General features: G+C 53.9%; 61 protein-coding genes. 24 read left to right on the top strand and 37 right to left on the bottom strand.

From position 1 onward, the window contains the following. Window positions 1-17: 17 nt before the first annotated feature. From fabG to yceD, 6 genes are all read right to left on the bottom strand, one after another. A complete protein-coding gene (gene fabG / locus OGY35_RS18575) occupies window positions 18-752 on the bottom strand; it encodes a 3-oxoacyl-ACP reductase FabG (RefSeq protein ID WP_042319622.1) in 735 nt (244 codons plus the stop codon). A 12-nt stretch (window positions 753-764) separates the two neighbouring features. Further along, on the bottom strand, window positions 765-1,694 hold the full coding sequence (gene fabD, locus OGY35_RS18570; protein WP_178824999.1) for an ACP S-malonyltransferase: 930 nt from the start codon (window positions 1,692-1,694) through the stop codon (window positions 765-767). 15 nt (window positions 1,695-1,709) lie between these two features. Then, a complete protein-coding gene (gene fabH, locus OGY35_RS18565) occupies window positions 1,710-2,663 on the bottom strand; it encodes a beta-ketoacyl-ACP synthase III (RefSeq protein WP_046479400.1) in 954 nt (317 codons plus the stop codon). 77 nt (window positions 2,664-2,740) lie between these two features. After that, entirely contained in the window at window positions 2,741-3,817 is a 1,077-nt protein-coding gene (plsX, locus tag OGY35_RS18560; protein WP_072015706.1) for a phosphate acyltransferase PlsX, read from the bottom strand. Window positions 3,818-3,897: 80 nt separating this feature from the next. Next, on the bottom strand, window positions 3,898-4,071 hold the full coding sequence (gene rpmF, locus OGY35_RS18555; RefSeq protein WP_000290727.1) for a 50S ribosomal protein L32: 174 nt from the start codon (window positions 4,069-4,071) through the stop codon (window positions 3,898-3,900). 16 nt (window positions 4,072-4,087) lie between these two features. Continuing rightward, window positions 4,088-4,609 (bottom strand): 23S rRNA accumulation protein YceD, encoded by a 522-nt coding sequence (gene yceD / locus OGY35_RS18550; RefSeq protein ID WP_152405074.1) that lies wholly within the window; start codon window positions 4,607-4,609, stop codon window positions 4,088-4,090. 197 nt (window positions 4,610-4,806) lie between these two features. Here yceD and OGY35_RS18545 point away from each other — a divergent pair, with 197 nt between their 5' ends. Then, complete coding sequence (locus OGY35_RS18545) at window positions 4,807-5,391, top strand: Maf family protein (RefSeq protein WP_042319634.1); 585 nt, start codon at window positions 4,807-4,809, stop codon at window positions 5,389-5,391. A gap of 77 nt (window positions 5,392-5,468) precedes the next feature. On the opposite strand, the gene rluC is transcribed toward OGY35_RS18545, so the two are convergent. Further along, on the bottom strand, window positions 5,469-6,422 hold the full coding sequence (gene rluC / locus OGY35_RS18540) for a 23S rRNA pseudouridine(955/2504/2580) synthase RluC (RefSeq protein ID WP_178823139.1): 954 nt from the start codon (window positions 6,420-6,422) through the stop codon (window positions 5,469-5,471). Window positions 6,423-6,994: 572 nt separating this feature from the next. On the opposite strand from rluC, the gene rne reads away from it, so the two are divergent. Next, a complete protein-coding gene (rne, locus tag OGY35_RS18535; protein WP_286633088.1) occupies window positions 6,995-10,291 on the top strand; it encodes a ribonuclease E in 3,297 nt (1,098 codons plus the stop codon). A gap of 40 nt (window positions 10,292-10,331) precedes the next feature. Here the strand turns inward: rne and OGY35_RS18530 are convergent, their stop codons facing one another. Then, window positions 10,332-11,267: a LysR family transcriptional regulator gene (locus tag OGY35_RS18530; RefSeq protein WP_152754397.1), complete on the bottom strand. Its 936-nt coding sequence runs from the start codon at window positions 11,265-11,267 to the stop codon at window positions 10,332-10,334. Window positions 11,268-11,377: 110 nt separating this feature from the next. On the opposite strand from OGY35_RS18530, the gene OGY35_RS18525 reads away from it, so the two are divergent. Further along, window positions 11,378-12,571 (top strand): MFS transporter, encoded by a 1,194-nt coding sequence (locus tag OGY35_RS18525; protein WP_286633087.1) that lies wholly within the window; start codon window positions 11,378-11,380, stop codon window positions 12,569-12,571. 83 nt (window positions 12,572-12,654) lie between these two features. Here the strand turns inward: OGY35_RS18525 and flgL are convergent, their stop codons facing one another. The 11 genes from flgL to flgB all read right to left on the bottom strand — a co-directional run bounded on the left by flgL (window position 12,655) and on the right by flgB (window position 22,551). Continuing rightward, entirely contained in the window at window positions 12,655-13,608 is a 954-nt protein-coding gene (flgL, locus tag OGY35_RS18520; RefSeq protein WP_286633086.1) for a flagellar hook-associated protein FlgL, read from the bottom strand. A gap of 14 nt (window positions 13,609-13,622) precedes the next feature. Next, window positions 13,623-15,257, bottom strand: a complete 1,635-nt coding sequence (gene flgK, locus OGY35_RS18515; RefSeq protein ID WP_286633085.1) for a flagellar hook-associated protein FlgK — start codon at window positions 15,255-15,257, stop codon at window positions 13,623-13,625. 65 nt (window positions 15,258-15,322) lie between these two features. Next, window positions 15,323-16,273: a flagellar assembly peptidoglycan hydrolase FlgJ gene (gene flgJ / locus OGY35_RS18510; RefSeq protein ID WP_286633084.1), complete on the bottom strand. Its 951-nt coding sequence runs from the start codon at window positions 16,271-16,273 to the stop codon at window positions 15,323-15,325. Further along, entirely contained in the window at window positions 16,273-17,370 is a 1,098-nt protein-coding gene (locus OGY35_RS18505; protein WP_152405082.1) for a flagellar basal body P-ring protein FlgI, read from the bottom strand. Before OGY35_RS18505 ends, flgJ begins: the two co-directional genes overlap by 1 nt. A 12-nt stretch (window positions 17,371-17,382) precedes the next feature. Further along, a complete protein-coding gene (gene flgH, locus OGY35_RS18500) occupies window positions 17,383-18,081 on the bottom strand; it encodes a flagellar basal body L-ring protein FlgH (RefSeq protein ID WP_152405083.1) in 699 nt (232 codons plus the stop codon). A 57-nt stretch (window positions 18,082-18,138) separates the two neighbouring features. Further along, a complete protein-coding gene (flgG, locus tag OGY35_RS18495) occupies window positions 18,139-18,921 on the bottom strand; it encodes a flagellar basal-body rod protein FlgG (protein ID WP_042319653.1) in 783 nt (260 codons plus the stop codon). 13 nt (window positions 18,922-18,934) lie between these two features. Next, on the bottom strand, window positions 18,935-19,690 hold the full coding sequence (flgF, locus tag OGY35_RS18490) for a flagellar basal-body rod protein FlgF (RefSeq protein ID WP_286633083.1): 756 nt from the start codon (window positions 19,688-19,690) through the stop codon (window positions 18,935-18,937). A gap of 20 nt (window positions 19,691-19,710) precedes the next feature. Continuing rightward, entirely contained in the window at window positions 19,711-20,991 is a 1,281-nt protein-coding gene (gene flgE, locus OGY35_RS18485; protein ID WP_042319660.1) for a flagellar hook protein FlgE, read from the bottom strand. Between the two features lie 25 nt (window positions 20,992-21,016). Continuing rightward, window positions 21,017-21,715, bottom strand: a complete 699-nt coding sequence (gene flgD / locus OGY35_RS18480; protein ID WP_286633082.1) for a flagellar hook assembly protein FlgD — start codon at window positions 21,713-21,715, stop codon at window positions 21,017-21,019. An 11-nt stretch (window positions 21,716-21,726) separates the two neighbouring features. Continuing rightward, the gene (gene flgC, locus OGY35_RS18475; protein WP_042319667.1) at window positions 21,727-22,131 is read right to left on the bottom strand and encodes a flagellar basal body rod protein FlgC; all 405 of its coding nucleotides are present in this window, start codon (window positions 22,129-22,131) and stop codon (window positions 21,727-21,729) included. A gap of 3 nt (window positions 22,132-22,134) precedes the next feature. Continuing rightward, window positions 22,135-22,551 (bottom strand): flagellar basal body rod protein FlgB, encoded by a 417-nt coding sequence (gene flgB / locus OGY35_RS18470; protein WP_042319669.1) that lies wholly within the window; start codon window positions 22,549-22,551, stop codon window positions 22,135-22,137. A 156-nt stretch (window positions 22,552-22,707) separates the two neighbouring features. Here flgB and flgA point away from each other — a divergent pair, with 156 nt between their 5' ends. From flgA to flgN, 3 genes are all read left to right on the top strand, one after another. Continuing rightward, a complete protein-coding gene (gene flgA / locus OGY35_RS18465; protein WP_286633081.1) occupies window positions 22,708-23,364 on the top strand; it encodes a flagellar basal body P-ring formation chaperone FlgA in 657 nt (218 codons plus the stop codon). 93 nt (window positions 23,365-23,457) lie between these two features. Next, window positions 23,458-23,751 (top strand): flagellar biosynthesis anti-sigma factor FlgM, encoded by a 294-nt coding sequence (flgM, locus tag OGY35_RS18460; RefSeq protein ID WP_152405087.1) that lies wholly within the window; start codon window positions 23,458-23,460, stop codon window positions 23,749-23,751. An 8-nt stretch (window positions 23,752-23,759) separates the two neighbouring features. Next, entirely contained in the window at window positions 23,760-24,182 is a 423-nt protein-coding gene (flgN, locus tag OGY35_RS18455) for a flagella biosynthesis chaperone FlgN (RefSeq protein ID WP_286633080.1), read from the top strand. Between the two features lie 43 nt (window positions 24,183-24,225). Here flgN and murJ read toward each other — a convergent pair whose 3' ends face one another. From murJ to rimJ, 4 genes are all read right to left on the bottom strand, one after another. Continuing rightward, window positions 24,226-25,761, bottom strand: coding sequence for a murein biosynthesis integral membrane protein MurJ (gene murJ, locus OGY35_RS18450; protein ID WP_286633079.1), 1,536 nt, complete (start codon window positions 25,759-25,761; stop codon window positions 24,226-24,228). A 110-nt stretch (window positions 25,762-25,871) separates the two neighbouring features. Further along, a complete protein-coding gene (locus OGY35_RS18445; protein WP_286633078.1) occupies window positions 25,872-26,795 on the bottom strand; it encodes a Gfo/Idh/MocA family protein in 924 nt (307 codons plus the stop codon). Between the two features lies 1 nt (window position 26,796). Further along, the gene (locus OGY35_RS18440) at window positions 26,797-27,444 is read right to left on the bottom strand and encodes a YceH family protein (protein ID WP_286633077.1); all 648 of its coding nucleotides are present in this window, start codon (window positions 27,442-27,444) and stop codon (window positions 26,797-26,799) included. Window positions 27,445-27,453: 9 nt separating this feature from the next. Next, window positions 27,454-28,038: a ribosomal protein S5-alanine N-acetyltransferase gene (gene rimJ, locus OGY35_RS18435; RefSeq protein ID WP_152405092.1), complete on the bottom strand. Its 585-nt coding sequence runs from the start codon at window positions 28,036-28,038 to the stop codon at window positions 27,454-27,456. A 296-nt stretch (window positions 28,039-28,334) separates the two neighbouring features. On the opposite strand from rimJ, the gene mdtH reads away from it, so the two are divergent. The 10 genes from mdtH (at window position 28,335) to OGY35_RS18385 (ending at window position 35,812) form a co-directional block, all read left to right on the top strand. Beyond that, window positions 28,335-29,543, top strand: a complete 1,209-nt coding sequence (mdtH, locus tag OGY35_RS18430; RefSeq protein WP_152405093.1) for a multidrug efflux MFS transporter MdtH — start codon at window positions 28,335-28,337, stop codon at window positions 29,541-29,543. Window positions 29,544-29,606: 63 nt separating this feature from the next. Further along, window positions 29,607-30,254 (top strand): glutaredoxin 2, encoded by a 648-nt coding sequence (grxB, locus tag OGY35_RS18425; protein WP_286633076.1) that lies wholly within the window; start codon window positions 29,607-29,609, stop codon window positions 30,252-30,254. A 130-nt stretch (window positions 30,255-30,384) separates the two neighbouring features. After that, window positions 30,385-30,945 (top strand): lipoprotein, encoded by a 561-nt coding sequence (locus OGY35_RS18420; protein WP_152405095.1) that lies wholly within the window; start codon window positions 30,385-30,387, stop codon window positions 30,943-30,945. A gap of 102 nt (window positions 30,946-31,047) precedes the next feature. Beyond that, the gene (gene pyrC, locus OGY35_RS18415) at window positions 31,048-32,094 is read left to right on the top strand and encodes a dihydroorotase (RefSeq protein WP_286633075.1); all 1,047 of its coding nucleotides are present in this window, start codon (window positions 31,048-31,050) and stop codon (window positions 32,092-32,094) included. Between the two features lie 76 nt (window positions 32,095-32,170). Beyond that, window positions 32,171-32,416 carry a DNA damage-inducible protein I gene (gene dinI / locus OGY35_RS18410; protein WP_286633074.1) on the top strand — a complete coding sequence of 82 codons (246 nt, stop codon included), beginning with the start codon at window positions 32,171-32,173 and terminating at the stop codon, window positions 32,414-32,416. 338 nt (window positions 32,417-32,754) lie between these two features. Next, on the top strand, window positions 32,755-33,009 hold the full coding sequence (gene bssS / locus OGY35_RS18405) for a biofilm formation regulator BssS (protein ID WP_042320092.1): 255 nt from the start codon (window positions 32,755-32,757) through the stop codon (window positions 33,007-33,009). 115 nt (window positions 33,010-33,124) lie between these two features. Continuing rightward, window positions 33,125-34,246, top strand: a complete 1,122-nt coding sequence (gene solA, locus OGY35_RS18400; RefSeq protein WP_286633073.1) for an N-methyl-L-tryptophan oxidase — start codon at window positions 33,125-33,127, stop codon at window positions 34,244-34,246. A 46-nt stretch (window positions 34,247-34,292) separates the two neighbouring features. Then, entirely contained in the window at window positions 34,293-34,406 is a 114-nt protein-coding gene (locus tag OGY35_RS18395) for a YceO family protein (RefSeq protein ID WP_043001014.1), read from the top strand. A gap of 261 nt (window positions 34,407-34,667) precedes the next feature. Continuing rightward, window positions 34,668-35,240: a cytochrome b gene (locus tag OGY35_RS18390; protein WP_178826512.1), complete on the top strand. Its 573-nt coding sequence runs from the start codon at window positions 34,668-34,670 to the stop codon at window positions 35,238-35,240. After that, a complete protein-coding gene (locus tag OGY35_RS18385) occupies window positions 35,237-35,812 on the top strand; it encodes a YceI family protein (protein WP_152405099.1) in 576 nt (191 codons plus the stop codon). The genes OGY35_RS18390 and OGY35_RS18385 overlap by 4 nt, the downstream gene beginning before the upstream one ends. Window positions 35,813-35,898: 86 nt before the next feature. On the opposite strand, the gene trhO is transcribed toward OGY35_RS18385, so the two are convergent. Continuing rightward, a complete protein-coding gene (gene trhO / locus OGY35_RS18380; RefSeq protein WP_286633072.1) occupies window positions 35,899-36,951 on the bottom strand; it encodes an oxygen-dependent tRNA uridine(34) hydroxylase TrhO in 1,053 nt (350 codons plus the stop codon). A 225-nt stretch (window positions 36,952-37,176) separates the two neighbouring features. Between trhO and OGY35_RS18375 the strand changes: the two genes are divergently transcribed. The 3 genes from OGY35_RS18375 to OGY35_RS18365 all read left to right on the top strand — a co-directional run bounded on the left by OGY35_RS18375 (window position 37,177) and on the right by OGY35_RS18365 (window position 39,933). Continuing rightward, on the top strand, window positions 37,177-38,097 hold the full coding sequence (locus OGY35_RS18375) for a Kdo(2)-lipid IV(A) acyltransferase (protein WP_152405101.1): 921 nt from the start codon (window positions 37,177-37,179) through the stop codon (window positions 38,095-38,097). Window positions 38,098-38,256: 159 nt separating this feature from the next. Then, the gene (mdtG, locus tag OGY35_RS18370; RefSeq protein WP_286633071.1) at window positions 38,257-39,477 is read left to right on the top strand and encodes a multidrug efflux MFS transporter MdtG; all 1,221 of its coding nucleotides are present in this window, start codon (window positions 38,257-38,259) and stop codon (window positions 39,475-39,477) included. An 81-nt stretch (window positions 39,478-39,558) separates the two neighbouring features. Continuing rightward, window positions 39,559-39,933, top strand: a complete 375-nt coding sequence (locus OGY35_RS18365; protein ID WP_042319704.1) for a MysB family protein — start codon at window positions 39,559-39,561, stop codon at window positions 39,931-39,933. Here the strand turns inward: OGY35_RS18365 and OGY35_RS18360 are convergent, their stop codons facing one another. The 3 genes from OGY35_RS18360 to mdoG form a co-directional block, all read right to left on the bottom strand. Then, the gene (locus OGY35_RS18360; protein WP_152406352.1) at window positions 39,934-40,161 is read right to left on the bottom strand and encodes a YceK/YidQ family lipoprotein; all 228 of its coding nucleotides are present in this window, start codon (window positions 40,159-40,161) and stop codon (window positions 39,934-39,936) included. It abuts the gene before it with no gap. A gap of 84 nt (window positions 40,162-40,245) precedes the next feature. Continuing rightward, on the bottom strand, window positions 40,246-42,774 hold the full coding sequence (gene mdoH, locus OGY35_RS18355; RefSeq protein ID WP_152405103.1) for a glucans biosynthesis glucosyltransferase MdoH: 2,529 nt from the start codon (window positions 42,772-42,774) through the stop codon (window positions 40,246-40,248). Beyond that, window positions 42,767-44,302 carry a glucans biosynthesis protein MdoG gene (mdoG, locus tag OGY35_RS18350; protein WP_152405104.1) on the bottom strand — a complete coding sequence of 512 codons (1,536 nt, stop codon included), beginning with the start codon at window positions 44,300-44,302 and terminating at the stop codon, window positions 42,767-42,769. Before mdoG ends, mdoH begins: the two co-directional genes overlap by 8 nt. 280 nt (window positions 44,303-44,582) lie before the next feature. Between mdoG and mdoC the strand changes: the two genes are divergently transcribed. Next, on the top strand, window positions 44,583-45,743 hold the full coding sequence (mdoC, locus tag OGY35_RS18345) for a glucans biosynthesis protein MdoC (RefSeq protein ID WP_286633070.1): 1,161 nt from the start codon (window positions 44,583-44,585) through the stop codon (window positions 45,741-45,743). Window positions 45,744-45,757: 14 nt separating this feature from the next. Here mdoC and OGY35_RS18340 read toward each other — a convergent pair whose 3' ends face one another. From OGY35_RS18340 to csgB, 6 genes are all read right to left on the bottom strand, one after another. After that, window positions 45,758-47,239 carry a phospholipase D family protein gene (locus OGY35_RS18340; RefSeq protein ID WP_286633069.1) on the bottom strand — a complete coding sequence of 494 codons (1,482 nt, stop codon included), beginning with the start codon at window positions 47,237-47,239 and terminating at the stop codon, window positions 45,758-45,760. Next, on the bottom strand, window positions 47,181-47,714 hold the full coding sequence (gene ymdB / locus OGY35_RS18335) for an O-acetyl-ADP-ribose deacetylase (protein WP_152405107.1): 534 nt from the start codon (window positions 47,712-47,714) through the stop codon (window positions 47,181-47,183). The genes OGY35_RS18340 and ymdB overlap by 59 nt, the downstream gene beginning before the upstream one ends. 89 nt (window positions 47,715-47,803) lie before the next feature. Beyond that, window positions 47,804-48,127, bottom strand: coding sequence for a YmdA family protein (locus tag OGY35_RS18330; protein ID WP_286633068.1), 324 nt, complete (start codon window positions 48,125-48,127; stop codon window positions 47,804-47,806). 146 nt (window positions 48,128-48,273) lie between these two features. Then, window positions 48,274-48,606 carry a curli assembly chaperone CsgC gene (csgC, locus tag OGY35_RS18325; RefSeq protein ID WP_178828270.1) on the bottom strand — a complete coding sequence of 111 codons (333 nt, stop codon included), beginning with the start codon at window positions 48,604-48,606 and terminating at the stop codon, window positions 48,274-48,276. Between the two features lie 60 nt (window positions 48,607-48,666). After that, entirely contained in the window at window positions 48,667-49,125 is a 459-nt protein-coding gene (gene csgA / locus OGY35_RS18320) for a curli major subunit CsgA (protein ID WP_152405109.1), read from the bottom strand. A 40-nt stretch (window positions 49,126-49,165) separates the two neighbouring features. Then, entirely contained in the window at window positions 49,166-49,621 is a 456-nt protein-coding gene (gene csgB, locus OGY35_RS18315; protein WP_286633067.1) for a curli minor subunit CsgB, read from the bottom strand. 763 nt (window positions 49,622-50,384) lie between these two features. On the opposite strand from csgB, the gene csgD reads away from it, so the two are divergent. The 4 genes from csgD to csgG are packed head-to-tail and all read left to right on the top strand — an operon-like array spanning window position 50,385 to window position 52,731. Further along, window positions 50,385-51,035 carry a biofilm master transcriptional regulator CsgD gene (gene csgD / locus OGY35_RS18310; RefSeq protein ID WP_042319721.1) on the top strand — a complete coding sequence of 217 codons (651 nt, stop codon included), beginning with the start codon at window positions 50,385-50,387 and terminating at the stop codon, window positions 51,033-51,035. A 4-nt stretch (window positions 51,036-51,039) separates the two neighbouring features. Further along, a complete protein-coding gene (gene csgE / locus OGY35_RS18305; RefSeq protein ID WP_152405112.1) occupies window positions 51,040-51,429 on the top strand; it encodes a curli production assembly/transport protein CsgE in 390 nt (129 codons plus the stop codon). Between the two features lie 26 nt (window positions 51,430-51,455). Beyond that, complete coding sequence (gene csgF / locus OGY35_RS18300; RefSeq protein ID WP_152405113.1) at window positions 51,456-51,872, top strand: curli production assembly/transport protein CsgF; 417 nt, start codon at window positions 51,456-51,458, stop codon at window positions 51,870-51,872. A gap of 25 nt (window positions 51,873-51,897) precedes the next feature. Next, the gene (gene csgG, locus OGY35_RS18295) at window positions 51,898-52,731 is read left to right on the top strand and encodes a curli production assembly/transport protein CsgG (protein WP_152405114.1); all 834 of its coding nucleotides are present in this window, start codon (window positions 51,898-51,900) and stop codon (window positions 52,729-52,731) included. A gap of 31 nt (window positions 52,732-52,762) precedes the next feature. Here csgG and OGY35_RS18290 read toward each other — a convergent pair whose 3' ends face one another. From OGY35_RS18290 to ghrA, 4 genes are all read right to left on the bottom strand, one after another. Further along, window positions 52,763-53,254 (bottom strand): DUF1097 domain-containing protein, encoded by a 492-nt coding sequence (locus tag OGY35_RS18290; protein ID WP_046497763.1) that lies wholly within the window; start codon window positions 53,252-53,254, stop codon window positions 52,763-52,765. 100 nt (window positions 53,255-53,354) lie between these two features. After that, a complete protein-coding gene (locus OGY35_RS18285; protein ID WP_152405115.1) occupies window positions 53,355-53,909 on the bottom strand; it encodes a TorD/DmsD family molecular chaperone in 555 nt (184 codons plus the stop codon). Between the two features lie 23 nt (window positions 53,910-53,932). After that, a complete protein-coding gene (locus tag OGY35_RS18280; protein ID WP_152405116.1) occupies window positions 53,933-54,670 on the bottom strand; it encodes a phosphatase in 738 nt (245 codons plus the stop codon). Between the two features lie 86 nt (window positions 54,671-54,756). Continuing rightward, window positions 54,757-55,695 carry a glyoxylate/hydroxypyruvate reductase GhrA gene (gene ghrA / locus OGY35_RS18275; RefSeq protein WP_286633066.1) on the bottom strand — a complete coding sequence of 313 codons (939 nt, stop codon included), beginning with the start codon at window positions 55,693-55,695 and terminating at the stop codon, window positions 54,757-54,759. Window positions 55,696-56,002 lie beyond the last annotated feature (307 nt).

Raw genomic sequence — 56,002 nt, 5'->3', positions numbered from 1 at the left:
TTTTGCGTATCTCGTGGTTAAACCATATACATCCCGCCGTTGACGTGCAAAGTCTCACCCGTGATGTAACCTGCTTCGTCAGAGGCTAAAAATGCAACCGCACTGGCGATCTCTTTCGGATCGCCAAGACGACCTGCAGGAACTGCCGCCAACGTACCCGCACGCTGCTCATCAGTCAGCGCACGCGTCATGTCCGTTTCAATAAAGCCCGGAGCAACAACGTTCACCGTAATACCGCGGGACGCAACTTCGCGCGCCAGCGATTTACTGAAGCCGATCAGACCCGCTTTCGCCGCAGCGTAGTTAGTCTGACCCGCATTTCCCATGGTACCAACCACAGAACCGACAGTGATAATCCGCCCATGACGTTTTTTCATCATAGCGCGCATTACCGCTTTTGACAGGCGGAAAACTGATGAAAGATTGGTTTCGAGAATATCGTTCCACTCATCATCTTTCATTCGCATCAGCAGGTTATCACGTGTGATACCGGCATTATTAACCAGGATATCCACTTCACCAAATTCTGCGCGAATTTTTTCCAGAACAGATTCGATAGATGCAGGATCAGTCACATTCAACATCAGACCTTTACCCTTCGCACCTAAGTAATCGCTAATGGCCTGAGCGCCACTTTCGCTGGTCGCGGTACCGATAACGGTCGCGCCACGGGCAACGAGCGTCTCTGCAATTGCGCGGCCAATACCGCGACTTGCACCGGTAACCAGCGCGATTTTTCCTTCAAAACTCATGGTGTTCCTCTTTTATTGCGCAAGTGCCGCCGACATCGCCGCCGGTTCGTTCAGAGCCGAGGCCGTCAGGGTATCAACAATACGTTTCGTCAGGCCCGTGAGGACTTTACCCGGTCCCACTTCATACAGGTGTTCGACACCCTGCGACGCCATTAATTCGACGCTCTTCGTCCACTGTACCGGACTGTACAACTGGCGCACCAGTGCATCGCGAATGGCGTTCGCGTCAGTTTCGCACTTCACATCCACGTTGTTAATAACCGGTACAGACGGCGCGTTAAAGGGTATTTTAGCTAATTCCGCCGCCAGTTTTTCCGCCGCCGGCTTCATCAGCGCACAGTGAGACGGTACGCTCACCGGTAACGGCAGCGCACGTTTCGCACCGGCAGCTTTACAGGCTGCACCAGCACGCTCAACGGCTTCTTTATGCCCGGCAATAACGACCTGACCCGGCGAGTTGTAGTTCACCGGTGAGACGACCTGGCCTTCTGCCGCGTCTTCACAGGCTTTCGCAATGGACGCATCATCAAGACCGATGATAGCAGACATGCCGCCGGTGCCTTCCGGAACCGCTTCCTGCATGAATTTACCACGCAGTTCAACCAGACGCACTGCATCAGCAAAATTAATGACACCGGCACAAACCAGCGCAGAGTATTCACCCAAGCTATGACCCGCCATCAGCACTGGTGCTTTACCGCCCTGTTGCTGCCAGACGCGATACAGCGCAACAGACGCGGCTAACAGCGCAGGCTGCGTCTGCCAGGTCTTGTTCAGCTCTTCAGCCGGCCCCTGCTGGGTCAACGCCCACAGGTCATAGCCCAGCGCCGCAGAAGCTTCAGCGAAAGTCTCTTCGACGATGGGGTAACTTGCCGCCATATCGGCTAACATTCCAACGGTCTGGGAACCCTGTCCAGGGAACACAAATGCGAATTGCGTCATGTTTAAATCCTTATACTAGAAACGAACCAGCGCGGAGCCCCAGGTGAATCCACCGCCAAAGGCTTCAAGCAACACAAGCTGACCTTCTTTAATACGTCCGTCACGCACGGCTTCATCCAACGCGCAAGGGACGGAGGCCGCGGACGTGTTGCCGTGCCTGTCCAGTGTCACCACCACATTGTCCATTGACATGCCCAGCTTTTTGGCCGTCGCGCTGATGATACGCAGGTTAGCCTGGTGCGGAACCAGCCAGTCGAGTTCGGAGCGGTCAAGGTTATTGGCCTCCAGCGTCTCGTCGACGATGTGCGCCAGTTCAGTAACCGCCACTTTGAACACTTCATTGCCCGCCATCGTCAGATGAATCGAATTTTCCGGATTCACACGATCGGCATTCGGCAGCGTCAGCAGTTCGCCATAGCGACCGTCAGCATGCAGGTGGGTAGAGATGATGCCCGGCTTGTCGGAAGTGCTCAGCACCACGGCACCCGCACCATCGCCAAAAATAATGATGGTTCCACGATCGGTCGGATCGCAGGTGCGCGCCAGAACATCGGAACCGATCACCAGCGCGTGTTTAACCGCGCCGGATTTAACGTACATATCGGCGACGCTCAACGCGTAAGTAAAGCCGGCGCATGCTGCGGCGACGTCAAACGCCGGACAACCTTTGATACCCAGCATGTTCTGAATCTGGCATGCTGCGCTGGGGAAAGCATGTGTCGCTGAGGTGGTCGCCACCACAATCAAGCCAATCTGTTCTTTATCAATGCCTGCCATTTCCAGCGCGCGTTGGGCCGCCTCAAAACCCATCGTTGAGACGGTTTCATTCGGCGCAGCAATATGGCGTTCACGGATACCTGTACGGGTGACAATCCACTCGTCAGACGTATCGACCATTTTTTCCAGATCGGCGTTAGTCCGCACCTGTTCAGGCAGATAGCTGCCAGTACCAATAATCTTTGTATACATGTACGCTCAGTCACTTTTTGGTTATATACCGCGCATCACAACGGCTAAGAGGCTGGGGCTCTCACGCCACACCGTAATCAGTGTGGCTGTGATGTGTCGCCATTGCCAGCGTCCAGCATTGTAAATCCAGCTGGGTATACAGATTCCAGGCGAGCGGCAATTCGCTGAGGAACTTGTCGCTGCACCGCCTGCACTGCCTGTTCAATCGCGACGGTAAACGCTCGCTGATTGGCTGCACCATGACTTTTTATCACCGTGCCGCGCAATCCTAACAGACAGGCGCCATTATACTGGTCGGGGTTGAGGTGACTGAATCGCCTCGCCAGGCTTTTTTGTAACCAACGTTTTAATATCAGCAGCCACCACGACCGTTTTTTACCCTCACCCTGAGATTTCAGCAGTGAAAGGAACATTCTGACAACACCTTCCATCGTCTTTAATGTGACATTGCCTGTAAAACCATCACATACCAGAACATCCGTTTTCCCCGTCAATAACTCATTGGCTTCAAGATAGCCGATGTAATTGATGGAAGGGATTGTTTTTAGCACCACAGAAGCATCCCGAATACTGTCGAGACCCTTGGTTTCTTCTTCACCGATGTTGAGCAAGGCCACGCGAGGGTTGTTGATACCGACCACTTCTTCCGCAAGCACCGAGCCCATAATGGCAAATTGCACCAGCATGTTGCTGTCGCAATCGACATTTGCCCCCAAATCGAGGACCACCGTCTTTCCTTTCTGCTGGTGAGGTAAAACCGTCACCAACGCAGGACGCTCAATACCGTCCAGCGGTTTGAGCAATAATTTTGCAAGTCCCATGAGCGCCCCGGTATTCCCGGCGCTGACACAGGCTTGTGCTCGCCCTTCTTTCACGAGTTCCAGCGCCACACGCATCGAGCTACCGCGACTGGCGCGGATTGCCTGCGAAGGCCGGGCATCACTGGCGATAACTGACTGTGCAGGGATAATCTGCAGACGCGAACGTTGTTCAAAGTCAGCTTTAGCGAGTAATGGCGTGATTGTATCGGGATCCCCGACTAAAAGAAGTGTGAGTTGTGAATTAGAATTCAGTGCCTGCAATGCTGCAGGCACTGTCACGGAAGGGCCAAAATCGCCCCCCATGACATCTAACGCCAGGGTTAGACGTGTCAAAGTCGTTTCGCCGCCTGGTTTGGTATTTCCCCGTAGCAACGGGGAAGTTCCTCACTAAGCTTCATCACGCGGATGCGTGATTACTTAGCGATTACCTTGCGGCCACGGTAGTAACCGTCGGCAGTGATGTGGTGACGCAGGTGTTTTTCACCAGAAGTTTTGTCTACAGACAGGCTGGTGACTGCGGTCAGAGCGTCATGAGAACGACGCATGCCACGTTTGGAACGGGTTGGTTTATTCTGTTGTACGGCCATGGACCTTACTCCTCAATTACTTACGCTTTAAGCTGGCTAATACGGCAAATGGGTTTGGTTTTTGCGCTTCATCAGGCAGTTCACCAAAGACCATGTCCGCCTCGGACACTTCACAGTGTTCAGAATCATGCACCGGAACTACCGGCAAGGAGAGGATAATTTCATCTTCCACCATTGCAAGCAGATCGATTTCACCGAATTCGTTAACCTCAATCGGCTCATACGCTTCCGGGAGTGCTTCAGCCTGTTCGTCAGAACGAACCGGACTGAAACAATACGTTGTGTGAACATGATAAGGAAACGGCTTCCCGCAACGCTGACATTCGAGCGTTACCGAAACCTTTGCATCACCGGTAATAACGGCAAGACGTTGGTTATCGATAGCGAACGACATGGAGCATTCCACATCACTGTCCACACTGACTACAGAATCGGCGACGCGCTCTACCAGATCAGAAGTATAGATACCTTCATAATCGAGGCGTTTTTGAGCCGTACGAACCGGATCAAGAGTCAGGGGTAATTTTACCTTTTGCATAGGGCGCGCATATTAACTTTGTAACGTCATATAGTCAAAGAAAAAGGCAGCCTGCGGTTGCCTTTTGCCAATAATTCGCACACATTGCGGTTTACAGACTTATTTTCGCTCAGGTGACGCCAAAGTGGCATACCTGAAGGACGAAGAGCATAGTTTAAAATGGCTCTCATCAATACGCTATATCTGGTGGAAAAAATATGCCTAATCTCATTCTTGCCTCCACATCTCCCTGGCGCCGCGCCCTGCTGGAAAAACTGGCGATGCCCTTTGAATGCGCGGCCCCTGAGGTAGACGAAACGCCAATGCCCGCGGAGAGTCCTCGCCACTTAGTCACTCGCCTTGCGCAGGAGAAAGCACAGTCACTGGCTCACCGTTTCCCTGCACATCTTATTATTGGTTCCGATCAGGTATGCGTGCTGGACGGCGAGATCACCGGTAAACCCTTAACGGAAGAGAAAGCCTGCCAGCAGCTCGCCAAAGCCAGCGGCAATATCATTACGTTCTATACTGGTCTGGCGCTGTATAACTCTGCGACGGGACATTTACAGACGGAGGTGGAGCCGTTTGACGTTCATTTCCGCCATCTCAGCGAGACGGAAATTGAAGACTACGTGCGCAAAGAGCGCCCGCTACACTGCGCAGGGAGTTTTAAAAGCGAAGGACTGGGGATTGCTCTCTTTGAACGGTTGGAAGGTCGCGACCCCAACACGCTGATTGGTTTGCCGCTGATCGCGCTGTGTCAGATGTTACGTCGGGAAGAGATGAACCCGCTCAAAGCATAACCGTGTCTTGCCTGATGGCGCTACGCTTATCAGGCCTACGCATGATTTGTAGGCCTGATAAGTTGCGTTCGCGGCAATCAGGCGGGTTTACGTAACGCCTGCAAGCAACGCTTCAACCGATCGTCCATCGGCGCTTCGATGCGCAATACCTCACCGGTACCTGGATGGGTGAACTTCAGCGCTGCCGCATGCAGGAACAGACGCGATAAGCCGGTTCCCGCCAGTTGTTTATCGAACTCGCGGTCACCGTAGCGATCGTCAAAAGCAATTGGATGCCCCGCATACTGGGTGTGGACTCGGATCTGGTGCGTACGGCCGGTCACCGGGCTACAGCGAACAAGCGTAGCAAAGGCGTAGCGCTCTTCTACTTTAAAGCGCGTTTCCGACGGTTTGCCTTCCTGATTCACCCGCACAATGCGTTCGCCGCTTTGCAGAATGTTTTTCAATAAAGGTGCCTGAACCGTTTTGACATGCGACTGCCACTGCCCGCGTACCAGAGCGAGATAATCTTTCTGCATCCCCTTTTCACGCAGTTGCTCATGCAGCGAACGCAGTGCCGATCGTTTTTTCGCCACCAACAGCACACCAGACGTATCGCGGTCAAGGCGGTGTACCAGTTCGAGGAAACGGGCTTCAGGACGCAGGGCACGTAACCCCTCAATCACGCCAAAGCTTAACCCGCTCCCTCCATGCACAGCGGTTCCCGACGGTTTATTCAGCACCAGGATATGGTCGTCTTCATAAAGGATGACGTCAGCCAGCGCCGCCACTTTTTGCAGATGCGGTGAAACGGCCTCGTCTTCACGCTCAGCCACGCGCACTGGCGGAATACGCACTTCATCGCCCGCTTCCAGTTTATATTCGGGTTTGATGCGTTTTTTATTCACCCGCACTTCGCCTTTACGCAAAATGCGATAAATCATACTTTTCGGTACGCCTTTGAGCTGCGTGCGCAAAAAGTTATCAATGCGTTGCCCCGCTTCGTCAGCAGTAATAGCAACTATTCTTACGGATGGAGTCTCTGTTTTCATGGGGGCCGATTCTAAATAGCCATAAGGATTAGCGCCACTCATTTTTCTATGCTTATATTTATCTTTATCCTTCTTCACTCACGTGCTTCATGACTGATTTGGTGGTTATTAAACCAATCACCGCGCAGAAGTGAAAAAACTGTGAGTAAGCGGGTGATAAATGGTAAAAGTCATCTTGCTATAACAAGGTTAGCAGTGGAATAATGTCACCGCTTCCGTGCTGAATCTTGTTAAAACAAGGAATTTTACGGAAAGACCCATTTTGTCCGAACGATCATCCACGCAGCAATGGCGTAAGACGTATTGATCTTTCAGACAGTTAGCGGGCTGCGGGTTGCAGTCCTTACCGGTAGATCGGATCTTCTCTGGAGAGTAATACCCAGGCGGTTCCCCTGATAATTGCGCTGCGTTTCCGTATGAAACGCAGGCAACCGACACTCTGCGCCTCTTTGAGCTGACGATAACCGTGAGGTTGGCGACGCGAATAGACACGAGGCCATCGGTTCACACCCGGAAAGGCAATACTCTGCCCGCAGCTTAGTCGTCAATGTAAGAATAATGAGTAAGTTACGATGAAAAGAATGTTAATCAACGCAACTCAGCAGGAAGAGTTGCGTGTTGCCCTTGTAGATGGGCAGCGTCTGTACGACCTGGATATTGAAAGTCCTGGACATGAACAGAAAAAAGCGAACATCTATAAAGGCAAAATCACCAGTATTGAACCGAGTCTGGAAGCCGCTTTTGTTGATTACGGCGCTGAACGTCACGGTTTCCTCCCGTTAAAAGAAATTGCCCGCGAATATTTCCCCGCCAATTACAACGCTCATGGTCGTCCAAACATCAAAGATGTGCTGCGCGAAGGCCAGGAAGTTATCGTTCAAATTGATAAAGAAGAACGCGGCAATAAAGGCGCTGCGCTGACCACTTTTATCAGCCTGGCGGGCAGCTATCTGGTTCTGATGCCAAACAACCCGCGCGCGGGTGGCATCTCTCGCCGCATCGAAGGCGACGACCGTACGGAACTGAAAGAAGCGCTGGCAAGTCTTGAACTGCCTGATGGCATGGGTCTTATCGTGCGCACCGCGGGCGTCGGCAAATCTGCCGACGCGCTGCAATGGGACTTAAGCTTCCGTCTGAAACACTGGGAAGCCATTCAGAAAGCGGCTGAAAGCCGCCCTGCTCCGTTCCTGATCCACCAGGAGAGCAACGTGATTGTTCGCGCCTTCCGCGACTATCTGCGTCAGGATATCGGTGAAATCCTCATCGATAACCCGAAAGTGCTCGAACTGGCGCGCCAGCATATTGCGGCGTTGGGTCGTCCCGATTTCAGCAGCAAAATTAAGCTCTACACCGGTGAAATCCCGCTGTTCAGCCACTATCAGATTGAGTCGCAGATTGAGTCCGCCTTCCAGCGTGAAGTGCGTCTACCTTCCGGCGGCTCCATTGTTATCGACAGCACTGAAGCGTTAACCGCCATCGACATCAACTCCGCTCGCGCAACCCGCGGCGGCGATATCGAAGAAACCGCGTTTAACACTAACCTGGAAGCGGCCGATGAGATCGCTCGTCAGTTGCGTCTGCGCGACCTCGGCGGTCTGATTGTTATCGACTTCATCGACATGACCCCGGTACGCCATCAGCGTGCGGTGGAAAATCGTCTGCGTGAAGCCGTTCGTCAGGATCGTGCGCGTATTCAGATAAGCCATATTTCTCGCTTCGGCCTGCTGGAGATGTCCCGTCAGCGCCTGAGCCCGTCGCTGGGCGAGTCCAGCCATCACGTTTGCCCGCGCTGTAGCGGCACCGGCACCGTGCGTGATAACGAGTCGCTGTCCCTGTCTATTCTGCGTCTGATTGAAGAAGAAGCGCTGAAAGAGAATACCCAGGAAGTCCACGCGATTGTGCCTGTACCGATTGCCTCTTATCTGCTTAATGAAAAGCGTACAGCCGTTAATGCGATTGAAACCCGTCAGGATGGCGTGCGCTGTGTGATCGTGCCAAACGATCAGATGGAAACGCCACACTACTCCGTGCTGCGCGTGCGTAAAGGCGAAGAGACGCCGACCCTGAGCTACATGCTGCCGAAGCTGCATGAAGAAGCGATGGCGTTACCGTCTGAAGAAGAGTTCGCTGAACGTAAACGTCCGGAACAACCCGCCCTCGCCACTTTTGCGATGCCGGAAGTTCCGCCTGAGCCAACGCCTGCCGAACCGGTAGTGAAAGCCGCTGCGCCGAAGGCCGTCGTTGCGCCAACAGCGCCTGCTGAACCGGGCCTGTTGAGCCGTTTCTTTGGTGCGCTGAAATCGCTGTTCAGCGGTAGCGAAGAAGCGAAACCCGCCGAGCAGCCTGCACCGACCGTTACAGAGAAGCCGGAACGTCAGCAGGATCGCCGTAAGCGTCAGAACAACCGCCGCGACCGTAACGATCGCAGTGAACGTCGTGACAGCCGTGATAACCGCGATAATCGTGGCGAACGTTCAGAGAGCGGTGAAAACCGCGACGAGAACCGCCGCAATCGCCGCAACGCGCAGCAGAATACCGAGACCCGCGATAACCGTCAGCCGTCTACCGACGCCGCGGATAAAGTGAAGTCCGGTGATGAGCAGCAGCAACCGCGTCGCGAACGCAACCGCCGTCGCAGCGAAGACAAACGTCAGGCTCAGCAAGAAGTGAAAGCGCTGAATCTTGACGAGCAGCAGACCCCGGAGACAGAACAAGAAGAGCGCGTTCGTCAGCCTCAGACGCGCCGTAAACAGCGTCAGCTGAGCCAGAAAGTGCGTTACACCAGCAATGCCTCTGAAGCGGAAGTGGTGGAAACCGCCGCAGAAGAGAACGTGACCGCACCGGTCGTAGAACAAACTGCGCCGACGCAAAGCACTGAACTGGTGAAAGTGCCATTGCCTGTTGTGACAGAAGTTGCCTCTGAGCAGGATGACAACGGTGAAGCACGTGATAACGCCGGTATGCCGCGTCGTTCCCGTCGTTCCCCACGCCATCTGCGCGTGAGCGGTCAGCGTCGTCGTCGTTACCGTGATGAGCGTTACCCGCTGCAGTCACCGATGCCGTTGACGGTTGCTTGCGCTTCTCCGGAAATGGCGTCCGGCAAAGTGTGGATCCGCTATCCGGTAGCACGTCCTCAGGACGCGCAGCCAGAAGCACAGGAAATCGAACAGGTGCAGGCACAACCCGTTGTGTCCGAACCGCAAGCGGTAGCCGCTGTCGTTGAAACCGTTGCCGCGGTCGAACCGACTGTTGAAACGGTAGTTGAAACGATAGCAACAGAAGCACAGGTTCAGGCTGAAGCGGTGGTTGAGACCTCGCATCCGGAAGTGATTGCCGCCCCGGTTGTTGAGCAACCGCAGGTGATTACCGACGCCGATGTCCCGGTCGCCGAAGAGGTTGCCGCTCAGGCAGAACCGGTCGCTGAAGCTCAGGAGACCGCTTCGGAGGTTGAAGAGACGTCTGAAATCGTCGCGGTAGAACCCGAAACGGTGGTGGAAGAAACTGACGTTGTGGCGGTTGAACCTGTCGCCGTTGAACCTGTTGCCGTTGAACCTGAAGTAGTTACAGAGCCTGAAGTGGTCGCCGAACCGATTGAAGCGCCAACAATGCCTGCACCGGTCGCCGAAACCGTTGACGTTACACCGGTCACTGAAATCGCGACACCAATAGCAGCAGAAACTGTTGCTGAACATAGCCATGCAACCGCACCGATGACCCGCGCACCTGCGCCGGAATACGTGCCGGAAGCGTCGCGCCACAGTGACTGGCAGCGCCCTGCTTTCGCCTTTGATGGCAAAGGTGCCGCAGGCGGTCACAGCGCAACGCATCATGCGTCCGCCGGACCGACCCGTCCTCAACCTGTCGAGTAAAATCGATAGCGTAAAAAGCCGACCTCCGGGTCGGCTTTTTTTATTCCACTTCCGGTCGCCGCATTCCTGCCAGTTCCGGCATCACCTTTTTCATCAATTCCAGAAATTTACGCAGACGAGTGGGATAATAACGCGCCCACGGGTAGACCAGATGCACCGGCAAAGGTGCGGCCTGCCAGTCAGGCACTAATTCGACGAGTCGCCCTTGCGCGATATCTTCTGTCACCGTCCAGCTTGACACCACTACCACGCCTAACCCCGCCAGCGCGGCATTGCGCGCTACGTAGATACTGTCGGTACTCAGTCGCGGCGTAATCGGAAAGGTCACCGGTTCCCGGCGGTATTGATGGGTGAGCGAAACATTGTGCTGGTAGAACGTATTGACGGCAATCCAGGGCAGTGACGATAGCTGTTCCGGCACAGCAATGGTATCAAACTGCGCCAGCAGCGCAGGTGCTGCGACCACACTACGAGGAACTTCCGCTAACAGCACAGAAACCGTCGCCGGATCGACCTCCGCACCGACGCGGACCGCACAGTCGATATTGTCACTGAGAAAATCGACCGTCTTGTCATTGAGCATCCACTCCACCGACAGATTGGGATAGCGCGCTAAAAAACGCAGTAACGGCGTGAGGAGCTGTTGCTGACCAAAGGCATGCGGTGCCCGTACCCGCAGCATCCCGACGGGTTCGTCTTCCGTCACGTTGAGACCGTCTTCCAGCGCCAGCCAGGCATCAATAATATGTTTGGCATGCTGATACCCGCGCTCACCGTCGTCAGTCAGTTTCATGGCGTGTGTAGTGCGTAATACCAGCTTTACCCCCAGCATCGCCTCCAGCGACTGCAACCGTCGGCTGATCGTCGCCTGGGTGGTGTTTAACTGTCGGGCAGCCGCTGACAGCGAACCGGCCTCCACAATGCGCACAAACGTCCGCATCAGTTCCACCCTGTCTATACGTTCATTCTTTATCATTATCTGAATGCTCATACACCTTACGTATAACAGTTTTACCACTTCGCTGGCTACCAGGCCACCGCTGTTCAGAGAAAAATAGCCCCACACCTGTGATTGAGGATTTTGAAATGAACACACCGTCTCGTTGGCTCATCTTTGTTCTGGCGCTGGGCGCGGGTTTTAGCGTTGCCGCCATCTACTATGCGCAACCGTTATTGCCGTTAATGGGGGCCGATTTGGCACTCAGCATCACCGGTATGGGTCTGGTACCCACGTTAACGCAGGCTGGCTATGCGTTGGGGATCCTGTTTTTGTTGCCGCTTGGAGACCGCTACGATCGACGGACGCTTATCCTGGCGAAAAGTGCGGTACTCGCCCTGCTGTTGCTGACCTGTAGCATCACCGGGCAGTTGCATTCCCTGCTGACGGTAAGCCTGTTACTGGGGATGGCCGCCACGATGGCGCAGGATATCGTCCCGGCAGCGGCCATTCTGGCCCCCGAAGGTAAGCAGGGAAAAACGGTAGGAACGGTGATGACCGGCCTGCTGCTGGGCATTTTGTTGTCACGTACCGTGAGCGGTCTGGTCGGGGAAGCCTTTGGCTGGCGAGAAATGTATCAACTCGCGGCGCTGAGTATTGCGCTGGTGGGCGTGCTGCTATGGAAAGTCCTGCCCCCGTTCGCCGCCCACTCCACGCTGCGCTACCCCGCGCTGATGGTGAGCCTGGCGCAACTATGGCGTCGCTATCCGGCACTGCGTCGTGCCGCCCTGGCTCAGGGTTTTCTGTCCGTCGCGTTCAGCGCGTTCTGGTCAACGTTGGCCGTAATGCTCGCCGAACATTATCGGATGGGCAGCGCCGCCGCAGGCGCATTTGGTATCGCCGGGGCAGCCGGGGCGCTGGCTGCACCGCTGGCAGGCCATCTGGCGGATAAAGTTGGGGCAGAAAAAGTAACACAACTGGGAGCATTACTGGTGACCGTCTCTTTTGCGCTGATGTTCCTGCTACCCACTTTACCCGTGCACGGTCAGTGGTTGCTCATTGCGCTCTCCGCCGTCGGGTTTGACCTGGGACTGCAATCGAGCCTCGTGGCACACCAGAACCTGGTGTATAGCCTGGAGCCACAGGCCCGGGGGCGCCTGAATGCGTTGCTGTTCAGCATCGTGTTTATCGGTATGGCGTTAGGTTCCGTGCTCGGCAGTCAGGTCTATGAGTTGGCGAACTGGCAAGGTGTCGTCACGCTGGCCACGCTCAGTGGGGCCATTGCGCTGGTCATCAGACTGGCGGGGAAGCGGTCATCTGCCCATCTGCGCGTTAGCGTATAACCGGCAAAAAAATGCCCGCTCCGGGGTGAGTTGGAGCGGGCAGACAAAACATACCCAGTTTCATGATATGTTTCAAATCGGTATTAACGGTTGAGCTGGAACAGCGACATCCCCTGCATATCGGTAAAGGCTTTATAGGATGCCTGGAGCGCCGCCTGCTGCATGACATACGACGAAATCGCCGCGTTCCAGTCCACATCCACCAGATTACTCATCTGCTGCGTTTGCCCTAATGCACGATCGGTTCCCAACGAATCCAGTGAACTCAACTCACTCAGTTGGGTACCCAGTTCCGCACGGACGCTCAGTACGTTGTTGAGTGAGTTCTTCAGGCCACGGTTGGTTTTATCAATCACCGCTTTCGCCTGCTCTTTCAGCGTTGCATCATCACCCACCGGCGATTTCAGTGACTCAATCGCCGAATCCAGCATTTTAAACAGGCTGGTTTCGGACGTCCCGTTGTTGGGTTCCGGAACCGCATTACTGGTGATGGTGTCGAAAATTTTATTGCCGGTGTGGCCGATGATCATCGTGCGGGAAGCATCGACCTGTTGAGTGATGCTATCGGTACCGCCGCTGTAGGTTCCGTCAGCCTGAGCAAACGGCGCCGTTTCCGTTTTATAACCGGCAAAAATATAGCGCCCGTTACCGTCGGTGCTGTTTGCCAGGTTCATCAACTGATCGCGGATCCCCTGTAAATCAGTCGCCAGCGAGGCGCGGTCATCGTCGCTTAACGTCCCGTTACCGGCACTGACGATTTTTTCCTGCGCGCTCTGAATCGCGGTTGTCACCTGGCTCAGTACGTTCTCTTCCAGCGAAACCTTCTGCGTGGCGAAGGTTCGCGCCAGGGCGAACTGGCTGTTCTCCGCCTGCGCCTGTGACAGCACCACGGCCTGTGAGGCGGCGATAGGATCGTCAGACGGATTGATCACCCGCTTCCCCGTCGACATCTGCTCACCGTACTTCATCCATTCCGCCTGGGAATTGGTGATACCGAGCATGTTCTGCTGGTACATCATTTGGGTACTGATACGCATCGTTTCCTGCTCCCTTAGCGGATATTCAGCAGTGCATCAAACAGAGAGTTGGCGGTTTGCAACACCTGGGCATTAGCCAGGTAATACTGCTGGAAACGTTGCAGGTTGCCGTACTCTTCGTCAAGGTTGACGCCGGAAATAGACTGTTGCTGTTTGGTTAACTGCGTCACCACGTTGCCCTGGGTGGTGCTGCTGGTTTTCAGCGTCGCGGTTTTGCTACCCACATTACTTACCAGCGTGGCATAGGCGTCGTTAAACGATTTTGAGCCGCCCACGGTGGTGTCGTTCTTTTGCAGATCCAGCAGCGCCTGGCCGTTGCGGTTGTCGCTTTCACCGGCCGTTGCGTCCTTCGCCATCGCAATTTGCGATTCGTTAGTCACCAGAACGCCCATATTGATGATGGCGTCGCTGACCGGCTTGACGATGAAGCTGTCATTTTTAGCAGGGTCAACATCGATGCTAATCTCCAGGCCATCGAAGGTCAGTTTGCCCGCGTCATCGGTGGCTTCAAAACTGGTGCCATCAGCAAGACGTGTGACCTGCCATTTGGCCCCGTCGTAGACCATCTTATAATCGGTCGCCTGGACTTCTGAAGCAGTCTTCACTGTCGCGGAGATGCTGCCCGTATTCTTGCTATTTCCATACACAGCCGGGTCGCCGATACTGAAGAAATCGACATTATTTTTGCCGTTCGCATCATACCCCTCGCGGTGCTGCTGGTTAAACGCGTCAGCGAATGCCAGCGCCAGTTGTCCCAGCGTATTGCGCGTCTGATCCAGATCCTGAGAACGGAAGGTCAGCAGACCGCCGAGCGAACCGGTCGTGATCAATTTTTCCGGAATTTCGATATTGCCCGCGATGGAATCCACATAGGCAACGGTGGTACGCGAAGGATCGGCCTGCGACTGAACTGCCGCTAACTGGCGCGCATTGCTGCCCTGTACCAGTGAATAGCCGTTCGCCATGGTGATGTTATAGGTGCCGCCATCCTGCACGCTCACCTCGACACCGACGATTTTGTTCAGCTCGCTGACCAACTGGTCGCGCTGATCAAGCAGGTCATTCGGCGACGCCCCTGCCCCCACGCCGGTCAGACGCGAGATCTGGTCGTTCAGGCTGGCAATCTGCTTACTGTAGTTGTTGATCTGATCGACGCTGGAACCGATCGCGATATTGACCTGTTTGTCCTGATCGCGCAGATACTGGTCGGTCGTTTTAAACTGGTTAACCAGCCCGTTGGCTTTACCAATCAGCGTCTGACGCGCCGCCGGATCTTCGGCGTTACTCACCAGCGTTTGCAGGCTGGTGAAAAAATCCTGCATTGACACGGAGACAGAACTGGTTTTGCTGGCCAGCAGATTATCGACTTTGGACATCTGCTCATAACGGGTCGTCAGACCGCTGCTCTGATTCTGCGCCGCACGCAGCTGATTGGTAATGAACGAATCGTATTCGCGCTGTACACCCGAAACATAGACACCATTGCCCACCCAACCACCGGCACCCAGCGTGCTATTGGCTTGCGCCATAATGGTCGTCTGACGGGTATAACCCGCAACGTTATAGCTGGAGATGTTGTTACTGGCAGTATTCAGCGCCGCCTGAGCCGCGCTCAGCCCACTCATGGCGTTATTAATCAAGCTGGACATGGAAGTTCCTTTTAATCCTTCAGTTACAAATTATTATCGGCAGCAGGTCGTGGGACTTGAGCCCTTTAGAAGAGATTGTCGAGATTCGTACTGTAGGCGTTGCTCACCTTCTCGCTCATCGACTTCAGCTGTTGGATCATGCTGGTCAATTTACGCGCATAGTTCGGATCGGTGGCATAGCCCGCGCTCTGCAATGCCTGTGCGCCCTGCTCCGCCGTGACCGCCGTGGTCACGGCAGCGTAGCGCGGATTACGGGTCAGCAGACCAACGTAATCCGACAGCGCTTCGAGATACGAGCTGTACACGCGGAACCTGGCCTTCACCTTTTTCGCTTCGCCGTTTTCATATTCAGTGGTAGTGATTTCCGTCACTGGCCCTTTCCAGTTGCCGGAGGCCTTCACGCCAAACAGGTTGAAGCTCGGCTCGCCGTTTTCCCGGCGAATCTGCCGCTGGCCCCAGCCCGATTCCAGCGCCGCCTGCGCCAGAATCAGGTGATGCGGTACGCCGCTCTGTTCACTGGCCAGACGGGCCGGAAGGGACAACTGGGCGAGGAAGTCTTTGCTGTCGCCGGAGAGCGGTTCATCATTGCTCTCCAGCGTTCTCGGCATCGCTTTACGCACCAGTTGCGTCAGCGCCTGATTCTGATAACTGGTCACCGTTTCCAGCGGGAACTTCATCGGCACCTGCGGGGTATCTTCCGCTGGCTGCGTCTGCCCCTGCGTCATCTGCTTAACCATCATTTCCGCCAGCCCCAGTCCTTTCCCGGCGGTCATCTGCTGCGCAATCTGCTGGTCATACATGCTGGTATACAGGCGCGTCTGATCGCTGCTGAAGACGCCGTCTTTCGGCAACGCTTCGCGCATGCTTTTCAGCATCATCTGGACGAACATCCCTTCCACCTGCCGGGCCACCGGACGGATGTTCGCCGCCGGATCCTGACCCGCTTTCGCCTTCAGTTCGTTCAGCGATTGTGCATCCCAGGCGGCGCTGGCCATCAGTTTGCTGTCGCTAATCATCAGATGATTTCCAGTTTCGCGCGTAAGCAACCGGCGCTCTGCATGGACTGCAGAATTGACATCAGATCCATCGGCGTTGCCCCCAGCGCATTCAGCGCACGGACCACGTTGTTCAGATTGGCACTGGAGCGGACGCTTTGCAGCGAACCACCGCTCTGGCGCAGATCGATCTGCGTTTGCGGCGTAACCACCGTCTGACCGCCGCCAAACGGCGTATCCGGCTGGCTTACGTTAGCCTGACGGTTAACGGTGACGGAGAGATTCCCCTGCGCAACGGCACAGCTATCCAGCATCACTTCGCGGTTCATCACCACTGAACCGGTACGTGAGTTGATCACCACTTTCGCATCCTGCGGCGTCATGCTCACCTCCATGTTCTGGATATCCGCCAGGAAGCGAACCTGAGAACTGTTGCCGCTCGGCACGCGAACCTGAATCGTACGCGCATCCAGCGCGGTGGCGCTGCCAAAGCCGCGCGACCGGTTGATGGTGTCAGCAATTTGCTGCGCCATGGTGAAATCTTCATTATTCAGTTGCAGGTTCAGCGTGTTACCCGCGCCGAACTGGCTGGGCAACTCACGTTCAATCGTGGCTCCGTTGGTGATTCGACCGCCGTTAAGCTGGTTCACCTGCACGCTGCTGCCCCCCGCAGACGCCCCGGCGCCGCCGACTAAAATATTCCCCTGCGCCAGCGCATATACCTGGCTGTCGACCCCTTTCAACGGCGTCATCAGCAGCGTACCGCCACGCAGACTTTTGGCGTTCCCCAGCGAAGACACCACCACGTCGATGGTTTGTCCCTGGCGGCCAAAGGCCGGGAACGAGGCGGTAACCATCACCGCCGCGACGTTTTTCAACTGCATGTTCGTCCCGGTCGGCACAGTGATCCCGAGCTGCGAGAGCATGTTGTTCAGGGTTTGTGTGGTAAATGGCGTCTGGGTGGTCTGGTCACCGGTCCCGTCCAGCCCCACCACCAGGCCGTAGCCAATTAACGAGTTTTCACGCACGCCCTGCACGCTGGTCAAATCGCGGATACGATCGGCGTGCGCCAGCGTGGCGACGAGGACCAGAACCAGTCCAACAACAGATTTCAACATGGGAGACCTCGCTTACATCGGCGACAGGTTAAGGAAGAAACGCTGGAGCCAGCCCATATTTTGCGCTTCGTTGATGTAGCCGTTACCGACATATTCAATACGTGCATCCGCAACCTGCGTTGACGGAACGGAGTTGCTGCCGCTGATGGTGCGCGGATTCACAACCCCGGAGAAGCGGATGAACTCAGTGCCCTGGTTAATGGCGATCTGTTTTTCACCCACGACATGTAAATTGCCGTTAACCAGCACCTGATCGACGGTCACGGTCAGCGTGCCGCTAAAGGTATTGCTGGCGTTGGCCCCGCCCTTACCGTTAAAGGTGTTACCGCCGGAAGCCTCGACGTCCGCTCGCGCGTTGCCGAATAACCCTTGCAGATAGCGCGGAACGGTATCAAAGCCAAAGTTAGTTTTGCCATCGCGACTGGCGTTGGCGGAAGAGCTCTTACTGGCGCTGACGTTTTCCTGCAGTACGATGGTCAGCGTATCGCCGATGTTGCGCGGACGACGGTCTTCAAACAGTGGCTGATAGCCATAGTTGATGGGCTGCGCGGACTGAAAAATCGAACCATTTGCCACCGGCGTCGGGCCAGGAATAGGCTGCGCCGTGGTCGCGCCCTGGACGAGCGGAGTGGAAGGTATCCAGGCACATCCTGACAGTGAAACCACCAGCAGGGCCATGATCGGGTAAGCGTGCGCAGCGTTTTTTTGCATTGCCTTTATCTTCTGAATCAGGGTGCCGGTGAAGCGAAAGCCTCACCGGACAACGCCTTAAAGTTGCGTCAGTTTTTGCAGCATCTGGTCGGTCGTTGAGACCGCTTTGCTGTTGATTTCGTAAGCGCGTTGAACCTGAATCATGTTGACCAGTTCTTCCGCGACGTTGACGTTGGACGTCTCAACGTAGCCCTGGTACAACAGACCGGCCCCGTTCAAACCTGGCGTGCTCTCATTCGGCGCGCCGGAAGACTGGGTTTCGGTGTACAGGTTTTCGCCGATACTCTCCAGACCGGTATCGTTCATAAAGGTCGTCAGGTTAAGCTGACCCACCTGAACGGGTGCCGCCTGTCCCTGCTGGGTCACGCTCACCACACCGTCACGACCGATGGTGATGCTCAGGGCGTTAGCCGGAATGGTAATCGCCGGCTGAACCTGAAAGCCGCCAGCGGTCACCAGTTGACCGTTCTGATCGACCTGGAATGACCCATCGCGGGTATACGCTGAAGTGCCATCCGGCAGCAGGACCTGGAAGAACCCCTGACCTTTAATCGCAACGTCTTTACTGTTGTTGGTTTGCGACAGATTGCCCTGGCTGTGCAGACGCTCGGTCGCCACCGGACGCACGCCGGTACCGATTTGCAGACCGGACGGCAGCGTGGTCTGCTCAGAAGACTGCGCGCCAGGCTGACGAATGGTCTGGTAAAGCAGATCTTCAAACACCGCGCGCTGGCGCTTAAAACCATTGGTGCTGACGTTTGCCAGGTTGTTGGCAATCACATCCATGTTGGTTTGCTGCGCGTCCAGGCCGGTTTTGGCGATCCATAATGAACTGATCATAAAATGTCCTGTATTAAGTCATCGACAGCAGTTGGTTAGCGCGACCAGCGTTGTCATCCACGCTGCTGATAACCTTCATCTGCATTTCAAAACGGCGGGCGCTGGCGATCATGTCGCTCATGGCGGACACCGCGTTGACGTTGCTGCCCTCCAGTACGCCCGACATCACGCGAATGGTCGGATCGGCCTGCAACACCGGGCCACGGGTGGCCTGTGCGGCAGCGGTCAGACGGAACATTCCGTCGTCGCCGCGCTGCACTTCGTTACCCTCAGCTTTCACCAGCTTCAGACGTCCCACCGGCGCGATAGTATTCGCCGGATCGCCCGGATTAAGCGCGGAGATGGTGCCGTCCGCCGCGATGGTGATTTCCGAACCTTCCGGAACCGCAATCGGCCCGGCTTCGCCAATCACCGGGTGCCCCTGAATGGTCAACTGTCCGGTCGGATCAACCTGAATGCTGCCGTTACGGGTATACCCTTCGCTGCCGTTCGTGGTCTGCACCGCCAGCCAACCGTCCTGCTGTAACGCCACGTCCAGCGGACGTGAGGTGTAATCCATCTGACCCGGCGTCATATCGGCGCCCGGTGTGGACGCTGTGACCAGCGTACGCGTCGGCAACGACAGCCCTTCGACGGGCACGGCGCGCAGCGCATTGAGCTGCGCACGAAATCCCGGCGTTGAGGCGTTCGCCAGGTTGCTGGCCGTCACCGCCTGTTGGTTCAGCGTCTGACTGGCCGCCCCCATCGCGGTATAGATTGCGTGATCCATTACGTTATCCCGTCAGGCGCTTAGCGCAGGTTAACCAGCGTGTTGAGGATCTGGTCCTGGGTCTTGATGGTCTGCGCGTTCGACTGATAGTTACGCTGGGCGACGATCATGTTCACCAGTTCTTTACTCAGATCCACGTTCGAAGATTCCAGCGCGCCGTTGGTCAGCTTACCGAAGTTACCGGTCCCCGCCGTCCCCAGCAGTTCCACACCGGACGCCTGCGTGGCGGCCCAAACGTTATCCCCCTGGGAAGCCAGACCTTCGTTGTTGGCGAAGTTCGCCAGCACGATCTGCCCCAGCACCTGCTTCTGTTCGTTGGAGTAGTTGCCGACCACGGTGCCATCGTCGTTAATCTGATAGCTGACCAGATCGCCCGGTTTGTAGCCGTTTTGCGTAGTGGCAATGACAGCGTTAGTCCCGGTGTTCTGCTGCATGGAGTTCTGCAGACTAAGGGTGAAGGTCGCGGGAACCGCACCGTTCACTGTCCCCGTGGTGATCTCGAATGACGGCGTGGCATTCGCCGCCCCCAGCGTCCAGGTTGGTTCGGTAGCGGGTGGAACAGGTGCAACTTCGGTATATTCTTTTACGGTATCCAGCGAGCCGTTCTTATCGAATGTCATCTGTGCAGACTTCACCAGCGGCGAGTTGGCCACGCTGGAGTCCTGAGTCCATATATCCCAGGTGTTATCGCCGGTCTTAACGTAATACAGGTTAATATCATGCTGATTACCCTGACTGTCGAACACCGTTACGGGTGCGCGTTTGTTGTAGCTGTCAGCGTCTGTTGGTTTGAAAGGCGTATTCGCAGGCAGCTTATCCGTTGAGTTCAGGTTGATCTGCATCGCTGCGGTATCGGTGCTTTTCGCCCCCATCAGGGTATTCGGGATGGTGATCGGCCCCGGATTCGCCCCTTGCTGAATAGTCGGCGGCGTGCCGGTTGCCGGATAGCCGGTCAGTTGCATGCCCTGCATGTTGACCAGGTTACGGTTTTCATCGAGCTTAAACTGACCATTACGGCTGTAGAAAACAGAACCGTTGCTGTCGACCAGACGGAAGAAGCCGTTCTGGCTAATGGCGACGTCCAGACCGCGACCGGTGTTGGTGGTTGTACCGTCGGTAAAGTCCTGAGTGATGCCTGCGACTTTTACCCCCAGACCGACTTTCGAACCGGCAAACATATCCGCAAAGGATGCCGCACCGGATTTAAAACCATAGGTTGCGGAGTTGGCGATGTTGTTACCAATGACATCGAGGTTGGTGGCTGCGGCATTCAGGCCGCTAACCGCTTGAGAAAAGGCCATGATTACTCCTGGTTAGTGTGAAGGCTTAGATTATCTGCCGTACTTCGTCGAGGGTGGTGGTTCCGTAAGTGCCCAGATCCAGGGTGTTACCGCTGCTGCTGCGAATCACCCCTTGCACCAGCGCAAATTGCAATGGTTGCGCCACCAACTGCGTCGTATCTTTGCTGGCGGTTATCGCCACGTTATACGAGCCGTTTGCCGCCGTCGTGCCATCGGTCAGGGTGCCATCCCAGGTAAAGGTATGGACACCGGCCTTCAGCGCGCCAATATCAATGGTGCGCACCACTTTGCCGTCTTTGTCGGTAATGATAGCGGTGACTTTGTCAGCCGGCTGTTGCAACTCAACGCCAAACGGCGTTGTCGTAGTGGTGGCCCCCTCTTCGGTGCCTTTCCCCGCCAGAATGGTGGTGCCGGGGATCATCACACCATGACCAATCAGCGTGCTGGCCTGTAATGACTGGCTGTTGTCGATCTGCCCGGAAATCGACCCGAGGGTGGTATTGAGTTTCTCAATACCACTGACGGTGCTGATCTGCGCGAGCTGCGTGGTCAGCTCGTTATTCTGCATCGGGTTGGTCGGATCCTGGTTTTTCAGTTGCGCCACCAGCAGCGTCAGAAAGCTGCTTTGCAGATCGGCCGCATTGCTGCCTGACAGGGAACTCCCGCTGCCCGTGTTTTTCACACCGGTGTTAGTCGGATCGTTAACGTTTACCGCAATAGACATGGCTGCCTCCTTTACTGGCCCAGTGTCAGCGTTTTAAGCATCATGCTTTTAACGGTGTTGAGGACTTCGACGTTCGCCTGATAGCTGCGGGAGGCCGACATGGTATTAACCATTTCACCCACCACATCGACGTTAGGCATCTTCACGTAACCATTGGCATCGGCCAGCGGATTGCCTGGCTCATAGACCAGCTTGTCCGGTGCCTGGCTCTCAATGACGTCCGACACTTTCACGCCGCCCGTTGCCGCACCAGGCGCCGCATCCACCTGGAAGACCACCTGCTTTGCGCGATACGGTTGACCATCCGGTCCCGTCACGCTGTCGGCGTTGGCCAGGTTACTGGCTGCCACGTTCAGGCGCTTGGACTGCGCCGTTAATGCCGAACCGGCAATATCAAAAATATTCAGCAGCGCCACGGATTAGTTCCCCCCCTGTAGCACGTTCATCATGCCTTTAATCTGTCCGCTCAGTGCGGTCAGACTCATCTGGTACTTCAGGCTGTTATCCGCAAACTGCGTGCGCTCCCGGTCCATATCAACGGTATTGCCATCGAGCGAAGGCTGGTCGGGAATGCGATAGAGCAGATCCGTAGACGGTGCCGTGATGGCCTGGGCGGGAATATGCTGTGCGGAGGTTAATGCCAGCGACACACCGCTGGTTTCTTGCCGTCCACGCACCATGACTTTTTTTAACTCACTGGCAAAATCCATGTCGCGCGCCTGATACCCCGGCGTATCGGCGTTAGCTATGTTGGCGGCCAACACCTCTTGCCGTTGGGCGCGCAGATTCAGCGCTTCCTGTTGAAAACGTAAAGCGGCATCGAGCTTATCGAGCATATCTCCTCCGCAGATGACAAAATTCAGCCGACAGCTTAAATCCCATTACGCGCGCGTTATCGCTGGAATAAACGCAAAATGGGTCGCTATTTATTGCGTTGATGGTTGCGTCACACGGGTAGAATCCTGTCATTGCGAAAACGGTGGGAGGTGAAAATGCAAACGTTAAAACGTGGATTAGCCATGCTGGCGCTGCTGTTCAGCCCCCTGACGCTGGCGCAGGATTTGAATACGCAGTTGACTGACTGGTTCGTCCAGCGCCTGGTGGGATTCAGCGACGACGTGGTCGTTACCGTCCGTACCCCGCCCAATCTGCTGCCGCATTGTGAAACGCCGGCGTTCAGCATGACCGGGGCAAAACTGTGGGGGAACGTAAATGTGCTAGCACGTTGCGCCAATGAAAAACGTTACCTGCAGGTCAACGTGCAGGCGACGGGAAACTATGTGGTCGCCGCCGCGCCCGTTACCCGTGGAGGGACGCTTGGCCCAACCAGCGTTACGCTAAAACGCGGGCGCCTTGACCAACTTCCCCCCCGCACCGTGCTGGATATCAGCCAGGTTCAGGACGCGGTAAGTCTGCGCGATCTTGCGCCAGGACAGCCCATCCAGCTCAATATGTTGCGTCAGGCGTGGCGTATTAAGGCCGGGCAGCGCGTGCAGGTGGTTGCCAACGGCGATGGGTTTAGCGTCAATGCGGAAGGTAAGGCACTGAACAATGCGGCGGTCGCGCAGAACGCACGAGTGAGAATGTTATCGGGTCAGGTCGTCAGCGGTATCGTCGATCCTGATGGGAATATTCTTATTAACCTATAATGAGTTAAAGATTCTGTCGTGGCTGCCGATAGTGATTACACATTAGATGATAGCTGGCCGCTACAGCATAACCCCTCGATGAGGATGATAAAAATGAGCATTGACCGTACCTCACCTTTAAAACCCGTTAGCACCGTCCAGGCGCGTGAAGCCACGGATGCGCCGGTCCTCAAAGCGCGTCAGGAAAAAACCTCGACGGCAACCAGTACCAGCGTGACGTTAAGCGATGCTCAGGCAAAACTGATGCAGCCTGGCGCGGGTGATATCAACATGGAACGCGTTGAAGCACTGAAAACCGCTATTCGCAACGGTGAGCTGAAGATGGACACGGGAAAAATTGCCGACTCGCTGATTCGCGAGACGCAGAGCTATCTCCAGAGTGAGTAACTGACCGTATGACTCGCTTGTCAGAAATACTCGATCAGATGACGGCTGTCCTGAATGACCTGAAGACGGTAATGGACGCCGAACAGCAACAACTTTCCGTGGGCCACATTAACGGTAGCCAGCTGCAGCGTATTACAGAAGAAAAAAGTTCTCTGCTGGCGACCCTGGACTATCTGGAACAACAGCGACGTCTGGAACAAGACCCACCGCGTAGTGCGAATGATGACGTGGCCGAACGCTGGAAAGCGATTACCGATAAAACGCAGCACTTACGCGACCTGAACCAGCATAACGGCTGGCTGCTGGAAGATCAGATTCAGCGCAATCAACAAGCGCTTGAGGTTTTGAAGCCGTATCAGGAACCGGCACTGTACGGCGCGAACGGTCAACCCTCTTCTGCCTCTCGCGGCGGGAAAAAATTCTCTATTTGATGGTTTCCGGATGGCGGCATTTCGCCATCCGGAACGATTTCGCTTACGCCGTCCGGCGCGCAAACTCTTTCACTTTAAAGCCCATCACCGCCAGCGTGGCAAAGTAGGCTGCGATACCGGCAACCACCACCGCCATCAGGCGAAGCAGACGCCACGGCATCGTCCCCTGCGCCCACTCCGGCATAATGTGCAATATGCCAACCAGCACGGCTGCCATCACCAGCACGGCTATAATCAGACGGACTAAAAAACGCATCCAGCCGGGTTGCGGGGTGAAAATATTCTGCTTGCGCAGTTGCCAGTACAGCAGCCCCGCGTTCAGACAGGCGGCGAGACCAATCGACAGCGACAGCCCGGCGTGCTTCAGCGGACCAATGAACGCGAGGTTCATCAACTGGGTCATGATAAGCGTCACAATGGCAATTTTAACCGGCGTTTTGATGTCCTGACGCGAATAGAAGCCCGGTGCCAGCACCTTCACCACAATCAGCCCCATCAGACCCACGGAATAGGCAATCAGCGCCCGCTGCGTCATCAGTGCATCAAAGGCGGTGAATTTACCGTACTGAAACAATGAGGTAATCAATGGTCCTGACAGGATCCCAATCGCCACCGCGCTTGGCAGCGCCAACAGGAAGCACAGTCGCAGTCCCCAGTCCATCAGACGACAATATTCATCATGGTTACCGCTGGCGAAGCTTTTCGACAGCGAAGGCAGCAGGATTGTCCCCAGCGCCACCCCCAGTACACCCGATGGGAATTCCATCAGGCGATCCGCATAGTACATCCACGAAACGGAACCGGACGCGAGGAAGGAGGCGAAAATGGTGTTGATGATCAGTGAGATCTGACTGACGGAGACGCCGAGGATCGCCGGGCCCATTTGCTTCACGACGCGCATCGCGCCCGCATCGCGGAAGTTAACCCGCGGCAGCACCAGCATGCCAATTTTTTTCAGATGCGGAAGCTGATAAACCAGTTGCAGCACACCGCCGACGGTGACTGCCCATGCCAGCGCCAGTACCGGCGGATTGAAATACGGCGCGGCAAATAGCGCGAAACCAATCATGCTGATGTTCAAAAACGTAGGGGCAAACGCCGGAATGGAGAAGCGGTTCCAGGTATTGAGAATCGCCCCAACCAGCGATGCCAGCGAAATCAGCAGAATGTACGGAAAGGTGATTTGCAGCAGTTTGGTGGTCAGCGCGAATTTATCGGCGGTGTCGGCAAAACCCGGCGCCGTCACCATGATCACCCACGGCGCCGCCAGCATCCCGGCGACGGTGACCACGGCAAGCGCCAGCGTCAGCAGTCCCGAGACATAAGAGACAAACACGCGGGTGGCGTCTTCGCCCTGCTTGCTTTTGTATTCGGCCAGAATCGGAACAAAGGCCTGAGAAAAGGCCCCTTCCGCAAAAATGCGGCGTAACAGGTTGGGTAATTTGAATGCCACAAAAAAGGCATCGGTTGCCATTCCGGCACCAAAGATTCTGGCGACAATCGCGTCACGTGCAAAACCCAGCACACGTGAAAACATCGTCATTGAGCTGACGGCGGCCAGCGATTTTAATAGGTTCATTGCTTTTTTATTCCAGACCCTACGGCAAAACGCCTGCAGTGCAGGCGTTGGAAGAGGCGCTTAGTCTACCTGGATTATGGTGAATTACTACCGCCAGATGTTACAGGGGGTTATTCGCTCATCGCCTCGCGCCAGAGCTTTTCCACCACGCGCTGGGCAAGGATCGCCTGCTCACCGGCGGTTTCCGGAACCGTCTGATTTTGTACGCATTCCGCAAAATGGCGCGCACAACCGGCGAATCCGCGCTGTTCAAGCGTGGTTTGCCAGCCGGGTACCGGTTTGTGCACCACGCCCTGTCCGCGCTCTTCACGCCACTCGCGCATATCCGTCACGTCAATCAGCCCGCCATCGGTCACCGCCTGTACGCTCTCGCGCTGACTTCCCGCCCGACGATGCATGCTGGTCGTCAATTGCAACTGACCGGCAGTGAAATGGTGCTCGGCGTACAGCATCTCGCCAGCGTCGTTGGTGAGTAGCGTCCCGTTGTTAAGTTGCGCGTTCCCCCCCGCCAGCCACAGCGCGGTGTCCACGACATGCAGATAGTCATCCAGCAGCGTAAACCGCAGGTCGTGGGGACCCACGCTGTCGGTACGATGCTTATCCATTCGCACAGAGGCAGCAGCGCCCAGTCCGGCTTTTAGCTCGCGATACAGCGGAGCAAAGCGGCGATTAAACCCGACCATCAATGTCAGCTTTTTCTTCGTCGCCAGCGCCACCAGCCGTTCGGCATCCGCTAAATTTTCCGCCAACGGCTTATCAACGCAGACATGCACGCCCGCATTGAGCAATTCACTGACGACGGCATAATGGGTCGCCGTACTGGAGTGGACAAACACCGCGTCGCAGTCAGCGGCGAGGTCGGTCAGCGACCCCGCATACGGGATGCGCCAGGCTGCACAGATTTTCTCTGCTTTTTCGCGCGACGGCGACCAGGCGGCCTGTAACGTCCAGTCGCTGGCGTTGCCGAGCACGGGTAGCCAGGCTTTCTGGGCAATGCCCCCCAGACCGACCACCCCGATACGTAATTTTGTCACGTTACTCTCCCAGATGTTCCAGCAGCGACTCGAGCCGTTGTTTCAGCGCAGCGACTTCGCTTTCCAGCACCTCGACGCGAGCCTGTAAATCCCCGGTCGCCGCGTGTGGCTCATCGGCCTGGGCAATCGGCTCATGCACTTCGCCGCAGAACAGATGCATATAACGACTTTCACGCTTACCCGGCTCCCGGGCCAGACGCACGACGTAAGGACCATCCTCACGTGTCGCCAGGCGCTCCAGCGTCGTTTCCACTTCCGCCATGTCGCTGAATTCGTACATCCGCGACGCGCGGCTGCGCAATTCACCCGGCGTTTGCGCGCCACGCAACAGCAGCGTCGTGACCAGCGCCACTTCCGCCGGACTCAGTTTCAGTTGACCAAATTCCGAGTTACAGAAGCGCTGCTCGTACTTGGTGACGCGACTTCCAAAGCCGCTGACCGTACGCAGAAAATGGCGTTTTACCAGATTGTCGAGCAGTTCCTGTACCTCGCGATCCGCCATATTCATCACCGGTTCACGGTTGGTTTTCTGATTGCAGGCGGTGACCACGCTATTAACGGAGAGCGGATATTGCTCTGGCGTGGTGACCTGTTTTTCAAGCAGACAGCCAATTACGCGAGCTTCAGCGGCAGTTAATTCATATTTCATAAGGTGTCCTCACCGACCTGCGGTCCATTCTGATGTCGTTAACGCCGTCAGCACGTGATCGCGCCATTGTCCGTCAATCAACAGATAATTTTTCGCGTAGCCTTCTTTTTCAAAGCCGAGTCGCGCCAGTAAATCGCCGCTGCGTTTATTGTGCGGCATGTAGTTCGCCATAATGCGATGAATATGTTGCGTACGCTGCATATAACGGATAGCGGCGGTCAGCGCTTCAAACATCAGCCCCTGTCCCTGCCATTTCTGCGCAATGGAATAGCCCAGATAGCAGGCATGGAAAGACCCGCGCACCACGTTAGAAAAGTTTGCTACCCCGATTATCTCCTTTTCATCAGGATCCAGCAGCGCAAAGTAATACGCGGAACCTTGCTTGTGAAATTCGGCAATCATGCCGAGCCGCGCCTGCCAGCCGGAGGGATAGCAGTGGCTTTCATCACGAATCGGTTCCCAGGGTTTCAAGAAATGACGATTTTCTGCGTAATAATCCGCCAGACGCCAGGCATCACGCTCATGCACTAAACGCACGACCAGACGGTCGGTGGTTAAGCGCACTTTTGGCACGTTACTGCGATAGCCAAACATAGTTATTCCAACTCCTTCCCGAATCGCCGTCGTTATACCCTGATTGATTTACTATACCTGTGCAAAACCACCCTGTGAAAAGTGCAATTTGCCATTTTTTGAATTATTCCTCCATTTTGATGAAAACTCTCTATCAAGATGGACTTTTGATAAAAAAATATTGTCCCGGCGAGGGTGGGCAAAAAGGCAGCAAAGCCGCAGAATAGGAGGTACTTCGCTTTACATACTCTCAATCATTCGAGTGCCGCAAATACGGCTGCAATTCGAAGAATGACGAGTGTTTCCCGGGAGGGGAAATGTCGCGTGTCTCGCAGGCCAGGAACCTGGGTAAAACTTTCCTGCTCATCGATAATATGCTGGTCGTGTTGGGCTTCTTCGTCGTGTTCCCGCTGATCTCAATTCGTTTCGTCGATCAAATGGGCTGGGCTGCCGTGATGGTCGGTATTGCGCTTGGCCTGCGCCAGCTTATTCAACAGGGGCTGGGAATTTTTGGCGGCGCGGTTGCCGACCGCTTTGGCGCGAAACCGATGATCGTCACGGGTATGCTGATGCGCGCTGCCGGGTTTGCCACAATGGGAATCGCCCATGAACCCTGGCTTTTATGGTTCTCCTGTTTCCTCTCCGGTCTCGGCGGCACGTTGTTCGATCCGCCGCGCTCTGCGTTGGTGGTAAAACTGATTCGCCCGCATCAGCGGGGTCGCTTCTTCTCAATATTGATGATGCAGGACAGCGCAGGGGCCGTTATCGGCGCGCTATTAGGCAGTTGGCTGTTGCAGTATGACTTCCGTCTGGTCTGCGCCACCGGGGCTCTGTTGTTCGTGCTTTGCGCCGCCTTTAACGCCTGGCTGCTGCCCGCGTGGAAACTCTCTACCGTGCGTATTCCGGTACGGGAAGGGATGGGTCGGGTGCTCAGTGACAAACGCTTTGTCACCTATGTGCTGACGCTGGCGGGCTATTACATGCTGGCGGTACAGGTCATGCTGATGCTGCCGATTATGGTCAATGACATCGCCGGTTCGCCTTCAGCCGTGAAATGGATGTATGCCATTGAGGCCTGCCTCTCGCTGACGCTGCTCTACCCTATTGCACGCTGGAGCGAAAAACGGTTTCGTCTTGAGCATCGTCTGATGGCCGGTCTGCTGTTGATGTCACTGAGTATGTTACCCGTAGGACTGGTGAGTGACTTGCAACAGTTGTTTACGCTGATTTGCACCTTCTATATTGGTTCGATCATTGCCGAACCTGCCCGTGAAACGCTCAGCGCCTCGCTGTCAGATGCGCGGGCGCGCGGCAGTTATATGGGCTTTAGTCGACTGGGGTTAGCCATAGGAGGTGCTATCGGGTATATCGGCGGCGGTTGGCTGTTTGATATGGGGAAACTGCTCCAGCAACCGGAGCTGCCGTGGATGATGCTGGGGATTATTGGCGTCATCACGTTCCTGGCGCTGGGCTGGCAGTTCAGCCACAAGCGCACGCCGCGCGGCATGCTGGAACCCGGAGCCTGATTTGATACCTGCGCGTGTCTCCTCCATACTGAAAGGGAACTGACAGTCAAATGGAGGAGAAACGTGAAGCTTTATATTTACGATCACTGCCCTTTCTGCATCAAAGCCCGCATGATTTTCGGCCTCAAGAATATCCCCGTCGAACTGAATGTCTTAGCCAATGACGATGACGAAACCCCAACCCGCATGATTGGCCAGAAAATGGTGCCCATTCTGCAAAAGGACGACAGCCGCTATCTGCCTGAAAGCATGGACATCGTCCATTACGTCGATAAACTGGATGACAAACCGTTGCTCACCGGCAAGAAAAACCCAGCCATTGACGAGTGGTTGCGCAAAGTGAACAGCTACGCCAATCACCTGCTGCTACCCCGCTTTGCAAAATCCGCGTTTGATGAATTTTCCACTCCATCAGCGCGTAAATACTTTACTGAAAAGAAAGAGGCGATGATTGGCAGTTTTGCCGACCATCTTGCCCATTCCGCTGGCCTGACAAAAAAGATCAGTGACGATTTACGCGCACTGGATAAGCTCATCGTACAGCCAAATGGCGTGAACGGTGAACTTTCCGAAGACGATATCCAGTTATTTCCCCTACTGCGTAATCTGACGCTGGTGGCCGGTATCAACTGGCCGACACGCGTCGCAGACTATCGCGACAATATGGCGAAACAGACGCAGATCAATCTGTTATCATCAATGGCGATTTAACGCTCACCGGCGGTGGTCAGGTCACACAGGCTACCGCTATTTTCAGTTTTTTCTACTGGCGGAGTTCGCGCTGGTGACACATGCTGCGTTATGTCAGGATTATGACGACCGCATCATGTAGAGGAACCCCATGAAGAAGATTTTTTTTGCCGCCGCATTGATCGTTGGCGGTCTGTTGACCGGCTGCAATCAGCTCACGCAGTACACCGTAAGCGAACAAGAAATTAATCAGGCGCTTGAAAAGCGCAACAACTTTGCCAAAGATATCGGACTTCCGGGCGTTGCCGATGCGCATATCGTACTGAACAACCTTTCCAGCCAGATCGGACGTGAAGAGCCGAACAAAGTGACGCTGACCGGCGATGCAAACCTGGATATGAATTCACTGTTTGGCAGCCAGAAAGCGACCATCAAGCTGAAACTGAAAGCGTTGCCGGTCTTTAATAAAGAAAAAGGGGCCATCTTCCTGCAGGAAATGGAGGTGGTGGATGCCACCGTGACGCCGGAAAAAATGCAGTCGGTGCTGCAAACCCTGATGCCCTATCTGAACCAGTCGCTGCGTAATTACTTTAATCAGCAACCGGCCTATGTCCTGCGTGAAGACAGCAGCAAAGGCGAAGCGCTGGCGAAAAAATATGCCAAAGGCATTGAGGTGAAACCGGGGGAAATCATCATCCCGTTCACGGATTAACCGACAAAGGCGCTGCGGCGCCTTTTTTTACGTGCAAACGAAAACGTTTCCGCATATCCTTTGTTTCCGGCAAAAATGACATCCCCCAGCCGGAGCATATTGATGACTGCACCCTCCCAGGTTTTAAAGATCCGCCGCCCAGACGACTGGCATCTTCACCTTCGCGATGGCGAAATGTTGAAAACGGTCGTGCCGTACACCAGCGACATTTATGCACGTGCGATAGTGATGCCCAACCTGGCGCCACCAATCACCACGGTGGATGCGGCTATCGCCTACCGCCAGCGCATTCTTGATGCGGTCCCTGCCGGACACACCTTCACGCCGCTGATGACCTGCTATTTAACGGACACACTGGATCCAGCTGAACTGGAGCGAGGTTTTCGCGAAGGCGTATTCACCGCAGCCAAACTCTATCCGGCCAATGCCACCACCAACTCCAGCCACGGCGTCACCTCCATTGACGCCATCATGCCGGTCCTTGAGCGTATGGAAAAACTCGGTATGCCGCTGCTGGTGCATGGTGAAGTCACCCACGCTGATATCGACATTTTTGACCGCGAAGCGCGCTTTATTGAAACGGTGATGGAACCTCTGCGCCAGCGCCTGCCCGCGCTGAAAGTCGTCTTTGAGCACATCACCACCAAAGATGCGGCGGAGTATGTCCGTGACGGTAACGAGTTACTGGCTGCGACGATCACGCCACAGCACCTGATGTTTAACCGTAACCACATGCTGGTTGGAGGGATTCGCCCACACCTCTACTGCCTGCCGATCCTCAAGCGCAATGTGCACCAACAGGCATTGCGAGAACTGGTTGCCAGCGGTTTTGAACGCGCCTTCCTCGGCACCGACTCCGCCCCGCATGCCCGTCATCGTAAGGAATCGAGCTGTGGCTGCGCCGGATGCTTTAACGCGCCCACGGCGCTGGCGAGTTACGCGAGCGTATTTGAAGAGATGAATGCCCTGGCGCACTTTGAAGCCTTCTGTTCACTGAACGGTCCGCGATTCTACGGCCTGCCGGTGAATGAGACCTTCATTGAGCTGGTACGTGAAGAACAGCAGGTGCCGGAGAGCATCGCGCTGACCGACGATACGCTGGTGCCGTTCCTCGGGGGCGAAACGGTACGCTGGACGATTAAAAAGTAAAAAAAATCAGCGCCGCCTGTTGTAACCTGGTCAGGTTAACTGTATAAATAACCAGTATATTCAACAGGGGGCCATTATGCGTATTGAAGTCACCATTGCTAAAACTTCACCTTTGCCTGCCGGCGCCATTGACGCCCTGGCAGGTGAACTCTCCCGCCGTATTACTCACCACTTTCCCGACAATGACGGTAACGTAACCGTTCGTTATGCTGCGGCGAATAATTTGTCCGTGATGGGCGCGACGAAAGAAGATAAAGAACGGATCAGCGAAATTCTCCAGGAAACCTGGGAAAGCGCTGACGACTGGTTCATTAAAGAATAAAAATGCTATGCCGTAGTCTCTTTTGCCGGGTCGCCCCGGCTTTTTTATCCTGTTATCCTTCAGACAACCTCTTTACTGGCATCATTTAAAAATCCCCCGCGCCCCTGATAATTGATTATATTTTCACCTATTGCTCAAAAACATTGCACAACATACTTAAAAAGCGTGAACAAGATGGTGATTAATTACTCACAAATTCTTAATTTGCAGAAATTTATGCTCCCCCCTCTTTAAAATCTCAGTGAATACCCTTATTTATTGATATACTGAAGTTGCTTCAGATAAAAACGCATTGAACCTCGAAAACCGTTGTCTTGTAACACGAATTAGGGGGCATGATGGAAAAGAATAATGAAGTCATTCAGACTCATCCGCTTGTGGGATGGGACATCAGCACCGTAGATAGCTATGACGCGCTGATGCTGCGTTTGCACTACCAGACTCCGAATCGTCCTGAACCCGATGGTACGGAAGTCGGCCAAACGCTCTGGTTAACCACCGATGTTGCCAGACAATTTATTTCGATATTAGAAGCCGGCATTGCCAAAATCGAATCCGGCGATTACCAGGTCAATGAGTACCGTCGGCATTAACGAGACGGACATTATCACTTAAAAAGGCACCTTCGCGGTGCCTTTGCTATTTCTGGGTTGTATTACGCATTTCACTTATTTACTCTGCATCAAACGCGACAGCAAAGAGAAACCGATGAAATACGACTTAATCATTATAGGCAGCGGGTCCGTTGGGGCAGCCGCAGGTTATTATGCCACTCGCGCCGGGTTAAACGTTCTGATGACCGACGCACATATGCCGCCGCATCAGCAGGGCAGCCATCACGGCGATACGCGGCTGATACGCCACGCGTACGGTGAAGGTGAAAAATACGTTCCACTGGTGCTACGCGCGCAGGCGCTGTGGGACGAACTCTCCACCCATAATGAAGAACCCATATTTGTACGCTCCGGCGTCATCAATCTCGGCCCAGCCGATTCGCCCTTCCTGGCGAACGTCGCGCACAGCGCAAAACAGTGGCAACTGAACGTTGAGCAACTGGATGCTACCGCCATTATGGCGCGCTGGCCTGAAATTCGCGTCCCCGCAGACTACACCGGTCTGTTCGAAGCGGATTCCGGTTTTTTACGCAGCGAGCTGGCGATAAAAACCTGGATCCGTCTGGCAGAAGAAGCCGGATGCGCACAACTCTTCAACTGCCCGGTGACGGCCATTCATCATGATGATGACGGCGGGGTCACCGTTGAAACGGCTGATGGCGAGTACAGTGCGAAGAAAGCGCTGGTGAGCGCCGGTACCTGGGTTCAGGCCTTAATCCCCGATCTGCCAATCCAGCCGGTACGAAAAGTGTTTGCCTGGTATCAGGCCGATGGTCGTTATAGCATCAAGAATAAATTCCCGGCCTTCACCGGTGAACTACCCAATGGCGATCAGTACTACGGTTTCCCGGCGGAGAATGACGAGCTGAAAATCGGTAAGCACAACGGCGGGCAACTTATTCATTCAGAGGCGGAACGCAAACCGTTTGCCAGTATCGCCAGCGATGGGTCCGAAGCGTTCCCGTTCCTGCGCAATATCCTTCCAGGGGTCGGCTGTTGTCTGCACGGTGCGGCCTGCACCTATGACAACTCGCCGGATGAAGACTTTATCATCGACACGCTACCTGACCACGACAACACGCTGATTGTGACCGGGTTAAGTGGTCACGGTTTTAAATTTGCCTCGGTATTGGGTGAAATTGCCGCTGACTTTGCCCAGGGAAAACCATCGGCCTTTGACCTGACGCCATTCAGGCTCTCCCGATTTAAGGCATAATCGCTAACTGGCCTCGTAGTGAGGCCTTTTTTATGGTGATTTAAATATGCGTCGTCTGTTTCTTTATCTGGTCAACAATATTCGCGAGCATTTTATGCTCTACGTTATTTTGTGGTCGCTGCTGGCCATTCTTGATGTTATTTACATCCTGTTTTACTGAACCCGTTTTATTGACAAATATTGACAAAAGCTGAAAGTTATCTAATTTTCGTTTTGATTTTTTGAATAATATATTCACTTCAACAACCCCGCCAGTTGCCACAACACTGTCGTTTATGCCGAATGAATTGAACAGAATCCAAAAGTTTATACAAAATTATTGAAACAACTTCAAATATCACTCTCATTGTTATTTTTTAGTTGCATTTATGTCTCTGACACGCCATTTTCATTCAATCCTGAGATATGAAATGGAATTTTTATGCAGTTTTCAAATACTCCTCAACGGTATGGTTTTATTTCCGCCCTGCTTCACTGGCTGACCGCTTTGGTGGTCTACGGTATGTTTGCCCTCGGCCTCTGGATGGTGACGCTGAGCTATTACGACGGCTGGTATCACCAGGGACCGGAACTGCATAAGAGTATTGGGATCCTACTGATGATGGGGCTGGTCGTTCGGGTTATCTGGCGTCTGCTCTCCCCACCGCCAAAGGCGCTGAAAAGCTATTCGGCCCTGACCCGAGCGGGTGCGACGCTGGGACACCTCGCGTTGTACCTGCTGTTGTTTAGCATTGTCATCAGCGGTTACCTGATCTCGACGGCGGACGGTAAACCGATTAGCGTTTTCGGCTGGTTTGACGTCCCGGCGACCTTCGCGGATGCCGCTGTTCAGGCCGATCTCGCCGGAAGCGTACACCTGTGGCTGGCCTGGACCGTGGTTATTCTTTCCGTTCTGCATGGCCTGATGGCCTTTAAACACCACTTTATCGATAAAGACGACACCCTGAATCGCATGTTGGGTAAGTCGTCATCTGACTATGGAGCTCAAAAATGAAAAAAAGCCTGCTGGGTTTAACTCTCGCCTCTCTGCTGTTTGCCACCGGCTCCGCCGTCGCGGCGGATTATAAAATCGACAAAGAGGGACAACATGCCTTTGTTAATTTCCGCATTCAGCACCTGGGGTATAGCTGGTTATACGGCACGTTCAAAGACTTCGACGGAACCTTTACCTTTGATGAAAAGGATCCCGCGGCAGATAAAGTGAACGTGACCATCAACACCAGCAGCGTTGATACCAACCACGCCGAGCGTGATAAGCACCTGCGCAGCGCTGACTTCCTGAATGCGGCAAAATTCCCGCAGGCGACCTTTACCTCTACCAGCGTGAAGAAAGACGGTGATGAACTGGATATCACCGGGAACCTGACGCTTAACGGCGTGACGAAACCGGTAACGCTGGAAGCGAAGATGATCGGTCAGGGGGACGATCCGTGGGGCGGCAAACGTGCGGGTTTTGAAGCCGAAGGGAAAATTAAGCTGAAGGATTTCAACATCACCACCGATCTCGGCCCTGCCTCGCAGGAAGTGGATTTGATCATCTCGGTGGAAGGCGTTCAGCAGAAGTAAAAGAGACATGATGCCCGATAGCGCGTTGCTATCGGGCCTGACATTGCTGGCCGGATACATATTGTCACCGCCATCCGGCAACACGATTATTCGGCGGGATCCGGAATCCCCAGTTTCGTATTCAACCGTCCACGCGACTTATTAAAGATCTTATTGCCGTTCTCGCGCCCCGCACGAAGTCGACGCTGTTCTTCTTCCGGCAACACGCTCTCTTCGCAGCAGATCTCGCTACAGCAGCCGTTGTACTTCTGCGCACACGCCGGACACTGAATAAACAGCAGATGGCAACCGTCATTTTTACAGTTCGTGTGGTTGTCGCACGGCGCGCCGCACTGATGACAATGGGCAATCACCTCATCCGAAATGCGCTCACCCATGCGCTCATCAAACACAAAGTTTTTGCCGATGAAACGCACCGGTAACCCCTGCTCACGGGCTTTGCGCGCATACTCAATGATACCGCCTTCAATGTGCCACACTTTGCTGAAGCCGTTGTGCTTCATCCAGGCGCTGGCTTTTTCGCAGCGAATGCCGCCGGTGCAGTACATCACTATCTTTTTATCTTTGTGTTCCTGCATCATCTCGACCGCTTTTGGCAACTGCTCGCGGAAGGTATCGGCCGGAATTTCCAGCGCATTCTCAAAATGGCCCACTTCATATTCGTAGTGGTTACGCATATCGATGAACAGCGCATCCGGGTCGTCGAGCATCGCGTTCACTTCAGCGGCCTTCAGATAATCGCCGACATCGCTGGCGTCAAAGCTCGGATCCTCAATGCCATCCGCCACTATCCGCTCACGCACTTTCATCCGCAGCACCCAGAAGGATTTCCCGTCGTCCTCCAGCGCAATATTCAGACGCACGCCGTCGAGTGCGGGATCAAAGGCATACAACTGCTGGCGAAACGCCGCAACCTGGCTTTGCGGTACGCTGATTTGGGCGTTAATTCCTTCATGCGCCAGATAGATGCGACCAAAAACATTCAGCGCTGTTAACTTTTGATACAACGCATCGCGTGTGGCCTGCGGGTCTGCGATGGTAAAATATTTATAGAATGAAATGGTTGTGCGCGGCTCAGTTTCAGCCAACATCCGGGCTCTGAGGGCGTCATTGGAAATGCGGTTATGTAACACTGGCATGGTGTACGAGTCCTGCAATAAGTGAAAATCAGAATCGGCGGCATCATATAGCAATCAGTGCCAATTTACATCCATACATTTTGCGCTACATTTCTTTCTTCAAACTAAAAAATTAACAACATTTGCTGCATTTATCGCCATCCTGGAGCCACAAATTTTTTCTGAAAGCGAAAAAATGCAACAATACAGATAATTGCCCGTTTTAAGGTATACAACAGGAAAGACATGACGAATTTACCTAAGTTCTCCGCAGCATTACTGCATCCACGGTATTGGTTAACCTGGCTCGGTATTGGCTCACTTTGGTTGGTCGTGCAGTTGCCCTATCCGATTCTCTATCGTCTTGGCCATACGATCGGCCACCTGGCGTTTCGGCTGATGAAGCGTCGGACGAAAATTGCCTATCGTAATCTCGAACTCTGTTTTCCCGAGATGAGCGAGCGTGAACGCCATGCGATGGTGGTCAAAAATTTTGAATCCGTCGGTATGGGCCTGCTGGAAACCGGAATGGCCTGGTTCTGGTCCGATCGTCGCATCGCCCGCTGGACCGAAGTGATCGGCATGGAGCATATTCGTGACGTTCAGGCCCAGCAGCGAGGCATTTTGTTGGTGGGGCTGCACTTTTTAACTCTGGAACTGGGCGCGCGCCAGTTTGGCTTGCAGGAACCCGGCATCGGCGTCTATCGGCCGAATGATAATCCACTGCTCGACTGGCTCCAGACCTGGGGACGTATGCGCTCCAACAAATCCATGCTCGATCGCAAAGACCTGAAAGGGATGATTAGGGCGCTGAAAAAAGGCGAAGTGGTCTGGTATGCGCCGGACCACGACTATGGCCCGCGCTCCAGCGTATTCGTCCCGCTTTTTGCCGTCGAGCAGGCCGCCACCACCTCCGGCACCTGGATGCTCGCGCGAATGTCCAGCGCCTGCCTGGTGCCGTTTGTGCCGCGTCGCAAGCCCGATGGCAAAGGCTACCAGTTGATTATGTTGCCGCCAGAGTGCTCACCGCCGCTGGATGACGCAGAGACCACCGCCGCCTGGATGAACAAGGTTGTCGAGAAGTGCATCATGATGGCGCCGGAACAGTACATGTGGCTGCACCGCCGCTTCAAAACGCGTCCTGCCGGCGTACCTTCCCGCTATTAAATCCTGCAAAGCAGTCCTTTCGGGCTGCTTTTTCACCACTTTTAGCGATAAAAGCTCCCCACATTGCGACCACCCGCCTACAGGCGCATAATGAATATGCTTAATTTATATTCGTTTTTTTGCCCGATCGCGCTAACAGCGCATCACACGCGGATCGCTATGTCACCCTCTGATACCCCCATCAACTGGAAACGTAATCTCACCGTCGCCTGGCTCGGCTGTTTCTTAACCGGCGCCGCATTTAGCCTGGTGATGCCGTTTTTACCGTTATACGTCGAACAACTCGGCGTGACGGGCCACAGTGCGCTCAATATGTGGTCCGGGCTGGTTTTCAGTATTACGTTTCTTTTCTCCGCTATCGCCTCTCCCTTCTGGGGCGGACTCGCTGACCGCAAAGGCAGAAAGATAATGCTGCTGCGCTCTGCGCTGGGGATGGCGATAGTGATGCTGCTGATGGGCGTTGCGCAGAATATCTGGCAGTTTCTGGTGCTGCGCGCGCTGCTTGGACTGCTGGGCGGATTCGTCCCCAATGCCAACGCGCTGATCGCCACCCAGGTCCCGCGTAATAAAAGCGGCTGGGCGCTGGGAACGCTCTCTACTGGCGGCGTCAGTGGTGCGCTGCTCGGCCCGCTGGCGGGCGGCCTGCTCGCCGACCAGTATGGCCTGCGCCCGGTTTTCTTCATCACCGCAACGGTACTGCTGATCTGTTTTTTACTGACGCTGTTTTTTATTCGCGAGAACTATAAACCGATCAGCAAGAAAGAGATGCTGCGCGTCCGGGAAGTGGTCGCCACGCTTAAAAACCCGAAACTGGTACTGAGTCTGTTTGTCACAACACTGATTATCCAGGTGGCGACCGGGTCCATTGCGCCAATTCTGACGCTTTACGTGCGGGAACTGGCAGGTAACGTCAGTAATATTGCGTTTATCAGCGGGATGATCGCCTCCGTGCCCGGCGTCGCCGCGTTACTCAGCGCGCCACGGTTAGGCAAGCTGGGGGACCGCATCGGACCGGAGAAAATCCTCATCGTCGCGCTGATTCTTTCTGTTTTATTGCTGATCCCGATGTCCTTTGTCCAGACCCCGTGGCAACTGGCGGTACTGCGTTTTTTACTGGGAGCTGCCGACGGCGCGCTGCTACCGGCGGTGCAGACGCTGCTGGTCTACAACTCTACAAACCAAATTGCCGGGCGCATCTTCAGTTATAACCAGTCGTTTCGCGATATTGGCAACGTGACCGGCCCATTAATGGGCGCAGCGATTTCCGCTAACTATGGCTTCCGCGCGGTCTTTCTGGTCACCGCCGGGGTGGTGCTGTTTAACGCCATTTATTCCTGGAACAGCCTGCGCCGTCGCGCGCTCTCGCGAACCGTGGGATGATTTTTCAGCATTCATACTTGCATAACCGGAGAATCAGCTATTCTTTCCCTGAATACCTCGTCAAATCAAAGGGAGACTCTGATGACCATGTATGCAACGCTGGAAGAAGCCATTGACTCAGCCCGTGAAGAATTTATGGCGGACCATCCTGAGCTTGAGCAGGACGAAGCCAATGTACAGCAGCTTAACGTGCAAAAGTACGTGCTACAGGATGGTGACATCATGTGGCAGGTCGAGTTTTTTGCCGACGAAGGAGAGGAAGGCGAATGCCTGCCGATGCTCAGTGGCGAAGCTGCCCAAAGCGTCTTTGACGGCGATTATGATGAGATAGAGATCCGCCAGGAGTGGCTGGAAGAGAATACGCTGCACGAATGGGATGAAGGCGAATTTCAGCTTGAGCCCCCGCTGGACACCGAAGAGGGTCAAACCGCAGCCGATGAGTGGGATGAGCGGTAATTACTCGTAAGGGCCGTGATGCATATCGAGCGGCAACAGCAGCGTATCAAACACCAGCGAGAAGGGCAGATCGAGGATGGTGACATAGCGCCATGCTGAGTCCCGGACGTCCCACTGCACTCCCGGATAGTACTGGTTGCCATGCCCCTGCCCGGGGATTGTCCGACTGATAATGCTGCCGCACCCGCTTAATAGCATTACCATAATGCCCACCGCTATGAGTCGCACGTGATACCTCATCATTCGTTTTCTTCAGTATAAAAAAATACCGGCGCAGGCCGGTATTTTTCAGATGATTCAGCCGGATGGCGCCTACTGATTTTTCAGCGCCTGCGGGTTCAGGGTAATGTCCTGATAGTAACTCACCCACGATGAATACTTCTCTGGCGAGTTCCAGACACGATAGTGTAAACGCGCCATCGTCACCGGATCGCTCAGCAGTACCAGACGGCGGTCGCGATTCAGTTTTTCCGGCGTTTCGTTCAGCGCTTGTTCGACGTGACGATCGCGGGCAATTTCCAGCACATGGCTTGCACGATGACGTGCCGTCGCCATCGCCGTTGCCAGCGCGTTAAACGACGGGTTGAACACCGCATGCATAAAGCCATCGTCGAGCGCGCGTTTACGGTTCATCACCAGATACTTATCGGTATCCACCAGTACCTGCGGCGGCGAATACTCTTCCGGGATCAGGAACAGCTTCCAGCGTTTGGTACGCAAACCGACCGTTGAACGGCTGGAGATCACCGAGACAAACGGCGACAGGATCAGCGAGACGACAATCGGTGCCAGCCAGAACAGGAAGCGCAGATCCAACCACGCCATCCCGACCGCCCACACCAGCCCCAGCAGCAGCTGCGAACCGTGACGCATAAACGCTTCGCCCCACGGAGTCGAGTCATCGTCACGCTGCGGCGAATTCCAGACCACTTCCCAACCGAGGAAGGCGCTCACCACGAAGACGGTGTGGAACAGCATGCGCACCGGCGCCAGCAGCACGGAGAACAGCACCTCCAGCAGCAGCGACAGCGTGACGCGAATAAATCCACCGAACTCTTTGGTGCCTTTACACCAGATGAGCAGAATACTCAGCAGTTTAGGCAGGAACAGCAGCACCATCGTTGAAGCAAACAGCGCAATCGCCAGTTCAGGACGCCACTGCGGCCAGACCGGGAACAGCTGGCGCGGTTGCAGGAAGTATTGCGGCTCGGTGAGCGCGTGTACCACCTGCAGTGCGGTCGACAGCGCGAGGAACATAAACCACAATGGCGCGGAGAGATAAGACATCACCCCGGTCAGGAACACGGCGCGGTGAACCGGGTGCATCCCTTTCACAAGGAACAATCGGAAGTTCATCAGGTTACCGTGACACCAGCGGCGGTCACGCTTCAGTTCGTCCAGCAGGTTCGGCGGCAGCTCTTCATAGGAGCCGGGCAGATCGTAAGCAATCCACACGCCCCACCCTGCACGACGCATCAGCGCCGCTTCCACGAAGTCGTGCGACAGAATAGAACCGGCAAAAGAGCCTTCACCCGGCAGCGGCGCCAGCGCACAGTGTTCGATGAACGGCTTCACGCGGATGATGGCGTTGTGGCCCCAGTAGTGGGATTCACCCAACTGCCAGAAGTGCAAACCGGCGGTGAACAAAGGTCCATATACGCGCGTCGCAAACTGCTGACAGCGAGCATACAGGGTGTCCATGCCGGACGCCTTCGGCGATGACTGAATGATCCCGGCGTTCGGGTTCGCTTCCATCAAACGCACCAGACCGCTCAGGCATTCACCGGTCATGACGGAGTCAGCGTCCAGTACCACCATGTAGCTGTACTGGCTGCCCCAGCGACGGCAGAAGTCATCAATGTTACCGCTTTTACGCTTCACACGACGGCGACGACGGCGATAGAAAATCTGCCCTTCGCCCTGCACTTCAGCAATCAGTTCCATCCACGCCTTTTGCTCTGCGACGCAGATATCGGGGTTGTAGCTGTCACTGAGAATGTAGACATCAAAATGCTCGCCGTTGCCGGTCGCTTTTACCGATTCCCATGTGGCACGCAGACCCGCAAAAACGCGATCAACGTCTTCGTTACAGATCGGCATAATCAGCGCGGTACGGTGCTGCGGATTCAGCGGTTCATCCCCAACCGTTGACGCCGAAATACTGTACTTATCACGCCCAATCAGCAATTGCAGGAAGCCCATCAGCGCGGTCCAGAACCCGGCAGAAACCCAGCAGAACAGCACTGCAAAGAGGATCAAAATACCGGTTTGCAGCATATACGGCAGCAACTGCATGAAGGAGACCCACAGGTCCTGCCCGACCATATCCGCCGGATTGATCAGCGCCCAGCCCTGATACGGCAGAATCGTCTTCATGTACCAGGTCGCGACGACCGTCTGCGCCAACGTCAGCAACAGCAGCGTGTAACGACGAATGGTGCCGACGGTACGCCACTTCTGCTCACTTTCCTGCTCTTCTTTGGTCAGCCGCGCCAGATAGCGCGGCGTGACGTCACGCCCACGCAGGCGGTCCCAGAAACGCCCAACCGGGTTGGTACGCCAGGGATCGGGAAACATTGATGACCGTTTGGCTTTCGGCATTGCCTGAAGCTGGTCGCGCCCTTCGTCATCTTTGATCAGTTGCCCTTCGCCCAGCGAGTCTGGCCAGGCTTGTTGTAGACGGGCTTTGACAGAACCCTGCGGTGAATCGTCTTCTCGCGAGTAACGGCGATGCTCGGCATCCAGCGCTTCATGCACCGCGCGAATGTCAGTTTTCGGCAATGCCGCTTTCTCGATGTCCGAGAGCGGCAAGGCGTCAATGTACTCAGTTGTCTTATTCATTGGCAGGTAACTGGTAGCTCCAGGTTTCACTCAACGTCTGATCGGCATTGACCAATGCAGCACGCATTTCAGTGGTTTTCTTCGCATCTTTCACTTTCACGCGCATCGTCATACGCCAACCTTTAGTGACCGGGTTGTAACGCACCGTTGTTTCCACGATCTCGCCGTTATCACCGATGCTGGTTTGCGCGGTGACCGGAGTATCCTGCGGTAGTTTTTTCATGTCCGTGCCGGTGAAGTCCACCACGAAGGCTATCGTGCCGTCAGGCTGGCGAATGAGATTCGACTGTTTGACATCGCCGGTGGAACGACGTGTCTGCTGCACCCAGGCGTTATCTGGCGCATGAAGTTTGTCTTCATCGCGGCTAAACGTCAGGGTGTATTTGAAGTTCATCTCTTTGCCCGGTTCAGGCAGTTGATCCGGCGTCCAGTAAGCCACGATGTTATCGTTGGTTTCATCATTGGTTGGAATTTCAACCAGTTCAATCTTACCTTTGCCCCACTCGCCTTTCGGCGTGATCCAGGCGCTTGGGCGCAGATCGTAACGGTCTTCGAGATCTTCAAAGCGTGAGAACTGACGGCCACGCTGCAGCAGGCCAAACCCCTGCGGGTTTTCCATTGCAAAACTGCTCACCGCAAGATGTTTCGGGTTATTCAGCGGACGCCAGATCCATTCGCCGTTGCCGGCATGAATCGACAAGCCGTTGGAGTCATGCAGTTCCGGACGGTAGTTGGTTGCCGGAGAAGGCTGGTTCGGCCCGTACAGGAACATACTGGTTAACGGCGCCACGCCCAGTTTGCCGACCTTATCGCGCAGGTAGACTTTCGATTGCACGTCGACGACGGTGTCACGTCCAGGGATTATCACAAAACGATAGGCCCCGGCCGCTCGCGGAGAGTCCAGTAATGCATAAATCGTCAGGCGTTTGTCAGTCGGTTTTGGACGTTCGATCCAGAACTCACGGAAGCGGGGAAATTCTTCACCTGAGGGCAGCGCGGTATCAATGGCCAGACCGCGTGCAGACAGACCATAAACCTGACCGGCACCCAGAACGCGGAAGTAGCTCGCGCCAAGCATACTGACGATTTCATCATTTTTCTCTTTGCTGTTGATCGGGTACAACACTTTGAAACCCGCAAAGCCGAGATCTTTTACTGTGTCTTTATCATGCTGCACATCGCCAAAGTTAAAGTAGTCCGGGCTGTATTTGATTCTTTTGACAGCGGTTGCCGTGACTTCATTGATTTTGACCGGTGTGTCGAAGTACATACCCTGGTGGTAAAATTCGAGCTTAAATGGGGTCTTGAGATTGCTCCAGTAAGCTTTATCGCGATTAAACTGGATCTGCTGATAGTCCGCATATTTCATGTCGCGGAAAACGGAGGGCAAGTTACTTTTTGGCGCCTCATAGCCTTTACCGGCTAAGGATTGAGCTTGCTTTGCAACGTCATCGATGGAGAAGGCCCAGGCCGACGACGTGTACAGCGTTAACATGACTGCCGCACCCAACCAACGCATTTTCATCATTTGTGATTTATGTTTCATAATTAGTAAGCACTTCCCCCTTTGTGTGCTTATATCGATCCGATCTATTTTAATGGATAATCAGGCATTAGGACAACTGAATCCCTGCATTGTTCAGCACGCTGGCTCATGGTTTAGGCACCTCGCCGGACCCTTTTTCACTTTGCGTGCTTATCCTGGAGACAGGTCGTTGTTCTTCGTGTAGGGTTGCCACCGACTGTAACTATTAATCGGCTTAGGGATAAGACGATTAGTCTGAGAATCTGAGAATACGAAAACCTCTATGAATCCCGTACCTGCACAGCGTGAATATTTTCTTGACTCCATCCGCGCCTGGCTGATGTTGTTGGGTATTCCCTTCCATATCTCATTGATCTATTCCGGCCATAGCTGGCATGTGAACAGCGCTGAGCCCTCATGGTGGCTGACCCTGTTTAATGATTTTATCCATTCCTTCCGGATGCAGGTCTTTTTCGTTATTTCCGGTTATTTTTCGTACATGTTATTCCTGCGTTATCCGCTGAATCGCTGGTGGAAAGTACGCGTCGAACGCGTGGGTATTCCAATGCTTACCGCTATTCCTTTGCTGACGTTGCCGCAATTTATTATGTTGCAATATGTCAAAGGTAAAGCCGATAGCTGGCATTCACTCTCGCTGTATGAAAAATATAATACGCTGGTCTGGGAGTTAATTTCTCATCTCTGGTTTTTACTGGTACTGGTGGTATTAACAACCGTCAGTTTGTGGGTATTTAGCCGGATGCGAAAAAATCTGGAAAAATCGGATAAAAAACGGCTGGCCGCCGTGTCGATGGGCAAACTGACGCTGATCTTTTTCTTCCTGGGTATGGGCTACGCGGTGGTGCGACGGACGCTGTTCATTGTTTATCCACCGATTCTCAGCGACGGCTTGTTTAATTTCGTTGCGATGCAAACGCTCTTTTATGTGCCTTTCTTTATGCTGGGCGCGCTGGCCTTTATCTCACCCGAACTGAAGGCCCTTTTCACCACGCCTTCCCGGGGATGTACGCTGGGGGCGGTTTTCGCCTTCATCGCCTATTTGCTGAATCAGCGCTACGGCAGTGGCGACGCCTGGATGTACGAAACGGAATATGTCATCACCATGGTGCTCGGATTATGGATGGTCAATGTGGTGTTTTCCCTCGGTCACCGTTTACTCAATTTCCAGTCAGCCCGCGTCACCTATTTTGTCAATGCGTCGCTGTTTATCTATCTGGTGCATCATCCGTTAACGCTGTTTTACGGTGCGTGGATCACGCCGCATATTAGGTCGAATCTGCTGGGCTTTCTCTGCGGACTGATCTTTGTCGTGGGTATCGCGCTGGTATTGTACGAAATTCATTTGCGCATTCCGCTGTTCAAATTCCTGTTCTCCGGTAAGCCGGTGGTAAGGCAGGAACAAAGCAAAAAAGTGACCAGCTAACGCTTGCTGCTCCATTAAAGCAGCCACTCGACAGGCAATAGCGTCGCCAGTCGTACCAGAACCCGCTTCCAGAATCCTGTGGCGGGTTCTTTTTTTAACACCAGCTCCTGGTCCTGCTGTCGATCCACCCAGTTGATTCGCCCCCAGCGATCGAGCCGCAGTTGCCAGGCCGCATCGCGTTGGCTTTCGGTGAATCGTCGGTGGATCAGCGTCGCCAGCGTCTCGCTTTCAATCACAAAGCCCATCTCGGTGTTCAACAACGTGGAACGCGGATCAAAATTGAGCGAGCCAATGAACACTTTACGCCCGTCAATGCTGAACGTCTTGGCGTGCAGGCTGGAGCCGGAATTACCGGTCAGTCCGCGATCGTGAAGGACGATGTCGCGTTCACGCGTCGGCTTTAACTCGTACAGTTCTACGCCATAACGTAACAGTTTTTTCCGCCAGCGCGCGTAACCAGCATGCACCACCGCCACATCATTAGCGGCTAGTGAGTTGGTGAGGATCGCAATTTTGACGCCTTTACGCACCAGTTTCAGCAACTGGGCGACGCCTGCCCGGGTCGGGACAAAATAGGCAGAGATGATGTCAATCCGTTCTGCTGGTGAGCCCATCACGTCAAACAATCGTTGTGGCAGCAAAGAGTGACGCTGCGCTTTCCCCTCGCCTTTTGAAGGATCGTCACTTAACAGCCGGGTCTTCGCCCAGATGAGCGGTAGCGCCCCGCGATCGAGATGGGTCATAAAGGCGCTGGTTTCCAGTTTATGCTGGTATCGGCGGGTGATCGGGTCATTGTACCAGCTCTCGGGTAACTCGATGCGCTCGGTGATTTCTTGCTCCGAAAGTGCCAGCACCGATTTCAACGTCGAGACCGACGCGCAGCGCCAGTAGCGTTCAAAATCCTCCGCGACCTCCCTGACGACGGGGCCTGTCGCCATCACGTCCAGGTCGGAAAATAGCGGTTCCTCCCCCGCGCCGAAATAGGCATCGCCTATGTTTCGCCCGCCCACCAGGGTGACGACACCATCTGCGGTATAGCTTTTGTTATGCATCCGCCGATTGAGCCGGGCAAAATCGGTCAGATAGCCCAACATTCGTAGCATGCGAAAAGAGAACGGATTAAACAGGCGAACTTCAATGTTGGGATGAGCGTCAAGCAGTTGCAGGGTGTCATCCAGTCCCGGCGTGTTGTTGTCATCAAGCAACAGGCGCACATGGACGCCGCGTTTTGCCGCCGCCAGCAGAACGGCGAACAGCAGCCGCCCGGACATGTCGTCTTCCCAGATGTAGTACTGAACATCCAGCGTACGCTCCGCCATTTCCGCCAGACGGTAGCGGGCGGCAAAGGCGTCCAGACTGTCATCCAGCGCAAGAATGCCACACTCTCCGGGATGATTTTCACACAGAGGAGCTGTTGCGCGGGCGAGCCGGGTCAGTTCATTCATCGCCTTGCTGGGTGAGTAAACGCTGGTAGAGTCGGGCTGTTTCTTCGTCATAACAGACAAAGTATATCTGCTCAGGTAAAGCGCGACGGGTAATAAATTCCGAAACGGTCTTGAGTGCAATTTCTGCCGCCGCCGCACGCGGATATCCATAGACTCCGGTGCTGATTGCCGGGAATGCAATAGAGGTGTAGCCATTGGCCAGCGCCAGATTCAGGCTATTGAAGTACGCATCCTGTAACTGTTGCGCTTCGTTATGCTCGCCGCCGCGCCAGATTGGGCCGACGGTGTGAATGACCGCTTTGGCGGGGAGGTTACCCGCAAGCGTGATCACCGCATGACCCGTTGGGCACTCGCCCTGCTGCTGCCTGACCTTCATGCAGGCTTCCAGTAATGCGGGACCCGCGGCGCGGTGGATCGCCCCATCAACGCCTCCGCCCCCCATCAGTGATGAGTTAGCGGCATTGACGATGACATCAACCGCGACGGTGGTGATATCCCCCTGGATAACATGAATACGCGATTCCATAGAATCTCCTTGCTTCACTCTATTCTGTAAGTGTACAGCAGGGGTCCCCTTGAAATCGCTTTTTTCGTGAGTTTGTCTGACCAGCCCATTCAGCGGTAATCAATACTCATCACCGCCAGCGTTTTCTGTTCATTGAGGTAGTGCAGGTCAACCGCGGCGATTTGTTTAAAGTGCTGCGGCGCGTTAAGCAATTCCTGCGGGGAATAATAGCGGGTCTGCGTGCGCCCCTCGTGATTGCACGACATTGCCAGGCGCTGCTGCGCCCGACTCACCTCACAGGGTGGCTCCACAATTTGACCGACGAAATGAATAACCCCGCCCTGTCCATTCGTACCCGCCATGGCGGCAACCGAATTCAGGGCAAGAAGACCGAAAAGCAGAACGCTTGTTTTACGCGCGACAGATAACGGCATGATGGTTTCCTCAATGAACATTCATCCTTGAGGGGTGATGTTTTCCCTGACGGTGATTACGCCCAGGAGTCACGCATTCCGCGTCACTCTATTCATAGTTCAGTCACCTCACCTCTGCCACCGTAACCGCATAAATTATCAGCCAGTTATGACGATTTTGCAGAAGGCGGCCACTGTTGTGATAAATGCAGCGATTGACCGTCAGAAACCGTAACCACGATTTTGACGGTGTCTTGTGCAGAGATATTTAAACTGAGTCTGGTCAAATCAATGGCTTGATTAGCAGGTAGAGAAAGGGTCTTTTTCTGTCGTGACTGACTTTGTCCCGCCACGCCTTCGCGAAGGGCTAAAATCTGGACCTGACACACGCAGGGTTGCGTCAGGGTAACCTGCGGCGTAATCGTGTAAATGTCACCTTGCTGGGTTGTCGTAAAGGTTATCTGATTAGAGAGCGCCGCAAGGAGTAATAAGGTGTTCATGATGTCCTCCCGAAAAAAAACAGGGCTTTCGCCCTGTTTATATTCAGCACATAAACTGAATTAGTACTGGTTAGCCGTGGCGTTGTTACCAAAACCAACTTGTTTAACCAGAACGCTGGAGTCAGAAGCCGTCTGGTTAACCAGCGCGGCGTTACGTCCACCGTATTGGCTCACAGTAATATCCGAGTTTTTGCCGTTCCACTGATCGATGGTGGCGTTGTTTTTGAAGCCTTTCTGAGTCAGATCAATGGTGCTGTTATCTGAACCCTGGCCAACATCGGCGCCGTTACCATAGCCGTGCTGAGTGATTGTAGTGTCTGATTTACGAGCGTCGCTTTGCAGCGCAAGTGCGGCGTTATTGGTCCCGAACTGATAGATACTCAGGGTCGATTCCGGGCCAGAACTGCTTCCGCCACCGCCGTGATTACCGCCACCGCCGCCCCACTGTGGAACGGAACCAGCCAGAGCACTGCCAGAAACCACGATTGCTGCAAATGCTGCCACTTGTAAAAGTTTCATGGTAAACCCCCATCGGATTGATTTAAGCGTCGTCAATGTATTAGCGTTGAGTTACGCGAATTGCCATTTGCGACTGTCTCTGCACTACAACTGCTGTTTTCTGAGTACCATACTGAGTAATATTTGCTTTATTTCCAGAACCTTTCTGGATAATCATCGCAGTATTACCGTAATTACTTTGCGAAATACTGGCATCATTGGAATTACCCGACTGAGCAATATACGCAAAGTTATAAGCTCCTGATTGGTCAACTTTGGCCCGGTTGCTTCCACCTTCTTGTGAAACTACCGACAAAAGCTTAGAACCGTCCTGGCGTATCTTTGCACTATTATTAGTGCCGTCCTGACCAATAATGGCTGCCTGATTAAATGAAGACTTGCTTAATTCATTTACCGCAAAGTTATATTCCGAATTTGCTAAATCATAACTTGTTGCGGAAGCAATCCCAGGCGCACCCAGTACTGTTAACATCATAAATAACAATTTGTTTTTCATGTTGTCACCCTGGACCTGGTCGTACATCGAGAAAATAACGTTCTCATCAGTTTTGTTGTTAACGCTAAACGTAATTTGTTAACGCTGCGTTACGATGAAGAGTATGTCCGCGGAAACATTTTAAATAACTCACCCGCCAGTGGTATTTTTATATATTCGCTCACCCCAAAGTGCTAATTTTGACACAAATACCCTGTTATTTACGCTTATTTTATTTTTAACAGACTTACTGTTGATGCATTTTAGCGACATCAACCAATGGGCTGTACAGTGGGCTTTCCAGGTGATGTTGTGTCGTTTAAGAAGTGAGAGATGAGCAAGTCGTGACAAGCATCGTTTTTTTCGTCATCAAAATGCGCGACATCAACGGATGTCATGACGCAGCAATTTATCATCAGATTAAGGACTAGCATTGTTTTGATTTTTTATATTAAATTCATAGTGTTAATATAATTTGTATGATTTTTTAAATCTGTGCAATAACAGCGGAATGTACAACTTTTCTATCAAATCTAAACTTAAAAAAAGCTTAAGACTAACAAATTAATATATATTTTTACATCCTGTTACATGTTTAACACTTGCTTTAAGATTTGTAATGGCTAGATTGAAATCAGTTGTAGTTCATTTGTATTAATATTTTGACCCGTTCGGGCTGACTCTATTTTACTACACACAGCAGTGCAACATCTGTCAGTACTTCTGGTGCCTGATTTCTAAAGGCAACTGTCAGGTGTGCGACTAAAAAAAGTGGGGTTTCATCATGTTTAATGAAGTCCATAGTATTCATGGTCATACATTATTGTTGATCACCAAACCATCCCTGCAAGCCACAGCATTATTGCAGCATTTAAAACAATCTCTGGCACTCACCGGAAAACTGCATAATATTCAACGTTCTCTGGATGATATTTCCACCAGTTGCATTGTTTTAGTCGATATGATGGAAGCGGATAAAAAGCTCATCCATTACTGGCAAGACAACTTAAGTCGGAAGAACAATAATTTAAAGACGTTATTGTTAAATACCCCCGATGATTATCCCTACCGGGATATTGAAAACTGGCCGCATATCAATGGCGTTTTTTATGTAGCTGATGATGAAGAACGTGTCGTAAACGGTTTGCAGGGGATCCTGCGGGGAGAATGCTACTTCTCACAGAAACTGGCCAGCTATCTGATCACTCACTCTGGTAACTACCGCTACAACAGCACAGAGTCGGCTCTCCTGACTCATCGTGAAAAAGAGATCCTGAATAAGCTACGTATCGGCGCTTCTAATATCGAAATCGCGCGCTCACTGTTTATCAGTGAGAATACGGTCAAGACGCATCTCTATAATCTTTTCAAGAAGATAGCTGTCAAAAATCGTACCCAGGCGGTTTCGTGGGCAAATGATAACCTCAGGCGATAAAGCCATGAAACGCTATTTGACCTGGCTTGTAGCGGCACAGTTTCTGCTCGCTGCCGGCGCTACGCAGGCTGTAGAAGTTGAAGTTCCTGGGCTCTTAACTGACCACACGGTTTCGTCTATTGGCCACGATTTTTATCGTGCTTTTAGCGACAAATGGGAAAGTGACTATCCAGGCAATTTGACCATCAATGAGCGACCCAGTGCACGTTGGGGAAGTTGGATCACCATAACGGTTAATCAGGACGTTATATTCCAGACTTTTTTATTTCCAACGAAAAGAGACTTCGAAAAAACTGTTGTCTTCGCGCTGGCGCAAACCGAGGACGCTTTAAACCGTCGGCAAATAGATCAAACTCTATTGAGTACCGGCGATTTAACGCATGACGAATTTTAAAGAGTGATTTTTGTCCGGAGGCTGTAATGCGTGTCAAACATGCAGTAGTAGTACTCATGCTTATTTCGCCATTAAGTTGGGCCGGAAATATGACCTTCCAGTTCCGCAATCCCAACTTTGGTGGAAACCCCAATAACGGTTCTTTTTTACTGAATAGCGCCCAGGCGCAGAACTCTTATAAAGATCCCAGTTATAACGACGATTACGGAATTGAAACTCCCTCCGCGTTGGATAACTTCACTCAGGCCATTCAGTCACAAATACTGGGCGGACTGTTGACCAATATTAACACGGGGAAACCCGGCAGGATGGTGACCAATGATTTCATTGTTGATATTTCCAACCGTGATGGTCAGTTGCAGCTAAATGTCACGGACAGGAAAACGGGAAAAACATCGACGATAGAAGTGTCGGGTTTACAGTCAGATTCCACCGGTTTCTAAGCACCGCTTCGTAAGGACAATTATCATGCAGCGCTTACTTGTATTCGTCGCCGTCATTTTACTGAGCGGATGCTTAACCGCCCCGCCAAAAGAAGCCGCTAAGCCGACATTAATGCCTCGTGCGCAAAGTTATAAGGATTTAACGCATTTACCCATGCCAACGGGCAAAATTTTTGTCTCGGTGTATAACATTCAGGATGAAACCGGACAGTTTAAACCCTACCCGGCCAGTAACTTCTCGACCGCCGTCCCGCAAAGCGCCACCGCGATGCTGGTTACGGCGCTGAAAGATTCCCGCTGGTTTGTACCGCTGGAGCGCCAGGGCCTGCAAAACCTGCTGAATGAACGTAAAATCATTCGTGCCGCCCAGGAAAACGGGACTGTCGCCATCAACAACCGGATCCCGCTACAGTCGCTGACGGCGGCAAATATCATGGTTGAAGGGTCGATTATCGGTTACGAAAGTAACGTGAAATCCGGCGGTGTGGGTGCACGTTATTTCGGTATTGGCGCGGACACACAGTACCAGCTTGACCAGATCGCGGTGAACCTGCGCGTGGTCAACGTCAGCACCGGTGAGATCCTCTCCTCGGTCAATACCAGTAAAACCATTCTGTCTTATGAAGTGCAGGCAGGTGTGTTCCGCTTTATCGATTACCAGAGGCTGCTGGAAGGTGAAATTGGCTACACCTCCAATGAACCGGTGATGTTATGCCTGATGTCCGCCATTGAAACGGGCGTCATCTTCCTTATCAACGATGGTATCGATCGCGGGCTGTGGGATTTGCAGAATAAAGCCGATCGCCAGAGCGATATTCTGGTGAAATACCGTCATATGTCGGTACCGCCGGAATCCTGATGACAGAGATAAAAAAAGCGTGAGGATTTCCTCACGCTTTTTTATTTTCCGCTATCGTGCGCGTACTTTGTCTTTCTCGCCTCGCCGCCAGCCACAGGCCGCTATTTTTCATGGCATAGCCAAAGAGTAAACCGACTGCCAGTGAAGGCAAGACCAGTTTCCAGTCCCCCTGCCCGGCAAACGTGGCACAGGCACCGATAAACGTGCCCGGCACAAATGACAGCAAGACCTGCTTTGCCTGAATACACATCAGGAAGGCCACAACGCCGGTGATCGCATAGCCCACCAGTTCCAGATGCGGCGTCAGCGCGCTACCGTAAATAATGACCAACGCCCACACCACGCCACTCAACAGCGTGGAAGCCGAAATGGCCAGCCCCTTTAACCCGCCCTGCGGACAAGCAAAATAGGCCGTACAGCCTAAAAATCCTGCCCAACTCAGTAAGCCAAGAGAGACGGCCACCCATCCCCAGATACCGGAGAGAATGCCCGTTGTGATTGCTATGGAAAGAAGTATGTTCATGCCGCGCATGATAACAGAAACAGGCAACATGAATGAGATCACGCACACAATTCATGCAATGGAAATTACACGTTGCAGCATAAGGTGATTTAAATCACACTTACGCGTCCGTCTCTTCTTCCAGTTCATCCCACATCGCGCCAATAGCATCGCGTGTTAACGGCGCCATTGTCCGCCAGAAAGGGGTGGTGGCGTGTGCTTCAACTTTCCCGAGGAAAGAGCCACACCATGGAAGGATATAGTCCGCGAACAGGGTTTCCAGCGCCTCGCTTTCATCTTCCGCAGACTGATCTTCCAGCCAGGAAGCGGCCAGCAGCAACGTACCAATATGATCGGCTGGCGTTTCGGCAAGTGGCATTCCGCGCGCGGAAAGGAACGTCCGCACCTCAGATTCTGTCGCGCCTTCCACCCACGCGCTGCGATACGGTGGCACCGAACACTCCGCACCGACAAACAGCGCATTGTAATCCGCCGCCAGTTGGGCCATATCGCAGCTTTTCTGCAAACGCGCCAACAGTTCATCCTGTTCGAGCGGCCAGCTTGCCGAGAGTTTACCTTCGCGAATCAGGGTAAAGAGCGGAACCAGTAAAGGATCCTGCGGTTGACGGTAATACAGCGATCCCAGTACGCGGCACAGGATAGAAAACTCGTTCATCAAAATATTCCAGCTCGTGGTAGTTAAAGTTCAGCAAATTCAGGAATTGGCGGCATACCGCGCGATTCCAGGAAATTGAGTAATCGTTTCGGCGTCACGTTTAAAATACGATCTTCCGGGAAGTTCACGTCTTCGAGGATTTTCAGGCACTCGCTAAAATCACCCATCGTAAAGGCGGTATGAGAATCTGAACCCAACGCCACCCAGCCGCCGGCATCGCGTACCGCCGCCGCTACCGCGCGACAGTTCGCTTCACTGCCTTTGCGCGAATGAAGGAAGGAGGAGTTGTTAATCTCCAGCGCAACCTCGTATTTCGCCGCAGCCTGGGCAATCGCCGTGATATCAACAGGATATTTCGGGTTGCCGGGGTGACTAATGATATGCACTACGCCGCTCGCCATGGTGGCGATCATCGCCTGCGTGTTGGTAGCTTCATCGTGGGGAGCGAAAACCGGTTCATGGAAGCCTGCAATAATCAGATCCAGTGAGGTGAGCATCGGACCGGTACAGTCAATTTCACCTTCGATGTTTTTGATGTTTGCTTCAATGCCTCGCAGGATCCCTACCCCATCCACCACGCGCGGCCAGATACGCATATTGATAAAATGCCAGTGGTGCGGAGCATCCGCCATGTCCGGGCCGTGATCGGTAATTGCGAACAGTTTCAGTCCCTGGCGTTTAGCCTGAGCGATGTAATCGCTCAGGGTGCTATAAGCATGGGTACTGGCGACGGTATGCATATGCAGGTCAACGGGATACATGTCTCTCTCCTGTGGTCATTTTTCGACAAGGATAGCAGGAATCGCCTGCGTTTATTAGTCGAAACCCGGCATCTGCCGGGTATACCTCAGTAGCCGCGCTGGCGATCGACCTGTCCGGTCACCGCTTCACCATTTTCCAGATGTGAAATCGTGCGGGAAATATAGGCAACGGCTTCTGCAGGACGCGTGACCGCGGCAATGTGTGGCGTCATCGCCACGCGCGGATGTTTCCACAGCGGACTGTCCGCTGGCAGCGGTTCACGACTGTAGACATCCAGCATCGCCCCTTTGAGTTTTTTGCTGTTCAGCGCGGTCAGCAGATCATCTTCGTTAACGTGGACACCGCGCGCAAGATTGAGCAGATAAGCGCCATCCTGCAACTGATCAAGCAGTTTTCCATTGATGATGCCGACCGTTTCCGCCGTATTGGGCAGCAGATTAATCAACACGCGGGTCTGGCTGAGGAACGCGTCCAGCTCTTCGGTACCCGCAAAACTCTCGACACCTGGCCAGGTTTTGCGGCTGCGACTCCAGCAGCGCAGCGGGAAGCCCCAGGCCTGCAGGCTTTCAGCCACTTTTGCCCCCAACACGCCAGCCCCCATGATCCCCACGGTAAACTCCTCGCGCGTATATTCCGGCAGCGGTTGCCACTGGCTCTCATTTTTAAGCGCCTGGTAATCATCAAAGCGGCGAAACCAGTGCAACACCTGGCTGACCGCGTACTCCTGCATTTGCAAGCCCATGCCGGTATCTTCCAGACGAAAGAGAGGAATAGCGGGATCCAGCATGGTGGGATGGGCTTTCAGTTTGCTCAGGATCGAATCCACGCCGGCGCCAAGTGCAAACACGGCCTTAAGTTTACGCCCTTCCAGCATGTCTACCGGTGGGTGCCAGACCAGCGCATAATCTGCCGGATCGTCATCGCCCGACTTCCACTCCCGGACTCTGGCACCAGGAATGGCGTTTTCCAGTGCGGCGATCCACCAGGGGGTATCAAACGTAGGGTGATAGAAAATGATATCCATACTGACTCCTGCGGGTTGCTGTGCGAAATTTTGCGCACTTATTGTCATCGTTTTCAACGGGATCATCAGCATAGCAAATTCGCTGGCGCTGGCAAAAAAAGCAGTTTCCGCTTAATTAACCTACAGGTTGCTTGAAGTTTGTGTAAACGCACGATTTTTTGGAAAAGTTGATTGACGCAGGCGGCGTATTTCCCTAAATTAGCGCCCGTTCCGGTATGTGAGGAACAACAATATGGTGAGGTGTCCGAGTGGCTGAAGGAGCACGCCTGGAAAGTGTGTATACGGCAACGTATCGGGGGTTCGAATC

This window comes from Citrobacter sp. Ct235, from assembly GCF_030332305.1.
Classification (GTDB): domain Bacteria; phylum Pseudomonadota; class Gammaproteobacteria; order Enterobacterales; family Enterobacteriaceae; genus Citrobacter_A; species Citrobacter_A telavivensis.
This window is presented reverse-complemented; position numbering and strand designations above follow the sequence as displayed.

What these genes read in the sequence shown, in the direction of transcription:
- mdoC (WP_286633070.1), top strand. Translation starts at nt 44,583, where the DNA reads ATGAATCCCGTACCTGCACAGCGTGAATATTTTCTTGACTCCATCCGC.
- OGY35_RS18285 (WP_152405115.1), bottom strand. Translation starts at nt 53,909, where the DNA reads ATGAACGAGTTTTCTATCCTGTGCCGCGTACTGGGATCGCTGTATTAC.
- csgC (WP_178828270.1), bottom strand. Translation starts at nt 48,606, where the DNA reads ATGAACACCTTATTACTCCTTGCGGCGCTCTCTAATCAGATAACCTTT.
- OGY35_RS18395 (WP_043001014.1), top strand. Translation starts at nt 34,293, where the DNA reads ATGCGTCGTCTGTTTCTTTATCTGGTCAACAATATTCGCGAGCATTTT.
- csgE (WP_152405112.1), top strand. Translation starts at nt 51,040, where the DNA reads ATGAAACGCTATTTGACCTGGCTTGTAGCGGCACAGTTTCTGCTCGCT.
- flgH (WP_152405083.1), bottom strand. Translation starts at nt 18,081, where the DNA reads ATGCAAAAAAACGCTGCGCACGCTTACCCGATCATGGCCCTGCTGGTG.
- flgB (WP_042319669.1), bottom strand. Translation starts at nt 22,551, where the DNA reads ATGCTCGATAAGCTCGATGCCGCTTTACGTTTTCAACAGGAAGCGCTG.
- csgG (WP_152405114.1), top strand. Translation starts at nt 51,898, where the DNA reads ATGCAGCGCTTACTTGTATTCGTCGCCGTCATTTTACTGAGCGGATGC.
- OGY35_RS18440 (WP_286633077.1), bottom strand. Translation starts at nt 27,444, where the DNA reads ATGAAATATGAATTAACTGCCGCTGAAGCTCGCGTAATTGGCTGTCTG.
- OGY35_RS18525 (WP_286633087.1), top strand. Translation starts at nt 11,378, where the DNA reads ATGAACACACCGTCTCGTTGGCTCATCTTTGTTCTGGCGCTGGGCGCG.
- csgA (WP_152405109.1), bottom strand. Translation starts at nt 49,125, where the DNA reads ATGAAACTTTTACAAGTGGCAGCATTTGCAGCAATCGTGGTTTCTGGC.
- OGY35_RS18375 (WP_152405101.1), top strand. Translation starts at nt 37,177, where the DNA reads ATGACGAATTTACCTAAGTTCTCCGCAGCATTACTGCATCCACGGTAT.
- yceD (WP_152405074.1), bottom strand. Translation starts at nt 4,609, where the DNA reads ATGCAAAAGGTAAAATTACCCCTGACTCTTGATCCGGTTCGTACGGCT.
- OGY35_RS18505 (WP_152405082.1), bottom strand. Translation starts at nt 17,370, where the DNA reads ATGTTGAAATCTGTTGTTGGACTGGTTCTGGTCCTCGTCGCCACGCTG.
- bssS (WP_042320092.1), top strand. Translation starts at nt 32,755, where the DNA reads ATGGAAAAGAATAATGAAGTCATTCAGACTCATCCGCTTGTGGGATGG.
- OGY35_RS18340 (WP_286633069.1), bottom strand. Translation starts at nt 47,239, where the DNA reads ATGACGAAGAAACAGCCCGACTCTACCAGCGTTTACTCACCCAGCAAG.
- ghrA (WP_286633066.1), bottom strand. Translation starts at nt 55,695, where the DNA reads ATGGATATCATTTTCTATCACCCTACGTTTGATACCCCCTGGTGGATC.
- mdtH (WP_152405093.1), top strand. Translation starts at nt 28,335, where the DNA reads ATGTCGCGTGTCTCGCAGGCCAGGAACCTGGGTAAAACTTTCCTGCTC.
- OGY35_RS18420 (WP_152405095.1), top strand. Translation starts at nt 30,385, where the DNA reads ATGAAGAAGATTTTTTTTGCCGCCGCATTGATCGTTGGCGGTCTGTTG.
- rne (WP_286633088.1), top strand. Translation starts at nt 6,995, where the DNA reads ATGAAAAGAATGTTAATCAACGCAACTCAGCAGGAAGAGTTGCGTGTT.
- flgJ (WP_286633084.1), bottom strand. Translation starts at nt 16,273, where the DNA reads ATGATTAGCGACAGCAAACTGATGGCCAGCGCCGCCTGGGATGCACAA.
- flgL (WP_286633086.1), bottom strand. Translation starts at nt 13,608, where the DNA reads ATGCGTATCAGTACCCAAATGATGTACCAGCAGAACATGCTCGGTATC.
- solA (WP_286633073.1), top strand. Translation starts at nt 33,125, where the DNA reads ATGAAATACGACTTAATCATTATAGGCAGCGGGTCCGTTGGGGCAGCC.
- fabG (WP_042319622.1), bottom strand. Translation starts at nt 752, where the DNA reads ATGAGTTTTGAAGGAAAAATCGCGCTGGTTACCGGTGCAAGTCGCGGT.
- OGY35_RS18390 (WP_178826512.1), top strand. Translation starts at nt 34,668, where the DNA reads ATGCAGTTTTCAAATACTCCTCAACGGTATGGTTTTATTTCCGCCCTG.
- rimJ (WP_152405092.1), bottom strand. Translation starts at nt 28,038, where the DNA reads ATGTTTGGCTATCGCAGTAACGTGCCAAAAGTGCGCTTAACCACCGAC.
- csgF (WP_152405113.1), top strand. Translation starts at nt 51,456, where the DNA reads ATGCGTGTCAAACATGCAGTAGTAGTACTCATGCTTATTTCGCCATTA.
- flgN (WP_286633080.1), top strand. Translation starts at nt 23,760, where the DNA reads ATGACTCGCTTGTCAGAAATACTCGATCAGATGACGGCTGTCCTGAAT.
- fabH (WP_046479400.1), bottom strand. Translation starts at nt 2,663, where the DNA reads ATGTATACAAAGATTATTGGTACTGGCAGCTATCTGCCTGAACAGGTG.
- rluC (WP_178823139.1), bottom strand. Translation starts at nt 6,422, where the DNA reads ATGAAAACAGAGACTCCATCCGTAAGAATAGTTGCTATTACTGCTGAC.
- mdtG (WP_286633071.1), top strand. Translation starts at nt 38,257, where the DNA reads ATGTCACCCTCTGATACCCCCATCAACTGGAAACGTAATCTCACCGTC.
- flgE (WP_042319660.1), bottom strand. Translation starts at nt 20,991, where the DNA reads ATGGCCTTTTCTCAAGCGGTTAGCGGCCTGAATGCCGCAGCCACCAAC.
- mdoH (WP_152405103.1), bottom strand. Translation starts at nt 42,774, where the DNA reads ATGAATAAGACAACTGAGTACATTGACGCCTTGCCGCTCTCGGACATC.
- mdoG (WP_152405104.1), bottom strand. Translation starts at nt 44,302, where the DNA reads ATGATGAAAATGCGTTGGTTGGGTGCGGCAGTCATGTTAACGCTGTAC.
- flgK (WP_286633085.1), bottom strand. Translation starts at nt 15,257, where the DNA reads ATGTCCAGCTTGATTAATAACGCCATGAGTGGGCTGAGCGCGGCTCAG.
- ymdB (WP_152405107.1), bottom strand. Translation starts at nt 47,714, where the DNA reads ATGGAATCGCGTATTCATGTTATCCAGGGGGATATCACCACCGTCGCG.
- trhO (WP_286633072.1), bottom strand. Translation starts at nt 36,951, where the DNA reads ATGCCAGTGTTACATAACCGCATTTCCAATGACGCCCTCAGAGCCCGG.
- OGY35_RS18280 (WP_152405116.1), bottom strand. Translation starts at nt 54,670, where the DNA reads ATGTATCCCGTTGACCTGCATATGCATACCGTCGCCAGTACCCATGCT.
- OGY35_RS18530 (WP_152754397.1), bottom strand. Translation starts at nt 11,267, where the DNA reads ATGATAAAGAATGAACGTATAGACAGGGTGGAACTGATGCGGACGTTT.
- dinI (WP_286633074.1), top strand. Translation starts at nt 32,171, where the DNA reads ATGCGTATTGAAGTCACCATTGCTAAAACTTCACCTTTGCCTGCCGGC.
- rpmF (WP_000290727.1), bottom strand. Translation starts at nt 4,071, where the DNA reads ATGGCCGTACAACAGAATAAACCAACCCGTTCCAAACGTGGCATGCGT.
- OGY35_RS18330 (WP_286633068.1), bottom strand. Translation starts at nt 48,127, where the DNA reads ATGCCGTTATCTGTCGCGCGTAAAACAAGCGTTCTGCTTTTCGGTCTT.
- OGY35_RS18365 (WP_042319704.1), top strand. Translation starts at nt 39,559, where the DNA reads ATGACCATGTATGCAACGCTGGAAGAAGCCATTGACTCAGCCCGTGAA.
- flgM (WP_152405087.1), top strand. Translation starts at nt 23,458, where the DNA reads ATGAGCATTGACCGTACCTCACCTTTAAAACCCGTTAGCACCGTCCAG.
- fabD (WP_178824999.1), bottom strand. Translation starts at nt 1,694, where the DNA reads ATGACGCAATTCGCATTTGTGTTCCCTGGACAGGGTTCCCAGACCGTT.
- flgD (WP_286633082.1), bottom strand. Translation starts at nt 21,715, where the DNA reads ATGTCTATTGCGGTAAACGTTAACGATCCGACTAACACCGGTGTGAAA.
- OGY35_RS18290 (WP_046497763.1), bottom strand. Translation starts at nt 53,254, where the DNA reads ATGAACATACTTCTTTCCATAGCAATCACAACGGGCATTCTCTCCGGT.
- csgD (WP_042319721.1), top strand. Translation starts at nt 50,385, where the DNA reads ATGTTTAATGAAGTCCATAGTATTCATGGTCATACATTATTGTTGATC.
- flgF (WP_286633083.1), bottom strand. Translation starts at nt 19,690, where the DNA reads ATGGATCACGCAATCTATACCGCGATGGGGGCGGCCAGTCAGACGCTG.
- flgA (WP_286633081.1), top strand. Translation starts at nt 22,708, where the DNA reads ATGCAAACGTTAAAACGTGGATTAGCCATGCTGGCGCTGCTGTTCAGC.
- OGY35_RS18385 (WP_152405099.1), top strand. Translation starts at nt 35,237, where the DNA reads ATGAAAAAAAGCCTGCTGGGTTTAACTCTCGCCTCTCTGCTGTTTGCC.
- murJ (WP_286633079.1), bottom strand. Translation starts at nt 25,761, where the DNA reads ATGAACCTATTAAAATCGCTGGCCGCCGTCAGCTCAATGACGATGTTT.
- OGY35_RS18545 (WP_042319634.1), top strand. Translation starts at nt 4,807, where the DNA reads ATGCCTAATCTCATTCTTGCCTCCACATCTCCCTGGCGCCGCGCCCTG.
- pyrC (WP_286633075.1), top strand. Translation starts at nt 31,048, where the DNA reads ATGACTGCACCCTCCCAGGTTTTAAAGATCCGCCGCCCAGACGACTGG.
- flgG (WP_042319653.1), bottom strand. Translation starts at nt 18,921, where the DNA reads ATGATCAGTTCATTATGGATCGCCAAAACCGGCCTGGACGCGCAGCAA.
- csgB (WP_286633067.1), bottom strand. Translation starts at nt 49,621, where the DNA reads ATGAAAAACAAATTGTTATTTATGATGTTAACAGTACTGGGTGCGCCT.